This window comes from Bordetella petrii (assembly GCF_017356245.1).
GTDB classification, from domain to species: Bacteria; Pseudomonadota; Gammaproteobacteria; order Burkholderiales; family Burkholderiaceae_B; genus Bordetella_A; species Bordetella_A petrii_D.
The window spans coordinates 2,683,920-2,738,957 of sequence record NZ_JAFMZZ010000001.1; the positions used below are offsets into that span (position 1 = coordinate 2,683,920).

Annotated in this window: 57 protein-coding genes (2 of these 57 running past the window's edge); 32 read left to right on the forward strand and 25 right to left on the reverse strand. The window is 67.8% G+C overall.

Annotated elements, in window-relative coordinates; all coding sequences use genetic code 11:
* The 8 genes in view from J2P76_RS12895 to J2P76_RS12930 are tightly spaced (at most 27 nt apart) and all read left to right on the forward strand, a layout consistent with a single transcriptional unit that may run on beyond the window.
* Window positions 1-206, forward strand: partial view of a DUF2169 family type VI secretion system accessory protein gene (locus J2P76_RS12895; RefSeq protein WP_207408065.1) — the 3' portion only. 2,449 nt of this gene lie to the left of the window's left edge; the window shows 206 of its 2,655 coding nt (coding positions 2,450-2,655); the start codon falls outside the window, past its left edge; its stop codon occupies window positions 204-206.
* A 7-nt stretch (window positions 207-213) separates the two neighbouring features.
* Window positions 214-1,143 carry a pentapeptide repeat-containing protein gene (locus J2P76_RS12900; RefSeq protein ID WP_207408067.1) on the forward strand — a complete coding sequence of 310 codons (930 nt, stop codon included), beginning with the start codon at window positions 214-216 and terminating at the stop codon, window positions 1,141-1,143.
* Window positions 1,144-1,161: 18 nt separating this feature from the next.
* Window positions 1,162-1,845, forward strand: coding sequence for a DUF3540 domain-containing protein (locus J2P76_RS12905; protein ID WP_207408069.1), 684 nt, complete (start codon window positions 1,162-1,164; stop codon window positions 1,843-1,845).
* A gap of 11 nt (window positions 1,846-1,856) precedes the next feature.
* A complete protein-coding gene (locus tag J2P76_RS12910) occupies window positions 1,857-2,261 on the forward strand; it encodes a DUF4150 domain-containing protein (RefSeq protein ID WP_207408071.1) in 405 nt (134 codons plus the stop codon).
* Between the two features lie 8 nt (window positions 2,262-2,269).
* Entirely contained in the window at window positions 2,270-2,950 is a 681-nt protein-coding gene (tssJ, locus tag J2P76_RS12915; protein ID WP_242697365.1) for a type VI secretion system lipoprotein TssJ, read from the forward strand.
* A gap of 22 nt (window positions 2,951-2,972) precedes the next feature.
* Window positions 2,973-4,367: a type VI secretion system baseplate subunit TssK gene (gene tssK, locus J2P76_RS12920; protein WP_207408080.1), complete on the forward strand. Its 1,395-nt coding sequence runs from the start codon at window positions 2,973-2,975 to the stop codon at window positions 4,365-4,367.
* 3 nt (window positions 4,368-4,370) lie between these two features.
* Window positions 4,371-5,042: a DotU/TssL family secretion system protein gene (locus tag J2P76_RS12925; RefSeq protein WP_207408082.1), complete on the forward strand. Its 672-nt coding sequence runs from the start codon at window positions 4,371-4,373 to the stop codon at window positions 5,040-5,042.
* A 27-nt stretch (window positions 5,043-5,069) separates the two neighbouring features.
* On the forward strand, window positions 5,070-8,999 hold the full coding sequence (locus J2P76_RS12930) for a type VI secretion protein IcmF/TssM N-terminal domain-containing protein (protein ID WP_207408084.1): 3,930 nt from the start codon (window positions 5,070-5,072) through the stop codon (window positions 8,997-8,999).
* Here J2P76_RS12930 and J2P76_RS12935 read toward each other — a convergent pair.
* The 7 genes from J2P76_RS12935 to J2P76_RS12965 form a co-directional block, all read right to left on the reverse strand.
* Window positions 8,953-10,158, reverse strand: coding sequence for an alpha-hydroxy-acid oxidizing protein (locus J2P76_RS12935; RefSeq protein ID WP_207408086.1), 1,206 nt, complete (start codon window positions 10,156-10,158; stop codon window positions 8,953-8,955). The two genes, J2P76_RS12930 and J2P76_RS12935, sit on opposite strands and share 47 nt — an antisense overlap.
* 79 nt (window positions 10,159-10,237) lie before the next feature.
* Entirely contained in the window at window positions 10,238-11,053 is an 816-nt protein-coding gene (locus J2P76_RS12940; RefSeq protein ID WP_207408088.1) for an IclR family transcriptional regulator, read from the reverse strand.
* A gap of 46 nt (window positions 11,054-11,099) precedes the next feature.
* Window positions 11,100-12,020: an SMP-30/gluconolactonase/LRE family protein gene (locus tag J2P76_RS12945; protein ID WP_207408090.1), complete on the reverse strand. Its 921-nt coding sequence runs from the start codon at window positions 12,018-12,020 to the stop codon at window positions 11,100-11,102.
* Between the two features lie 21 nt (window positions 12,021-12,041).
* Entirely contained in the window at window positions 12,042-13,346 is a 1,305-nt protein-coding gene (locus J2P76_RS12950; RefSeq protein WP_207408092.1) for a TRAP transporter large permease, read from the reverse strand.
* A gap of 31 nt (window positions 13,347-13,377) precedes the next feature.
* Window positions 13,378-13,959, reverse strand: coding sequence for a TRAP transporter small permease (locus J2P76_RS12955; protein WP_207408094.1), 582 nt, complete (start codon window positions 13,957-13,959; stop codon window positions 13,378-13,380).
* 24 nt (window positions 13,960-13,983) lie between these two features.
* The gene (gene dctP, locus J2P76_RS12960) at window positions 13,984-14,982 is read right to left on the reverse strand and encodes a TRAP transporter substrate-binding protein DctP (protein WP_207408095.1); all 999 of its coding nucleotides are present in this window, start codon (window positions 14,980-14,982) and stop codon (window positions 13,984-13,986) included.
* 158 nt (window positions 14,983-15,140) lie between these two features.
* Window positions 15,141-15,980: an IclR family transcriptional regulator gene (locus tag J2P76_RS12965; RefSeq protein WP_431603397.1), complete on the reverse strand. Its 840-nt coding sequence runs from the start codon at window positions 15,978-15,980 to the stop codon at window positions 15,141-15,143.
* Window positions 15,981-16,109: 129 nt separating this feature from the next.
* On the opposite strand from J2P76_RS12965, the gene J2P76_RS12970 reads away from it, so the two are divergent.
* From J2P76_RS12970 to J2P76_RS13015, 10 genes are all read left to right on the forward strand, one after another.
* Window positions 16,110-17,087: a Bug family tripartite tricarboxylate transporter substrate binding protein gene (locus tag J2P76_RS12970; protein WP_207408099.1), complete on the forward strand. Its 978-nt coding sequence runs from the start codon at window positions 16,110-16,112 to the stop codon at window positions 17,085-17,087.
* A 67-nt stretch (window positions 17,088-17,154) separates the two neighbouring features.
* On the forward strand, window positions 17,155-19,494 hold the full coding sequence (locus J2P76_RS12975) for a cytochrome P450/oxidoreductase (protein ID WP_207408101.1): 2,340 nt from the start codon (window positions 17,155-17,157) through the stop codon (window positions 19,492-19,494).
* Window positions 19,495-19,561: 67 nt separating this feature from the next.
* Window positions 19,562-20,485 (forward strand): DUF72 domain-containing protein, encoded by a 924-nt coding sequence (locus J2P76_RS12980; protein ID WP_207408103.1) that lies wholly within the window; start codon window positions 19,562-19,564, stop codon window positions 20,483-20,485.
* 334 nt (window positions 20,486-20,819) lie between these two features.
* A complete protein-coding gene (locus J2P76_RS12985) occupies window positions 20,820-21,257 on the forward strand; it encodes a hypothetical protein (protein ID WP_207408108.1) in 438 nt (145 codons plus the stop codon).
* A 174-nt stretch (window positions 21,258-21,431) separates the two neighbouring features.
* Window positions 21,432-22,073, forward strand: a complete 642-nt coding sequence (locus tag J2P76_RS12990) for a nucleotidyltransferase family protein (protein ID WP_347565310.1) — start codon at window positions 21,432-21,434, stop codon at window positions 22,071-22,073.
* Window positions 22,070-23,089 carry an XdhC family protein gene (locus tag J2P76_RS12995; RefSeq protein ID WP_207408112.1) on the forward strand — a complete coding sequence of 340 codons (1,020 nt, stop codon included), beginning with the start codon at window positions 22,070-22,072 and terminating at the stop codon, window positions 23,087-23,089. Before J2P76_RS12990 ends, J2P76_RS12995 begins: the two co-directional genes overlap by 4 nt.
* 57 nt (window positions 23,090-23,146) lie before the next feature.
* On the forward strand, window positions 23,147-25,978 hold the full coding sequence (locus tag J2P76_RS13000) for a xanthine dehydrogenase family protein molybdopterin-binding subunit (RefSeq protein ID WP_207408114.1): 2,832 nt from the start codon (window positions 23,147-23,149) through the stop codon (window positions 25,976-25,978).
* Window positions 25,975-26,523 carry a (2Fe-2S)-binding protein gene (locus J2P76_RS13005; protein WP_207408115.1) on the forward strand — a complete coding sequence of 183 codons (549 nt, stop codon included), beginning with the start codon at window positions 25,975-25,977 and terminating at the stop codon, window positions 26,521-26,523. The genes J2P76_RS13000 and J2P76_RS13005 overlap by 4 nt, the downstream gene beginning before the upstream one ends.
* Before the next feature lie 2 nt (window positions 26,524-26,525).
* The gene (locus J2P76_RS13010; RefSeq protein WP_207408117.1) at window positions 26,526-27,770 is read left to right on the forward strand and encodes a cytochrome c; all 1,245 of its coding nucleotides are present in this window, start codon (window positions 26,526-26,528) and stop codon (window positions 27,768-27,770) included.
* Window positions 27,771-27,869: 99 nt separating this feature from the next.
* Complete coding sequence (locus tag J2P76_RS13015) at window positions 27,870-28,298, forward strand: universal stress protein (protein ID WP_207408119.1); 429 nt, start codon at window positions 27,870-27,872, stop codon at window positions 28,296-28,298.
* Between the two features lie 24 nt (window positions 28,299-28,322).
* On the opposite strand, the gene J2P76_RS13020 is transcribed toward J2P76_RS13015, so the two are convergent.
* Both J2P76_RS13020 and J2P76_RS13025 read right to left on the reverse strand, forming a co-directional pair.
* Complete coding sequence (locus J2P76_RS13020) at window positions 28,323-28,634, reverse strand: protealysin inhibitor emfourin (RefSeq protein WP_207408121.1); 312 nt, start codon at window positions 28,632-28,634, stop codon at window positions 28,323-28,325.
* Entirely contained in the window at window positions 28,631-29,686 is a 1,056-nt protein-coding gene (locus J2P76_RS13025) for a M4 family metallopeptidase (protein ID WP_207408123.1), read from the reverse strand. Before J2P76_RS13025 ends, J2P76_RS13020 begins: the two co-directional genes overlap by 4 nt.
* 219 nt (window positions 29,687-29,905) lie before the next feature.
* Between J2P76_RS13025 and J2P76_RS13030 the strand changes: the two genes are divergently transcribed.
* Together J2P76_RS13030 and J2P76_RS13035 are read left to right on the forward strand one after the other, a co-directional pair.
* Window positions 29,906-30,310 (forward strand): DoxX family protein, encoded by a 405-nt coding sequence (locus J2P76_RS13030; RefSeq protein ID WP_207408124.1) that lies wholly within the window; start codon window positions 29,906-29,908, stop codon window positions 30,308-30,310.
* 134 nt (window positions 30,311-30,444) lie between these two features.
* Window positions 30,445-30,999 (forward strand): peroxiredoxin, encoded by a 555-nt coding sequence (locus J2P76_RS13035; protein WP_207408126.1) that lies wholly within the window; start codon window positions 30,445-30,447, stop codon window positions 30,997-30,999.
* 22 nt (window positions 31,000-31,021) lie between these two features.
* On the opposite strand, the gene arsC is transcribed toward J2P76_RS13035, so the two are convergent.
* Together arsC and J2P76_RS13045 are read right to left on the reverse strand one after the other, a co-directional pair.
* Window positions 31,022-31,384 carry an arsenate reductase (glutaredoxin) gene (gene arsC, locus J2P76_RS13040; RefSeq protein WP_207408128.1) on the reverse strand — a complete coding sequence of 121 codons (363 nt, stop codon included), beginning with the start codon at window positions 31,382-31,384 and terminating at the stop codon, window positions 31,022-31,024.
* Window positions 31,385-31,470: 86 nt separating this feature from the next.
* Window positions 31,471-32,817, reverse strand: coding sequence for a CoA transferase (locus J2P76_RS13045; RefSeq protein ID WP_242697558.1), 1,347 nt, complete (start codon window positions 32,815-32,817; stop codon window positions 31,471-31,473).
* Window positions 32,818-33,408: 591 nt separating this feature from the next.
* On the opposite strand from J2P76_RS13045, the gene J2P76_RS13050 reads away from it, so the two are divergent.
* From J2P76_RS13050 to J2P76_RS13060, 3 genes are all read left to right on the forward strand, one after another.
* Window positions 33,409-34,944: a DUF1800 domain-containing protein gene (locus J2P76_RS13050; RefSeq protein WP_347565311.1), complete on the forward strand. Its 1,536-nt coding sequence runs from the start codon at window positions 33,409-33,411 to the stop codon at window positions 34,942-34,944.
* Window positions 34,945-34,968: 24 nt separating this feature from the next.
* Complete coding sequence (locus tag J2P76_RS13055; protein ID WP_207408131.1) at window positions 34,969-36,162, forward strand: DUF1501 domain-containing protein; 1,194 nt, start codon at window positions 34,969-34,971, stop codon at window positions 36,160-36,162.
* 69 nt (window positions 36,163-36,231) lie between these two features.
* Window positions 36,232-36,726: a glutathione peroxidase gene (locus tag J2P76_RS13060; RefSeq protein WP_207408133.1), complete on the forward strand. Its 495-nt coding sequence runs from the start codon at window positions 36,232-36,234 to the stop codon at window positions 36,724-36,726.
* 7 nt (window positions 36,727-36,733) lie between these two features.
* On the opposite strand, the gene J2P76_RS13065 is transcribed toward J2P76_RS13060, so the two are convergent.
* On the reverse strand, window positions 36,734-37,213 hold the full coding sequence (locus J2P76_RS13065; RefSeq protein WP_207408134.1) for an Lrp/AsnC family transcriptional regulator: 480 nt from the start codon (window positions 37,211-37,213) through the stop codon (window positions 36,734-36,736).
* A gap of 126 nt (window positions 37,214-37,339) precedes the next feature.
* On the opposite strand from J2P76_RS13065, the gene J2P76_RS13070 reads away from it, so the two are divergent.
* The 6 genes from J2P76_RS13070 (at window position 37,340) to J2P76_RS13095 (ending at window position 41,471) form a co-directional block, all read left to right on the forward strand.
* Complete coding sequence (locus J2P76_RS13070) at window positions 37,340-38,269, forward strand: DMT family transporter (protein ID WP_207408135.1); 930 nt, start codon at window positions 37,340-37,342, stop codon at window positions 38,267-38,269.
* Window positions 38,270-38,398: 129 nt separating this feature from the next.
* Window positions 38,399-39,097: a glutathione binding-like protein gene (locus tag J2P76_RS13075; protein WP_207408136.1), complete on the forward strand. Its 699-nt coding sequence runs from the start codon at window positions 38,399-38,401 to the stop codon at window positions 39,095-39,097.
* Between the two features lie 7 nt (window positions 39,098-39,104).
* A complete protein-coding gene (locus tag J2P76_RS13080) occupies window positions 39,105-39,575 on the forward strand; it encodes a GNAT family N-acetyltransferase (RefSeq protein ID WP_207408137.1) in 471 nt (156 codons plus the stop codon).
* A gap of 17 nt (window positions 39,576-39,592) precedes the next feature.
* On the forward strand, window positions 39,593-39,868 hold the full coding sequence (locus tag J2P76_RS13085; RefSeq protein WP_207408138.1) for a biotin--protein ligase: 276 nt from the start codon (window positions 39,593-39,595) through the stop codon (window positions 39,866-39,868).
* Window positions 39,865-40,644 carry a lipoate--protein ligase family protein gene (locus J2P76_RS13090; RefSeq protein WP_207408139.1) on the forward strand — a complete coding sequence of 260 codons (780 nt, stop codon included), beginning with the start codon at window positions 39,865-39,867 and terminating at the stop codon, window positions 40,642-40,644. The genes J2P76_RS13085 and J2P76_RS13090 overlap by 4 nt, the downstream gene beginning before the upstream one ends.
* Entirely contained in the window at window positions 40,644-41,471 is an 828-nt protein-coding gene (locus J2P76_RS13095) for an RsiV family protein (RefSeq protein WP_207409202.1), read from the forward strand. The genes J2P76_RS13090 and J2P76_RS13095 overlap by 1 nt, the downstream gene beginning before the upstream one ends.
* A gap of 98 nt (window positions 41,472-41,569) precedes the next feature.
* Here J2P76_RS13095 and J2P76_RS13100 read toward each other — a convergent pair whose 3' ends face one another.
* The 6 genes from J2P76_RS13100 to J2P76_RS13125 all read right to left on the reverse strand — a co-directional run bounded on the left by J2P76_RS13100 (window position 41,570) and on the right by J2P76_RS13125 (window position 46,903).
* A complete protein-coding gene (locus J2P76_RS13100; protein ID WP_207408140.1) occupies window positions 41,570-42,859 on the reverse strand; it encodes a Glu/Leu/Phe/Val family dehydrogenase in 1,290 nt (429 codons plus the stop codon).
* A gap of 128 nt (window positions 42,860-42,987) precedes the next feature.
* The gene (gene hutG, locus J2P76_RS13105) at window positions 42,988-43,932 is read right to left on the reverse strand and encodes a formimidoylglutamase (RefSeq protein ID WP_207408141.1); all 945 of its coding nucleotides are present in this window, start codon (window positions 43,930-43,932) and stop codon (window positions 42,988-42,990) included.
* Window positions 43,929-44,705, reverse strand: a complete 777-nt coding sequence (locus J2P76_RS13110; RefSeq protein ID WP_278253115.1) for an amino acid ABC transporter ATP-binding protein — start codon at window positions 44,703-44,705, stop codon at window positions 43,929-43,931. The genes hutG and J2P76_RS13110 overlap by 4 nt, the downstream gene beginning before the upstream one ends.
* Window positions 44,702-45,370 (reverse strand): amino acid ABC transporter permease, encoded by a 669-nt coding sequence (locus J2P76_RS13115; RefSeq protein WP_207408142.1) that lies wholly within the window; start codon window positions 45,368-45,370, stop codon window positions 44,702-44,704. The genes J2P76_RS13110 and J2P76_RS13115 overlap by 4 nt, the downstream gene beginning before the upstream one ends.
* Window positions 45,367-46,110, reverse strand: coding sequence for a glutamine ABC transporter substrate-binding protein (locus tag J2P76_RS13120; RefSeq protein WP_207408143.1), 744 nt, complete (start codon window positions 46,108-46,110; stop codon window positions 45,367-45,369). Before J2P76_RS13120 ends, J2P76_RS13115 begins: the two co-directional genes overlap by 4 nt.
* A gap of 55 nt (window positions 46,111-46,165) precedes the next feature.
* Window positions 46,166-46,903: an IclR family transcriptional regulator gene (locus J2P76_RS13125; protein WP_207408144.1), complete on the reverse strand. Its 738-nt coding sequence runs from the start codon at window positions 46,901-46,903 to the stop codon at window positions 46,166-46,168.
* A 268-nt stretch (window positions 46,904-47,171) separates the two neighbouring features.
* On the opposite strand from J2P76_RS13125, the gene J2P76_RS13130 reads away from it, so the two are divergent.
* Window positions 47,172-47,906, forward strand: coding sequence for a hypothetical protein (locus J2P76_RS13130; protein WP_207408145.1), 735 nt, complete (start codon window positions 47,172-47,174; stop codon window positions 47,904-47,906).
* A gap of 5 nt (window positions 47,907-47,911) precedes the next feature.
* On the forward strand, window positions 47,912-48,496 hold the full coding sequence (locus J2P76_RS13135; protein ID WP_207408146.1) for a hypothetical protein: 585 nt from the start codon (window positions 47,912-47,914) through the stop codon (window positions 48,494-48,496).
* Between the two features lie 10 nt (window positions 48,497-48,506).
* Here J2P76_RS13135 and J2P76_RS13140 read toward each other — a convergent pair whose 3' ends face one another.
* The 5 genes from J2P76_RS13140 to mltG form a co-directional block, all read right to left on the reverse strand.
* Window positions 48,507-49,361 (reverse strand): ankyrin repeat domain-containing protein, encoded by an 855-nt coding sequence (locus J2P76_RS13140; RefSeq protein ID WP_431603398.1) that lies wholly within the window; start codon window positions 49,359-49,361, stop codon window positions 48,507-48,509.
* A 71-nt stretch (window positions 49,362-49,432) separates the two neighbouring features.
* Window positions 49,433-50,203 (reverse strand): TatD family hydrolase, encoded by a 771-nt coding sequence (locus J2P76_RS13145; protein ID WP_207408147.1) that lies wholly within the window; start codon window positions 50,201-50,203, stop codon window positions 49,433-49,435.
* A 19-nt stretch (window positions 50,204-50,222) separates the two neighbouring features.
* Window positions 50,223-51,320, reverse strand: coding sequence for a DNA polymerase III subunit delta' (holB, locus tag J2P76_RS13150; protein ID WP_207408148.1), 1,098 nt, complete (start codon window positions 51,318-51,320; stop codon window positions 50,223-50,225).
* Window positions 51,317-51,940: a dTMP kinase gene (tmk, locus tag J2P76_RS13155; protein WP_207408149.1), complete on the reverse strand. Its 624-nt coding sequence runs from the start codon at window positions 51,938-51,940 to the stop codon at window positions 51,317-51,319. The genes holB and tmk overlap by 4 nt, the downstream gene beginning before the upstream one ends.
* A complete protein-coding gene (gene mltG / locus J2P76_RS13160) occupies window positions 51,937-52,947 on the reverse strand; it encodes an endolytic transglycosylase MltG (RefSeq protein ID WP_207408150.1) in 1,011 nt (336 codons plus the stop codon). The genes tmk and mltG overlap by 4 nt, the downstream gene beginning before the upstream one ends.
* A gap of 152 nt (window positions 52,948-53,099) precedes the next feature.
* On the opposite strand from mltG, the gene J2P76_RS13165 reads away from it, so the two are divergent.
* The gene (locus J2P76_RS13165; protein ID WP_207408151.1) at window positions 53,100-54,104 is read left to right on the forward strand and encodes a YgfZ/GcvT domain-containing protein; all 1,005 of its coding nucleotides are present in this window, start codon (window positions 53,100-53,102) and stop codon (window positions 54,102-54,104) included.
* Window positions 54,105-54,119: 15 nt separating this feature from the next.
* Here J2P76_RS13165 and J2P76_RS13170 read toward each other — a convergent pair whose 3' ends face one another.
* Together J2P76_RS13170 and J2P76_RS13175 are read right to left on the reverse strand one after the other, a co-directional pair.
* Entirely contained in the window at window positions 54,120-54,809 is a 690-nt protein-coding gene (locus J2P76_RS13170) for a VIT1/CCC1 transporter family protein (RefSeq protein ID WP_207408152.1), read from the reverse strand.
* Between the two features lie 26 nt (window positions 54,810-54,835).
* Window positions 54,836-55,038, reverse strand: partial view of a PaaI family thioesterase gene (locus J2P76_RS13175; RefSeq protein WP_207408153.1) — the 3' end only. 244 nt of this gene lie beyond the right edge of the window; 203 of the gene's 447 nt are visible here — the last part of the coding sequence; the start codon falls outside the window, past its right edge — the gene reads right to left on this strand; the stop codon is at window positions 54,836-54,838.

A 55,038-nucleotide genomic window follows, 5' to 3' on the forward strand; every position in this document is an offset into this window, starting at 1 on the left:
TCACCGGCAGCCGCATCGCCCAGGCCAGCTGGCGCGGCGCCAACCTGATGCAGTCGCGCTGGCCGGAAGCCGTGCTGGAAGATGTGGATATGACCGGGGTCAACCTGCATGCGGCCGACACTCGCAGGGCGAGCGTGCAGGGCCTGAAGCTGGAGCAGGCCCTGCTGACCCGTTGCCGCCTGCTCGAGGACTACGCCAATGGCTGATGCCGGTATGAACCCTTTGATCGAGCAACTGCGCACCGGTCACGCCATCCCGGCCGACTCCCTGGCCGGCGCCGACTTGCGCGGCGCCGATCTGAAAGGCCTGCGTCTGCGGGGGCTGGACCTGCGCGGCGCGCGGCTGGACGGCGCCAATTTGTCAGAAACGGCCTGGCAGGCCTGCCACCTGGACGAGGCGCGGTTCGACCAGGCCATCTTGAGCGAAGCCTCTTTTACATCGTGCCAGGGGCGCGGCCTTTCCCTGCACGCGGCGCGCGCAGACCATGTGTGGATGCGGCAGTGCGCCTGGCAGGAAGCCGATTTTCGCCAGGCTGACCTGACCCGTTTTGCCGCGGTAAGCGTCGTTTTTTTCGGGTGCCGGCTGCAGGGGGCCGCGCTGGCCCAGGCATGGCTGTCGCAGTGCGACCTGTCGGGCCTGGATCTGTCTGGCGTGGCTTGGACGCAAACCCACTTTCCGGACTGCCAGCTGCGCGGCGCGCGCCTGGCCGGCGCCAGCCTGGCGCAATGCTCGTTCCACCGGGTCGACGGCAGCGCGGCTGATTTCACCGGCATCCAGGCGGCATCCGTGTCGTTTCATGGCGCGCGGCTCAATGACGCCAGGTTCGACGGCGCCCTGCTCGACGGCGCCATCTTCGACCAGGCGCGGCTCGACCACGCCAGTTTCTCGCGCGCATCGCTGCGTGCCGCCCGTTTGTATGGCGCCGGTTCTCTGGGCGTGAGCTTCGCCGACAGCCAGCTGGCCGAGGCCGACCTGTCTCATTTTCAGGCCGCCCACGCCGATTTCTCGCATGCCGACTTGAGCCGCGCGCGGCTGCATGCCGTGCAGCTGCCCGATGCCCTGTGGCGCGACGCCGTGCTGGATGATGTGCGCCGCGACGACCTCGAATTGCGTGCCGCCGAGCTGTGGCACCCCCCTGTGTAACTGCGAAAGGATTTCATCATGCTCCAACCGCTTGCCTCTACCCGCCCCGGCTGCGCCGATCCTGTTTTGCCCGCCGCCAACCAGGAGGCGAACCTGCAGCACGCCCGTCTGGTCATGAGCGATGGCAAGCGCTACGCCGCGCTGACCAGCCAGGGAACACAATGGGTCACGCCGGCCGCCGGATGCCTGCTGCAGCCCGCGGTCGGCGATCTGGCGCTGGTCAGCCTGGCCGCCGGCCAGGGGTACATCCTGACGGTCCTGGAGCGCGGCGCGCCGGAAACCCCCGCGGAGCTCACCGTGCCGGGGGATCTGCGCCTGTCGTTGCCGGAAGGACGCCTGGCGCTGGCCGCCGCGCGGGGCATTGCACTGGATGCGGGCCCCGCGCTGGATGTGGCGGCCCGGCACTTGAGCGCCGCGCTGCAAGGCGCCGACCTGGCCTGCCAGGCCTTGAAGCTGACCGGGGATGAAGCCTATACGCATTGGCATACCCGCACGGATGTGGCCGGCAGCCGCATGGACGTTGCCGCGCGCAGCGAAAGCCATGTACAGCACAGTGTGCGCCGCATTGCCGGCCACGAAGAGATAAGCGCGCAATCGGTGCGGCAGACGGTCGAGCAGGACTGGTCGGTGCGCGCCGACACGGCGAACCTGAAGGCGCGCGAGCGCGTGGCGCTGGATGCCGCGTCCGTGCAGCTGGGCTGAGGAGGCACATCATGTTTCTGTTGAACAATGCCGGCGCCATGGCCACCGCCACGGTGCCCGATGTGTGCCTGACGCCCGCGGCGCCCTCGCCCATTCCCGTGCCCTACCCCAATATCGCCACCAGCGACATGGCCGATCCCGCCGGGATCGTCGAGACCGTGCTGGTGGTAGCCATGCCGGCCTTGAACCTGGGCAGCAAGATCCTGCTCAGCAATGGCGACCAGGGCGGCACGGCGGGCGGCGGCGTGGCCTGCGGCCAGATCATGGGCGAAGCGGCATTCGTGAGCGGCAGCATGAGCGTCATGGTGGGCGGCAAACCGGGCGTCCAGTTGACCAGCCCGACCACCCACAATGCCAACAATACGATGGGCCTGGTGGCAAGCCCGAGCCAGACGATCGTGATGCTGATGGGATGAGAGGCGCCATGTCGATTCCGCACCGTCTGATTCTTTGCCGGCTGCTGCCCGCGGCGTTGTGCGTGGGCGCCCTGGCCGCGTGCAGTTCGCTGAACAGCATGATGGGCGGTTCGTCCGAACAGGACGCGCTGAAGGCGCTGAAATGGACCTATGCCGCCGACGGCGTGCAGATCGCAGTGACTGCCGACCCGCATTTGAATCAATCCGCCGACCAGCCCCACACCCTGGCCGTGGCGGTCGTGCAGATGGAAGATCCCAACGCCTTCACCGCCGCCACCGCCAACAGCGCCAAGCTGACCGCCCTGTTGCTGGGCAGCAGCCCTCCTCCGGGCATGCTGGCGCTGAACCGCGTTTTCATTTCGCCCGGCGAGCAGCGCACCATTACCCTTGCGCGCGTCGAGAAAGCCCAGTACGTGGGCCTGGCCGCCGGCTACTACCACCTGGATCCGGCCCGCAGCGTCCGCCTGTACCGCATCGGCGTGGAAGTGGATTCGTCAGGCATCATCGTCACGACCCGCAACGCCACGCCCGAGCCCCTGAAGATCGATCTGCGGCTGGGGCCCGACGGCATCCAGGAAGCGCCCGGCACCCGCACTCCCCCGGTGCCGCTGACCAAGCCGCAGGCCGGCCCGGTGCCGCCGCCGGCTCCCGCGGCCGCGCCTGCCGGCCAGCCCGCCACTCAACCTTGAGCCTTTTACTCGCCGAATAACGATGAAGCCACTTAATCAACCACTGTTCTGGCACCAGGGCCTGTTTCTGCAGCCTCATCATTTCCAATACCAGGACGCCTGGATCGTGCGAAACCTGGCGCGGCAACTGGACATGGTCATGCCGTGGGGCTGGGGGTTCGGCGCCCTGCAGATCGACGACACCGCGCTGGCGGCGCGCCATTTCGTGGTGGACCAGCTCACGCTGCGATGGCCCGACGGAACCTTGACGGAGTATCCCGGCAACGCGCGCATCGAGTCGCTGCGCTTCGAGCTGGCCGATTTTTCCCAGGGCCCCCGCACGCTGTATGCGGGGCTGCGCCGCCATGTCGAAGGCCAGCCCAGCGTGCAGAAGTTCGAGAACCTGGACGATGCCGCCCAGGCCAACGCCCGCCTGGTCGTTCCCGCCGATCCGCAACGGGTGCCCGACCGCTATGCCCAGGGCCCGGCGGGCCGGGTCACGCTGATGACCTACGTGCTGCGGCTGTTCTGGGAAGAAGAACTGGACAACCTGGGCGACTATGATTTGCTGCCCATCGCCCGGCTGGAGCAGGACGGCGAAGTGGTGCGCATGATGCCCCGTTTCGTGCCGCCGTGCCTGAACCTGGCGGCCTCGCCGCAGCTGCAGCAGATGCTGCGCGAATTGCGCGACGAAGTCATCGGGCGGGCGCGCCAGCTCGAGGTGTTCAAGCAGCCGGTGGCCAGCCGTTCGGACGATGCGCAGTTCACGCCCGTGCTGGCCCTGTCGGTGCTGAACCGCTACGGCCCGCAGATCACCCACCTGATCGAGTCGCCGCAGACGCATCCCTGGACGATATACGGCGTACTGCGGCAGCTGGCCGGCGAGCTGAGCACATTTTCGGAGTTCTGCGACCTGCTGGGCGAAACGCGCGACAGCCAGCAGCTGGTTCCGCCCTACAAGCACACCGACATCGGCCAGGCCTACAGCGCCACCATGGACCTGATCCGCCGGCTGCTCAATGAAATCACCGTCGGCCCCGAGATGCTGGTGCATTTCGAGCAGGACGGCACCACTTCCAATCTGTACCGGGCCGAGATGCCGGATAACTTTTTCGGCCCCCGCCATCGTTATTACCTGATGGCGCGCAGCGCGGCCACCACCGAATCCAGGGAACTGGGCGAGCTGATTCTGATGGAGGCCAAGCTGGGCACGCCGGACCAGATCGAGACTCTGGTGACCCGTTCATTGCCCGGCCTTGAACTGTTGCCGCTGCAAGCGCTGCCGCTGGGCATGCCGCGGCGCGCGGGCGCAACGTACTTCCGCCTGGAAAGCCTGTCCGATGCCTGGGACGAGGTGCTGCGCGACAGGCGGCTGGCGTTTTTCATGCCGGATGCTCCCGCCGACCTGCGGCTGGAACTCATCGTAATCAAAGGATAAGCCGTGCGCCTGAGCAACTTCTGGGTTCCCGCCATCGAATCGGCCCGCGCGGCGCTGTCGCAATCCACCCTGGATGCGCCGGCGCTGTCGGCGCAATTGCAGGCCACCCTCGATGCCGCGGCCGGCCGCGCGCAGGACCAGGGCTTTTCGCATGACGATGTGCAGCTCGCCCTGTTTGCCGTGGTGGCGTGGATCGACGAGCAGGCCATGTCGCGTGAGTGGCCGGGGGCCTCGGCCTGGCGGCTGGCGCCCCTGCAGCGCCACTACTTCGCCACGACCCGGGCCGGCGCCGCGTTCTTCGAAAAGCTCGAGGCCCTGCCGGATGATGCCGCCGATGTGCGTGAGGTGTACGGGCTGGCGCTGCTGGCGGGCTTTCATGGGCGATACACGCATCGGCCGCCCGGCGAACTGGCGGAGTACCGCCGGGCCGTGCTCGAGCGCATCGCCCAGGAGCGCGAAATCAGTCCCCTGAGCGCGGACCAGCCGCTGTTTCCTCAAGCGGGCGCGCTGGCCAGGCGGCCTTTGCGCCATACGCGCGGCCTGGCGCCGTCGCTGGCCAGCCTGCTGTTGATCGTGGTGCCGCTGTGCGTGCTGCTGGGTCTTTATCTGTTTCTGGACCATCGCCTGGCGCAGAGCGCCGCGCAACTGATCGCGCCGCTTGCCGGCAGTCTTTGAACGCTATCGGGCAAAACCCCTGACTCCATGATGTTCAAGAAACTACTCGTTGTGATCGCCTGGGTGCTGGGCCTGATCCTGCTGGCGCTGGGATGCTGGATGGCGGGGCTGTACCTGCAATGGCCGTTGTGGCAGTCGGCAGCCTTGTTCGCCGGCATCCTGCTCGGCCTGTGGCTGCTGTCCTGGCTGCGCCGCCGCTGGCTGGCCTGGCGGCTGCGCCGGCGCCTGGCTCGCCCGGTCAGCGGCGGCACCGTCGACACGCGGCGCCTGGACGCCGACTGGCGCGCCGGATTGAGCGCGTTGAAGTACTCGCGCCTGTCGCGGTTCGGCTCGCCGTTGTATGTATTGCCCTGGTATATGGCGCTGGGGCCCCAGGACCCCGGCAAATCGGCGCTGCTGCACAGCATCGCCGGCAGAGGGCCGGTGCACGGCGATGGCGAAGACGCGCCCGTGCTGCAGTGGTGGCTGATGCGCCACTGCGTGGTGCTGGACCCCACCGAGTCGATGGGCGAAGAACACGTTGCGCCCGCCTCGGCCTACTGGCGCCGGCTGCTGCACTGGATGATGCGCACGCGCCGGCGGGAACCGTTGAATGGCCTGATCCTGGCCTTCAGCGCGGACTGGCTGATGCAAAGCGACGAGGCGCGGCTCAATGAGACCGGCCAGGGCCTGCGCAAGCGGCTGGATGAGCTGACGCGCGTCTACAACGCGCGCGTCCCGGTCTATATCGTACTGACCGATTGCCAGAAACTGCGCGGCTTCGTGCCGTGGACGGCCAGCCTGGGGCCCGCCGCCAGCAGCCAGGCGATGGGCTTTCTGAACCTGGCGCCCGGCTCGGGCGTCGGCCAGTTCATTGGCGATGCCTTCAACAGCATTGTGCACCGCATGTTCGACCTGCGGATACTGCAGGGCATACAGGGCAGGCCGAACGACGACGCCTTCGGCCTGCCCGAGCGCATGGCGCCGCTGGCCATGCGCCTGGGCAGCGTGCTGCGGCCGGCGTTCCAGGCCACGCCCTACGCCGAAACCCCGCTGCTGCGCGGCCTGTACCTGACGGGCCGGCCTGCCGGCCCCGACCGCGGCGAACCCGCCTGGTTCAGCCCGGGCCTGTTCGAGCAGGCCCTGCCCGCGCAGCGCCATGCCTGGCAGCCCATGGAACGCTGGCGCCACTGGCGCCGGCTGCTGCGGCATGCCGCCGTGGTCGTCTGGCTGCTGGCCTGCCTGGGCGCCGGCGCCTTGCTGATCTATTCCAGCCGCGTTGCCGACCAGCAATTGCAGGCAGCCAACCTGCGGGGCCTGAATGTACGGCCGGACTTCAGCGGCCCGATGCCCTCGGACCTGCACGCGCTGCAGGCTGCCCGCGGCGCGGTACACAAGTTGCAGGCCCGCCCGCGCTGGCAGCAGCGCTGGCTGCCGTTCCAGCGGCGCGTCAATCAGGTTCAGCAAGCCGTGGCCGACATCTATACCCGCAATTTCCACGACAAGGTCATTGCCTCCAACCTGGACCCGCTGCTGGCCACCAGCCTGCCTCAGGTGGACGACGATCACAGTGAAGAACTGCTGGCCGCCTGGATCCAGACCCTGGTCCGCCGCATCAACTTGCTGAACGCCGCGTTGCAGGGCCAGGATGTCTATGCCCTGCCCGCGCCGGGCGCCGAATTGCCGCTGCTGTTCGCCAGCGCCAAGCGCGCGGCGCCTGATCCGATCGACGGCCTGTTGCTGGGCGACATGTACAAAGACTATCTGTCCTGGCAGACCGACCGCCAGACCATGGTGTCGGAGCAGCACGCGCTGCGGCAGGTGCTGGTCAATCTGAACCTGACAGATCGGCCCATAGGCTGGATCTACGCATGGGTGGATTTGCAGGGTTCGCTGCAGCCCGTGCGGCTGACCGATTTCTGGAATATTCCGGCGCAACCGGACCAGCCCTATGTTCCCGCGGCGCTGACGCCCGCCGGAGAACAGGCGGTATCCAGCTTTGTCAGCGAACTGGGACGGGCCACGGGCAACAACCAGCTCTGGTCCCAGCGCCGCGACGAGTTTCGCCAGCAGTACCGCGAAGAAGGCCTGAATGCCTGGTATGCCTTCGCCGACGCTTTTGCGTCGGCGCCCGGCCAGCTGGCCGACGGCTCGGCGCGCCGTACCGCGCTGTCCATGCTGTTCACGGCCAACGACCCGTACCGCCGCTTGCTGGGCCTGCTGTCCGTGGTGGGGCAGCGCTGGCCGGACGCATCGCGGCCCGGCTGGATGCAGCAGGCCATTCAACTCGACCATCTGATGACCGCGGAGCAGAAAGAGACCGGCCAGCCCGACACCCTGACATCCAGCCTCGAGCGGCGAATCGGCGTGGCGCAGCAGTTCGGCGGCAGCCTGCTCCAGAAACTGCCCGACAGCGGTTCCGTGCATGACAGCCTGGCCACATTGCGCACGGATCGCGAATCCCTGGGCTCGCTCAACGCCTACCACAAGGGCGTGGCGGATACCATCGTGCTGCTCCAGCAGGGCGATGGCAATGCCATGAAAGCCGCCATCGATATCTGGTCGTACGGGCACAACCCCGCGGTCAAGTCAGTGCCACTGATCGATGCGAATACGGCATTGAGCAAGCTGAAAAAATACACTGACATCACGACCGGGCCGCGCACCGATGTGGTCTGGAAGCTGGCCTCGGGTCCGCTCGATTTCACCCTGGACTACGCCAGCCGCATCGTGGCCTGCCGCTTGCAGCAAAGCTGGGAAAACTCGGTGCTGAGCGTGATGCAGGGCGTGACCGACGGCGAACTGGCCAACGACATGCTGTTCGGCGACCGGGGGCAGGTCAAGGCATTCCTGGATGGCGACGTCAAGAACTTCATTGACCAGAACGCCAACCGGTACCAGGGCCGCGTCGCCCTGGGCCATGCCATTCCGCTGAATGGCCAGTTCTACGCCTTTGCCAGCCTGGCGCAACTGCGCCAGGTCACCCTGGCCGGACAGCAGATGCAGTCCAAGCGGTCCCAGAGCGAAGTGCAGGCCCTGACCACGCAGCAAACCGAGGTGGACAAGCAGATTGCCAAGCTCGAGGCCACCACCGCCAATGTGACGCTGAACACCGTGCCGCCGCAGACCAATCCGGACGCCCGTCTGCTGCCGGAAAGCGTGACGCTCAGCCTGCAGTGCGCCAGCGGCCGCATCACCCTGGAAAACCTGAACTTTCCCAACAAGGCGGTGTTCCCGTGGGCACTGGCCAATTGCGGCGATACGGCGCTCAGCATCCGCTACCCCGGCTTTGAGCTGAACCGCCAATGGAGCGGCGCACGCGGCTTTATCGACTTCCTGAAGGAGTTTTCCAGCGGCCAGCGGCGCTATACCGCGGCCGATTTCCCTGATCAGGCCGCGTCGATGCAGCAGGCCGGCGTGCAGTGGATCGCGGTCACTTACCAGCAACAAGGACAGGCGCCTCTGGTCGCGGCATTTGCCGAGGCGGACAAGCTTGCCGCGCAGGCCGGCGAAGTCAAGGCGCGCCTGGAGAAGCTGCAGCCCGGCACCGCGCCCGGTTCCAGCGTCCCGGCGCCCCGGCCCGCGCCCACGGTGCCGCAGCAAATCGTCTCGCTGTGCATGGGCCCGGTGTATACCCCGCTTCGCTCGCCGGCCCCTGCCCCGGCACGCCAGGCCGAGCCGGCCGGGCATGAACCGCCCGCGACCCGGCCCGCGGCGCCCGCATCCGCTCCGGCAGCCCCGGGAGAGTACGCCGTGCAGGTGGGCATCTTCGCGCATCCGGATCCGGTGCGCGCGCAGCTGGCGCTCAACGGTTTTGAAGCCGCCGAAAGCGCCATCAAGCTGAAGGGACACGACTACACGAGAGTCCGTATCGAAGGGTTCGCCGACGCGCAGGCGGCCCGGGCCGCCGCGGAAAAAATCGCGCGCCTGCTCAAGCTGAAACCGGCCGTGCTGCACAATGGAAAGGTGATGGACTGAACGGCCTTTCATGCGTCCACAGGTAGCTGCAGTCCAGGTCCTGGAACGACCGGCAGCCGATCTGCGTCATGACCATGTCCAGCTCGTTGCGCACGATCTGCAGCGCCCGCTCGGCGCCGGCCTGGCCGCCCGCCGCCACGGCGTACAGGGTGGGCCGGCCGAAGATGGTCGAGCAGGCGCCCAGCGCCCGCGCGATGGCCACGTCCGATCCGCGCCGCACGCCGCTGTCCAGGATCAGCGGCATCCGGTCGCCCACCGCGGCGCGGATCGCCGGCAGCATGTCCAGCGGCGCCGGCGCGGCGTCCAACTGCCGGCCGCCGTGGTTCGACACCACCAGGCCGTCCACGCCCAGGCACGCCGCCTCGCGCGCGTCATCGGGATGCAGCAGCCCCTTGATCATCAGCGGGCCGTCCCATGCCTGGCGAATGCGCTGCATGTGCTGCCAGCTGATCATCGGCGCCGGCGTCAGCGTGCCGTACAGATCGGCCACCGCCGCGGCATCGGCATCGTCGCGCGCGTAGGGCTTCCAGTTCTGCATCATGGGAATGCCGCCGGTGCGCAGATAGCGCAGCACCCAGGCCGGGTGGCCCAGGGCTTCCAGCACCACGCCCGGCGTCATGCGGAACGGCCGGGTAAAGCCGTTGCGCCGGTTGCGCTCGCGGTTTGAATTGACCGGCACATCCACCGACACCACCAGCACGCGCACGCCCGCCTCTCGCGCGCGCCGGACCAGGTCGTCGTTGATGCGCTCATCGCGCGTGCAGTACATCTGGAACCACACGTGCTCGGGGGCAATCGCGATGGCGTCTTCCCAGGCCGCGTTGCTGGCGCTGGACAGCAGGAACGGCACATCGGCCTGGCGCGCGGCCGCGGCCAGCATCAGGTCCGCGCCCGGCCTGAACAAGCCGGCCAGGCCGGTGGGCGAAATCCCGATCGGGCTGGCATAGCGGCGCCCGAACAGCTCCACCGACTGGTCGCGGGTCGACACGTCGCGCAGGTAGCGCGGAACCAGGCAATAGCGCTCGAACGCATCGCGGTTGCGCTTCAGGCACAGTTCGCCATCGGCGCCGCCATCGATGAAATCGAACGCAATGCGGGGCAGTTTGCGGCGCGCCAGCCGGCGCAAGTCTTCCAGGTTGATGGCGGATTGAAGGTTCACGGCGTGCTCTTGGCTAATAAAGACGCCATAACCTTAAGCGAGCCGGCGCGCGCCGTTGCCGGACGAGCCCGCGTCTATTTCATATGCTGAACTTGTCTGCGTCGGCCGACAGAGTCGCGGCCACGGCCTGCAGCGCGGCGTGCAGTTCGGGCAGGCGCTCTTCGCCGTACAGTTCGGCGGTTCCCATCAGGCAGGCCGCGGCGAAACACACGCCGCGCGCGTCGCGCACCGGCATGGCAAACGCATGCACGCCCGGCACCACGTCGCCCAGGTTGACGCCCCAGCCGTGATGGTCGGAGCGTTCCTGCATTTTCTGCAGCGCGTGCAGGCGCATGGTGCCGTGGCCGGCGATTTCCTGGGCCACGTTGTTCAGCAGCACCTGCCGCGCTTCGTCGGCGGCCAGCGTCTGGATGATGGCGATGCCGCCCGCCGAGGTGATCAGCGGCCGGCGGGTTCCCTGCTGCACCATCAGGCCGGCCAGGGGCAGCGTGCCGGCCCGGATGCTGCACACGTATTCATTGCCGCTGCGCAGCAGCAGCAATGCAATGCCGCCCATGCGGCGCGCGAACGATTGCAACACCGCTTCGGCGCGGCGCTGGAACTGCACGCGCGCCGGCACAGCCATGCCCAGCTCGTACATCAGCGGGCCCGGCAGGTAGCGCCGGTCGGACGGCCGCTGGATGACCAGGCGTTCTTCGACCAGGCAGGCCAGCATCCGGTGCACCGTGCCTTTGTCCTGCTTGCAGGCCGCGGCCAGGTCCGACAGGCGCCAGCCGAAGGCCGGCCGCGTGGCGATCATGCGCATGAGCTTGATGCCGCGCCCCAGGCTTTGTGTGCCGGTGCGGTCGGGCGCGGCCCGGCTGGGCTGCTCCAGAGCAAGGAGCTCGAGATCCATGGCGTGTTCTCCCCCTGCCCGCCCGCGCCGCCTGTACTGGTATGTGTCAGGCGGGCGTGTGCGAGTACATTGTTTTTCCCATCACCGGCAGCCTGGCGGTAAATACGCAGCCGGTGCGCGATTCGATCATGTACAGCGTGCGGCCGTCGGGGCCGCCATATGCGCAGTTGGTGGTGTACAGGCCTTCGGGCGCGTCGATGCGGTATTGCGGCTCGCCGCGCGGGCTGAATATCCAGACCGCGCCGAAGCCCACGTGGCACACCGCCAGGCCGCCCTCGGCGTCCAGCGCAATGCCATCGGGCCCTCCTCCACCAGACATCTGAATATACACCCCGACCTTGGTGGCGGAGCCATCGGCCATCAGCGGCACCCGCCAGATCGCGTTGTCGCGGGTCACGGCAAGATAGACCGCCGTTTCGTCCAGGTTCATGACCAGCCCGTTGGGGCTGGGGATGCCCTGCAGCACCACATCCAGCTGGCCGGACGGGCGCAGCCGGTACAGGCGGCCGCTGGGGTCGTGCAGCCCGGACTGGCCCTGGTCGGTGAAGTACAGGTCGCCATTGGCGGCGAAGAACAGGTCGTTGCAGCCCTTGAAGCGTTCCAGCCGCGCGCGGTCCAGGTATGGTTCGACGCGCCCGGTCTGTGGCTCCAGCACCATGATGCCGTTCTTGTAATCGGCGATGAAGGCGCGTCCGTCGGAGTGGAATTTCAGGCCGTTGGGCTCGCCGTCGTACTCGGCGGCCAGTTCCACGCCGCCCTTCGGGTCGATGCGGAAGATGCGGCCCCATGGAATATCCACGACCCACAGATTGCCGGCCCGGTCGAACGACGGGCCTTCCAGGAAAACCGGAGCCGGCGCGCCGTGCAGCTGCGTGCGGGCCCAGTCGCTGGAGCGGCCGCGCACCAGGTGGCGTTCCGGGATGCGCGCGAAGACTTCGGCCTGCAGTATTTCGGGGGGTGCGAACATGGGGAGTTCTGTGTGAAAAACTCAGTTGCCCGAGATGTGGTTCGGCAGCCATAGCGCCAGCTCGGGCCAGACGGCCAGCATCAGCAGCAGCACGAACATCAGCAGGTGGAACGGAATCGTGCCCATCACCACATCCGACAGGTTGCCGCGCGAAATGCTCTGGATGACGAACAGGTTGATGCCGATGGGCGGCGTGATCTGGCCCATTTCAATGAACAGCACCACCACGATGCCGAACCAGACCGGATCAATGCCATATGTGGCCAGCAATGGATACAGCAGCGGCACGGTAATGACGATCATGCCCAGGCTTTCGACCAGCGCGCCCAGCGCCGTGAACAGGATCAGCAAGGTGATGAAGAAGCCGATCTTGCTGAGCTGCATGTCGACGATGAACTCGGTAATGGCCTCGCCCACGCCGGCATAGCTCATGGCATAAGAAAAAACAAAGGCCGCGTAAGTGATGAACAGGATATTGCTGACCATCAGCGTGGAACGCTTCAGGCACCCCGCCGCTTCACGCCAGCTCAGGTTGCCGAACAGCACGGCGATCACCAGGGCGAACAGGCAGCCCGCGGCCGCGGCCTCGGTCGGCGTGGCCACGCCGGTGTAGATGGCGCCCATGATGCCCAGGATCAGCAGCAGCACGGGCACGATATCGACCAGCGAACGCAGCACCATCAGGCGCGTCAGCTCGCCGCGTTCGGCGGGAGCGATCTCGGGGCGGATAAGCGCCTTCACGCCCACATACAGCATGAACAGCGCGGTCAGCACGAGGCCCGGCACCACGCCCGCCATGAACAGCTTGGCCACCGAAGTTTCGGTGAAAGTGGCATAGACAATCATGGCGATCGACGGCGGCAGCAGGATGCCCAGCGTGCCGCCGGCGGCCAGCGAGCCGGTGGCCAGCCGCGGGTCGTAGTTGCGAGCCTTCAGTTCCGGCAGCGCTACCTGGCCGATGGATGCCGCGGTGGCGATGCTGGATCCGCTGACCGCGGCGAACACCGCGCAGCCGGCGATATTGGTCTGCAGCAGGCCGCCGGGTATGCGGCGCACCAGGCGCGACAGGCCGCCATACATGCGCATGCCCACCCCGCTGCCCTGCAGCAGTTCGGCCATCAGCACGAACAGCGGGATGGCCGTCAGGGTGTAGGCATCCATGCTGCCCCAGGTGGTGATGCCCAGCCCGTGCAGCGCGCCGATGCCGCCTTCCAGGTACAGGTACAGCACGCCCGGCAGCAGAATGGCGTACGGCACCGACATGCCCGCGGCCAGCAGGCCGATGAACAATACAAAAATCAAGACGATCAGGTATTCGCCGCCCATGGCGTCCTCCAGTGGTGGTGACGAGGCGCGCTCAGCGCGACAGGGCGCGCAGCCGCCGCATGTCGGCGGCCAGCACGCGCAGCAGTGCCCAGGCCAGGGCCAGCACGCCCAGCGGCATGGCCAGCCTGGGTATCCACAGCGGCGTCATCAGGGTGGTCGATGCGACATCGCCGGATTTCCAGCTCAGCCATTCGAAGCGCGCCAGCTCCAGCAGCAAGACCAGCGTTACCGCGATGGCCAGCAGGTCGAACAGCAGCCGCAGGCGGGCGCGCCCCCTGGGCCCGAGGCGGTTCTCCAGGAAATGCACGCTGTGGTAGGCATGCTGCAGCTGCCCGGATGCCAGCGACAGGAACGTGATGGCCACCAGGGCATAGCCGCCCAGCTCATTGCTGAACTGGATCGACCAGCCGAAGGCCGAGCGCACCACCATTTCCACGCCCATCATCGCCACCAGCGCGACCACCAGCGCCTGCGCGATCCAGCGGCCCCAGCGCGCCACCCTGCCCTCGGGCGGACTGTAGGCATCGCCTTCGGTTTCGCCCGCGATGGCGGGGTCCAGCACGGGCGGCGGCACCTGCCGCGCGTCTGGAATGATCTGCGTGTCTGCAGCCATGGCCTGGTTTTCCGGCATGGCGGTTCAGCGCCCGACGGCCTTGCGCACTTCCTGCAGCGCGGGCTTGACCGAGGGCCGTTCTTCGCCCCATTGGGTCCAGTACGGCGTGATGCGCTTTTCCGCTTCGGCCAGCTCGGCCGCGCTGGGCTCGGTGATCACCATGCCTCCGGCCGCCAGCTTGCGGGTGAGTTCTGCGTCTTCTTTGGCCATGGCTTCGGTGATGCGGCGCGTGTGCGCGTCGACCACAGCCTGCACCTTGGCCTGCGTTGCCGGGCCGAGCGCCTGCCACGCGTCGCTGTTCACCAGGATCAGCGAATCGATGTAGCTGACGTTCAGGCGATAGCTGTAGGACAGCAGGTCGCGCCAGACGTAGCCATAGCCCGAGCTGGCCGTCAACACGCCGTCGACCACGCCGCGGTCGATGGCGGCGGCGACTTCCGAAGTGCCCAGGGTGACGGGGATGCCGCCCAGCAGCTTGACGAACTCTGCCTGCTCGGGCGAGATCACGCGGATCTTCTGTCCGGACATGTCGGCCAGCGAGGTCAGTTTGTTCTTCGACCAGAACACGTTTTCCGGAAAGATGTAGCGGCCCAGCAGCGTGATGTTCTTCTTCGCGTACTCGGCCTTCAGGTATTTTTCTTCGATGCTCCAGGCCCGCTCGAACTGCGCGCGGGTGCGCAGGAACAGCGGCAGCCGCACCACGCCGCCCACCGGGACGCTGCCCAGGAAGAACGCGTCGTCGCCCATCTGCACGATGTTGTCGGCCACGGCCTGCGTGATGTTGGTGGCCGAGATCGGGATCGTGCCGCCCAGGTTCAGGCGAATGGTCAGCTCGCCGCCGGTTTCTTTCTGGATATCGTCCAGCATGGCCTTCAGGCCCTTGGCCGCGGTCACCGTGGATACCGCGTTGTAGGTGTAGGCGCGCCAGCGTTCCTTCGCGGTGGCCGGCTGCGCAACGAGCGCGGCCGCGGCCAGCAGGCACGCGGCGCCGATAGCGCGCAGGGATGCTTCAACTTTCACCATGTCTCTCTCCTCTGTTGTTATCGGCCTCGCGACTCGCTGGACGGTTGCGGGTTGCTGGTACGTTAGGCCCGATGAACAAGCAGAGGAAGAGGCGCTTCTACATAGGTTTCATATGGTGAACTTTAAGCCGCGCCACCCTCGCGGCGCATGCGGGCGCCCTATTCCTGGTAGCCCATCAGCGTGCTGATGGCGTGGGCTTCACGCCGCACCGCCGTGGCGATTGGGCCGTCGACGCTGGCATCGAAACCGCCGGTGGCGCCCAGCGCGGTCAGCACCGCGCAGGTGCGGCCCGTGTAGTCGACAACGGGCGCGGCCACGGCGCTGATACCTTTCAGATTGGTGTCGCGCACGGTGGCGCAGCCGGCGGCGCGCACATCGCGGCGCAATGCGCCGATGGGATCGCGGTGTTCGAGCAGCGCGCGCTGCTCGGGTCCGGCCGCGTCCAGTTCGGCCTGCGCGCGCGCCTGCAGCGCGGCCTCGTCCGGCTGCGCCAGGAACGCCCGGCCGGTGGCCGACCACAGCAGCGGCAGCACCGATCCCACGCGCACGTTCACGGTGACCGGCAGGCCGGGCTCTTCGAAGCGCACGATGGTGGGCCCCTTGTTGCCCATGACGGCAATGAAGCAAGTGACTTCCAATGTTTCGCGCAGCCGCACCAAAGCCGGCTCGGCCAGCCTGATGGGATCGGCCTGCCGCAGCGCCGCCACGCCCAGCAGCAGCGTCTGCAGCCCCAGGTAGTACTGCTGCGTGCCCGCGTCCTGCTGGACCATGCCCTGTTCGATCAGGCTGGCCAGGTAGCGGTGCACCTTGGCGGGGCTTTCCTGTACATGCGCGGCCAGGCCGGTCAGCGTGGCGCGTCCGCCCAGCCGCGCCAGGCCCTTGAGCACGGCCATCCCGGTTTCGGCGGCCTGCACGCGCTGCCGGCGTTGCCGCGCGGAAGCCGGCGCGGGCGTGTCGGTGTCGGGCGGCGGGGATGGCTGGGTCGGCATGCGGGGCATCCAGAGTCTGGCGTGGCTAAGGGAAAGTCCGCACAGATTAACGGGTTTATTCATTTACGCATAGCGTATATGATTTACGCAAAGAACAAACACGCGCGGCCCGGCCGCATCGACACCTGGAGAGAGACCATGTCTGTACGCAAGTCCCTGATTACGCTCGGCCTGCTGGCCCTGCCTTTGCTGGCGCCGGCCAGCGCCGGCGCCCAGGACTACCCCAGCAAGCCGCTGCGCTGGATCGTGCCGTACGCGGCGGGCGGCGGCTCGGATTTCCTGGCCCGCACCATCGGCCAGGGCCTGTCCGAGCACATCGGCCAGCCCGTGGTGGTGGACAACAAGCCCGGCGGCAATACCGCCATCGGCGCGTCTGAAACCGCGCGCGCCAAGCCCGACGGCTACACCATGCTGTCCGCCGACAACGGCACCCTGGTATTCAACCCGGTGCTGTACAAGCAGCTGTCCTACGATGCCGGCAAAGACCTGGCGCCGGTCTCGCTGATGGGCCGCTTCCCCATGATCCTGATCGTGGGGCCCGGCATGAAGGCGAACAATGTGAAAGCGTTCATCGAAGAGGCGCGCGGCCGCCAGGCGGGCCTGGATTTCGCGTCCGCCGGCGCGGGCAGCCCGCACCACCTGGCGATGGAACTGCTGAAGGTCGAGACCGGCCTGAAAATGGTGCATGTGCCTTATCGCGGCGCGGCGCCCGCGCTGGCCGACGTGGCCGCCGGACAGGTGCCCGCCATGATGGTCGACCTGGCCGCCGGCGCCGGCTTCATCAAGGCTGGCAAGGTGCGCGCCCTGGCGGTGGCCAACCCCACCCGGCTGCCGCAGCTGCCCGACGTGCCCACCTTCGCCGAGATGGGCTACAAGAATGTCGAGGCGGCCGCGCTGGTCGGCATGGTGGTGCCGGCCAAGACGCCGCCCGCGGTCATCGATGCGCTGAACAAGCAACTGGTGGCCGCCATCAACGATCCGGGCGTGCACCAGCGCCTGGTCGACTTCGGCGTCGAGCCGGTCGGCGATACGCCCGCCGAGTTCAATGCCCTGCTGCAGCGCGAACGAACCCGCTGGCACAAGCTGATCAAAGACCTCAACATCAAGCTGGACTGAGGCACCGGCACGGCCGCCGCGCGGCGCCCCGCCCGCGGCAGCCGGCCCGTGCGACCTGGAGCGCGTCATGACTCACACTGCACCGGCAAGCCCCGCGGGCTGCCCCATCGATCACGGCCCCCCCGCAGGCACGGGCTGCCCGGTCAGCCCGCGGGCGGCCGAATTCGACCCTTTCGGCGACGGCTACCAGCAAGACCCGCCCGAGTATGTGCGCTGGGCGCGCGAGCAGGAGCCCGTGTTCTACAGCCCCCGGCTGGGCTATTGGGTAGTGACGCGCTACGACGACATCAAGGCCATTTTTCGCGACAACCTGACCTTCAGCCCGTCGATCGCGCTGGAGAAAATCACGCCTACCGGGCCCGAAGCCAACGCGGTCCTGGAATCGTACGGCTATGCCATGAGCCGCACCCTGGTCAATGAAGACGAGCCCGCCCACATGCCGCGGCGGCGCGTGCTGATGGACCCGTTCACGCCGGCCGAGCTCAAGCATCATGAACCCATGGTGCGCCGGCTGACCCGCGAATACGTGGACCGCTTCATCGACGACGGCCGCGCCGACCTGGTCGACCAGATGCTGTGGGAAGTTCCGCTGACAGTGGCGCTGCATTTCCTGGGCGTGCCCGAAGAAGACATGGACATGCTGCGCAAGTACTCGATTGCGCACACCGTCAATACCTGGGGCCGCCCCAGGCCCGAAGAGCAAGTGGCGGTGGCGCATGCGGTAGGCAACTTCTGGCAGTTCGCCGGCAAGGTGCTGGACAAGATGCGCCTGGACCCGTCCGGCCCGGGCTGGATGCAGTACGGCATCCGCAAGCAGCGGGAGCATCCCGAGATCGTCACCGACTCGTATCTGCATTCGATGATGATGGCCGGCATCGTGGCCGCGCACGAGACCACGGCGAACGCGTCGGCCAATGCCGTGAAGCTGCTGCTGCAGCATCCGCAGGCGTGGCGGGATATCTGCGAAGACCCCGCGCTGATCCCCAACGCGGTCGAGGAATGCCTGCGCCACAACGGCTCGGTGGCCGCCTGGCGGCGCCTGGCCACCAAGGACGTGGAGATCGCCGGCGTGCGGATTCCGGCCGGCGCCAGACTGCTGATCGTTTCGTCGTCGGCCAACCACGACGAGCGCCATTTCGCCGATGCCGACCTGTTCGACATCCGCCGCGACAACGCCAGCGATCAGCTGACGTTCGGCTATGGCGCGCACCAATGCATGGGCAAGAACCTGGCGCGCATGGAAATGCAGATATTCCTCGAGGAATTCACGCGCCGGCTGCCGCACATGCGCCTGGCCGAGCAGTCTTTCACCTATGTGCCGAATACGTCGTTCCGCGGCCCCGAGCATGTATGGGTCGAATGGGACCCCAGCCGCAATCCCGAGCGGCTGCGGCCGGATCTGTTGCAGGCGCGGCAGCCGGTGCGCATCGGCGAGCCTTCGGTGCACGCCATCGCCCGCACGCTGGTGGTGCAGCAGGTGGCGGCGGCGGCCAACGGCATCATGCGGCTGCGCCTGGCCAGCCCGGATGGCCAGGCCCTGCCGCGCTGGACACCCGGCGCGCACATCGACGTCGAGTGCGGCGACACCGGAATGTCGCGCCAGTATTCGCTGTGCGGCGATCCGGCCGATGCCGCCGTCTTCGAGATCGCCGTGCTGAAAGAGCCGCAGGGGCGCGGCGGTTCGGCCTGGATACACGGCAATGTCAAGGCCGGCGACAAGCTGCGCGTCCGCGGCCCGCGCAACCATTTCCGGCTCGATCCGGATGCCGCCCGCGTCATCTTCGTCGCCGGCGGCATCGGCATTACGCCGGTCAGCGCCATGGCGCGCGCCGCCCGGGCGCAGGGCATGGACTACCAGCTGCATTACAGCGGCCGCACGCGCGGCGGCATGGCGCTGCTGGACGAGCTTGCCGCGCTGCACGGCGAGCGGCTGCATGTCTATGTCTCGGACGAAAACTGCCGCAACGACTTCCCTGCCCTGCTGGCCCGGCCGGCCGAGGGCACCCGCATCTATGCCTGCGGGCCGCAGCGCATGCTGGACGCGCTGGCCCGGGCGTGCGCCAGCCAGCGCTGGCCGGAAGACGCCCTGCGGGTGGAACATTTCCATTCGGCGCTGGGCAGCCTGGACCCGTCCCGCGAGCACGCCTTCGAGGCGGAGCTCAAGGATTCGGGCCTGGTCATCAATGTGGCCGCCGACCAGACCCTGCTCGCGGCCCTGCGCGCGGCCAATGTGGACGTGCAGAGCGATTGCGAGGAAGGCCTTTGCGGTTCGTGCGAAGTGCGCGTGCTGGCGGGCGAAGTGGACCATCGCGATGTCGTCCTGACGCGCACCGAACGGGCCACCCATGCCAAAATGATGTCGTGCTGTTCCCGCGCAGCGGGCAAGAAGATCGTGCTGGAGCTGTAGGCCGCGGCGGCGCGGCGGCCCGATTCTTGCTGGCGCGGCGGGTCTCTCATCCGCTCATACATCCGCCATGACATCATCGGACCGCTCTTGCAGCGCCATCCGCATCGGCATTTCGGGTTGGCGCTATCCGCCCTGGCGCGGCAGCTTCTATCCGCAGGGATTGCCGCAGGCGCAGGAACTCGCCTATGCCTCGCGGCAGGTTCCCACCATCGAGATCAACGGCACGTTCTACGCGCTGCAGCGGCCCGAATGGTTTGCGCGCTGGCGCGATGCCACGCCGCATGGTTTCGTGTTCAGCGTCAAGGGCACGCGTTTCATCACGCACCGCCTGCGGCTGCGCAATATCGAAACGCCGCTGGCCAATTTCCTGGCCTCGGGCCTGTTCGAACTGGGCGAGAAACTGGGCCCCATCCTGTGGCAGTTTCCGCCTTCGATGCGCTTCGATGAAGAACGCTTCGAGCATTTTCTGGCTCTGCTGCCGCGCGACACCGATGCGGCGGCCCGCCTGGCCGGCCGCCACGATGCGCGCATGAACGGCCGGGCCGCGCTGCAGGCCGGGCCGTGCCGGCCGCTGCGCCACGCGGTGGAAATCCGCCACGACAGCTTTGCGTGTCCGGGGTTCGTGGCCATGCTGCGCGCCCATGGCGTGGCGCTGGTGACGGCCGACACGGCGGGCAAGTGGCCGCTGCTGGAAGACGCCACCGCCGACTTCGCCTATCTACGTCTGCATGGCGACAAAGTGCTGTATTCCAGCGGCTATACCGACGAGGCCTTGCGCCGCTGGGCGGACCGCATCCGCGCATGGTCGCGCGGGCACGAACCGGCCGATGCCCGCCGCGCCGGCCCCCGGCCCGGCCAGGCGTACGGCCCGCGCGATATCTACTGCTATTTCGACAACGACATCAAGGTCAAGGCGCCGGCAGACGCGCGCAGCCTGGCCCGGTTGCTCGACTTGCCGCTGGCGCCGATAGAGCCGGCGCAGCAGGCCTGACAGGAAAACCCCGCCTCGAAGCATCGCTACCGCGGTAATCCGCGCGCCGCCCGGCGCCGCGCAAGCCCTGTTTTATCTCTTTTTATTTCCAATTTAAACGAAATAGATCGTTTTAATACGGACTGCAGGGTAGCGCGCGTAGCGTTTAACGGACGTTTAACCGCTCGCGGGAAAAACCCCGAATTTCGCGATTCGCTTCAACGGCCCATAAATATCGGCTTCCTAACATGCTCCCAAGCACCGACGAAACGTGATCCCGGTGCCCGGTTCCACCCCCGCGGCCCAGCCGCAATCAACCTCGCGGCGATGCCGCAACCTACTGGAGAAGTTCATCATGAAGAAGACCGTGATCTGCGCAGTGTCCATGTTCCTGGCCCTGGCTGCCGGCGGCGCCTATGCCGCCGATGGCGTTTCCAAGAACGACATGAAAAAGGCCGCCCTGGCCAACGGCGACATGTCCAAGGCTGAAATGAAGAAGGCCAACCTGGCCAACTTGGCCAATCACGACGCGCCCCTGGCCAACAACATGCCCAAGGCTTACATGAAGAAAGCCAACCTGGCCCATCACGATGCGCCTCTGGCCAACAACATGCCCAAGGCCTACATGAAGAAGGCCAATCTGGCCAACCACGATGCGCCCCTGGCCAACATGAAGAAGGCCAACCTGGCCAACCACGACGCGCCCCTGGCCAACAACATGCCCAAGGCCTACATGAAGAAGGCCAGCCTGTCCCCCGACGCCATGCCCAAGGCCGAGATGAAGAAAGCCTGAAAGCATCGCCATTCCGGCAGTATCGCGGCGGAGCCTGTCCGTACAGGCTTCGCCGGTTTTTTTTTATGCCCAGGCGAACCGCCGGTCCGGCCCTGCCCGCCGGCGGCGCGGCCGCTTGACGTTGCCCGCCGCACAGGCATAACCTCGGACCAGATCCAGGTTATGGAAGGGATAGTGTCCTCAACATCGGCAGTGCATCACTGCGTGGGCGTATTGCTGGCGGCAGGCGAAGGCCTGCGCTACCGCGCCGCGCGCCGCGCCCTGCGCGACGCCGCCCACAAGCTGCTGGCCCGCCTTCCCGACGGACGCCCCGTGGCGCAGGCCAGCGCCAGCACGCTGCTGGCCGCCCTGCCCGACACCATCGCCGTGGTGGCCGACCGGCCGCCGGAACTGCCTGCCCTGCTGTCGCGGCTGGGCTGCTCCATTTTGAAAGCGCCGCCGGCGCCGCGCGGCATGGGCGTGTCGCTGGCCGCGGCGGCCCGCCACCTGCTGGCCCGCCCGGCTCCTGCCGGCCAATTGCCTGGCTGCGCGGTGGCGCTGGCCGACATGCCCTGGCTGCGCGCCGACACCCTGCGCCTGCTGCTGCAGCAGGCCGCCAGCGACCGCATCATCGTGCCCGTGTGCCGGGGCCGGCGCGGCCACCCCGTGGTGTTCGGCGGCGCCTTCCTGCCCGAGCTGGCCGAGCTCGACGGCGACACCGGCGCGCGCGCCCTGCTGGAACGGCACGGCGCGCTGGAAATCGAATGCGACGATGCCGGCATCCTGCACGACATCGACACCCCCCAAGACCTGCTCACAGGAAACCCCACCCGATGAATCCCCTAGACATGGACGTCCTGCGCCAGGCGCGCGACTGGATCGCCCAGGGCCACGCCGTGCACCTGGCCACAGTGGCGCAAACCTGGGGCTCCGCTCCCCGGCAGGCCGGGGCCTTGATGGCCTTGCGGGGCGACGGGCGCATGGCCGGCTCGGTGTCGGGCGGCTGCGTCGAAGACGACCTGATCGCCCGCGCCCAGGCCGGCCAATTGCCGGACCGGCCTGAACGCGTCACCTATGGCGTCACCGGCGACGAGGCCGCACGCTTCGGCCTGCCCTGCGGCGGCACGCTGCGCCTGGTCGTCGAGCCGCTCGACCAGGCCGGCTGGCTGGACACCGTGCTGGCCGGCATCGATGCGCAGCAGCTGGTGGCCCGCACGCTCGACCTGCAGACCGGCGCCTGTACGGTGGCGCCGGCCAGCCCCGCGGACGGCCCCGATTTCGACGGCCGGATCCTGCGCGCCGTGTACGGCCCGCAGTGGCGGCTGCTGGTCATCGGCGCCAACCAGACGGCGCGCGCGCTGTGCGGCATCGCCACCATGCTCGACTTCCGCGTGCTGGTGTGCGACCCGCGCGAAGAACTGTACGCCGGCTGGGACGCGCCGCACTGCACCCTGCTGACCAGCATGCCCGACGACGCGGTGCTCGAGATCGGCGTGGATGCCCGCACCGCCATCGTGGCCCTGACCCACGACCCCAAGCTCGACGACATGGCCCTGCTGGAAGCCCTGAAATCGCCGGCATTCTATGTGGGCGCCCTGGGTTCGCGCCCCAACCAGGCCAAGCGCCGCGAACGGCTGCGCCAGTTCGATCTGGACGACGCCCAGATCGCACGCCTGCACGGCCCGGTGGGCCTGCGCATCGCCAGCCGCACGCCGGCCGAGATTGCCGTGGCCGTGGCCGCCGAACTGGTATGGGTACGCAATTCATTGGGCACCGCCCAGGCCTCGTCTTACCTGGACGTCGGCAGCCTGCCCGGCGGCGCGCCGCGCATCAACGCCGGCCCTGCCGCGTAGCCGCGCCGGCGCGGCACGCACCGCGCCGGCCCTGGATGCCACACTCAGGAGTGCCGCATGAGCCTTGCCAATCCGTCCCGCCGCTCGTTCCTGAAAACTGCCGTCATCGGCGGCACCACGATTTACATTGCGCCGCTGGGCAGCAAGGCTTATGCCGCGCTGTTCGAACAGCAATTGCTGACGCCGGTGCAATGGAACGCCACCGACGGGCGCGCCCGCTTCCGTATCGACGGCATCGCCAAGGTCACGGGCTCGAAGATTTTCGCGCGCGACATCCGCGCGCGCGACCTGCCCAACTGGCCGCGCGAGCAGTCGCACGCGCTGATCCTGCGCGCCACCCGGGCCGACCGCCGCTACGCCGGCCTGGACCTGGCCGTGCTCGGCCTGGACCTGCAGCCCGACCGGCTGGTCACCGCCGAAGATCTGGCGCGCGACCAGATCGCCTTTCCGGCCTTCTACGGCGACGACATGCTGTTGCCCGAAGGCAAGACCCCCGCCTACCTGGGCCACGCCGTGGCCATCCTGATCTACCACGATTTCGCGCGCTTCCGGTACGCGAAAGACAAGCTCAAGTTCCGCGACGACGTGGTGCGCTATGGCGAACAGACCGGGCCCTTGCAGCGCGACCCCTGGGGCACTTTCCGCTATGTGCGCGTCGGCGGCGCCACCGGCTACGACGACGATGTCTATTCCAGCCTGAAAGACGCGCCGGTGTTTCCCAGCACCATGCGCAAGCACCTGCCGGTGTGGCCCGACGGCGTCGACCACGGCAAGCTGGGCGAGCAAGGCATGTACCACGCCGGACGCATCGCCGCCGAGCTCGACCAGCCGCCGGCCGGCTGGCTGGTCATGCAGCGCGACTATCAAACGCAGTCGGTGGACACCGCCGCGCTGGAGCCAGACAACGCCAATTGCTGGTACGACGCCGCGCAGCAGGCGCTGCATATGGTGGTGCCCACCCAGTCGCCGCAGGAAGTGGCCGAAAGCACGGCCGAAATGACCGCCAAGGGGGCCTATCCGGTGCGCAAGGTGTTCCTGCACCCCTGCTATACCGTGGGCTATGGTTCGAAAGACCACTGCAATATGCCGTTCTACGGCGTGGTCTGCGCGCTGTATGGCGAGGGACGTCCGGTGCGCATCGCCAACGACCGCTACGAGCAGTTCCAGACCTCGCTCAAGCGCCACGCTTTCAACATGCACTACCGCATCGGCGTGGACCGCAAGACGGGCCTGATGCAGGCTTTCCAGGGCCACCTCGAGGCCAACGGCGGCGGGCGCGCCAATTTCTCGCCATCGGTAGCCATGGTGGGCGCCACGGCCGCGCAGTCCATCTACTATTTTCCCAAGAACGACCTGACGGCCGTCGCCATCGCCACCCGCGCCATCGACGCCGGCTCGGCGCGGGGCTACGGCACATTGCAGAGCATGGCCGCCACCGAGATGATGGTCGACGAGATCGCGGCCGAGCTGCAGCTCGATCCCATCGAGTTCCGGCTGCGCAACGTGCTGAAATCCGGCATGAAGAACACCCAGGGCGCGGTGCCGGCCGGCGCCGTGCGGGCCGACGAGATCCTGCAGAAAGCCGCGGCCCACCCCTTGTGGACCGGCCGCGCCAGGAAGAAAACCGAGCACGAGGCCGGCCATCCCGGCCAGCGCTACGGCGTGGGCTTTGCCTGTGTGCAGAAAGATTTCGGCACCGGCGCCGAATCCTCGTTCGCCCGTGTCGAGATCGACCCGCAGGGCCGCATCAGCCTGTTCCACAGCGGCACCGAGATCGGCACCGGCATGAGCACCTCGCAGGCGCTGGTATGCGCCCAGTGGCTGGGCATGCCCGCCACGCAGGTGCTGACCTCGGTCACCGACTGGACTGAATTGCCCATGCACACCAGCGGCGACCCCTACCTGATGAGCCAGGACGAACAAGACCGCCTGTCGCGCGATCCGGGCTGGACGCCCGCCTACGCCTCGCCGTCCAGCGCCACCAACTCGGCGTTCTATTTCGGGCACACCACCCGCGAGGCCGCCCGCGTCGTGTTCCTGCATGGCCTGTGGCCCGCCGCGCTGGACTTCTGGCAGCGCGGCCTGGGCGGCGGACAGGCCGCGCCGCTGGTGGTGCGGCCCGAAGATGCCCGCTGGGAACAGGGCGCCCTGACCTGCGCGGGCATGCAGCCGCTGCCGCTGGCCCGGCTTGCGCAGCGCGCGCACGAGATGGGCCTGGTTACCGGCGCGGTCGTGCATGGCTTCAACCGCTGGCAGTGGACCGAAGCCGAATTCCCCATCAACGGCCAGACGCAGCGCCTGCCCCTGGACGGGCTGGCCCTGCGCCACGGCGCCGGCGCGGCGGGCGCGCCCGGCAATGCGGGCCAGCCCTCGGCCGCCGGCTACCAGGTCGTGCCGCGCAAACAGGTGTTCATTCCGCCAGTGCAGCGCAACAACGCGGCGGTTACCTACTACACCGCGGTGGGCGCCCTGGTCGAGCTGGCCGTGCACGAGGCCACCGGCAAAGTCGAGCTGCTGTCGCACCATTCGCTGATGGAGTGCGGCAACATGATCTCGCCCGAGCTGGTATCCAGCCAGCTGCAGGGCGGCCTGGCCATGGGCATCGGCCATGCCCTGCACGAATACCTGCCGCTGTACGAAGACGGCCCCGGCAACGGCACCTGGAACTTCAACCGCTATCACTTGCCGCTGGCCAGCGAAGTGGCCTTGTGGACCCAGACCGCCGACATCCTGCCGCCGCTTTCCGAAACCGACCCGCCCAAGGGCGTGGCCGAGGTCGTGATGATTCCGATCGTGGGCGCCATCGTCAATGGCCTGGCCCACGCCATCGATCACAGATTTACCGCGTTGCCCGTCACTCCCGGGCAGATACTGGAGGCGCTGGCATGAGCATCCCCACCGAACCCCTCAGCCTCACCATCAACGGCCAGGCCGTCGGCCCGCTGCAAGTGCCGGCCAATCTGATGATGATCGACTTCCTGCACGAATACGTGGCGCTGACCGGGTCGCGGCTGGGCTGCGGCCAGGGCATCTGCCACGCTTGCGTGGTCATCCTGGACAAGCCCGACGGCACCAGCGAAGAGATCCGCACCTGCATCACCGGCGCGCTGTTCTTCCAGGGCAAGCGCGTGCGCACCGTCGAGGCGCACGGCCGGCGCAACGTGCAGGGTGAAGTCGTGGCCCTGTCGCCGATCCAGCAGAAATTCCTGGACCACTACAGCTTCCAGTGCGGCTACTGCACGCCCGGCTTCGTCAATGCCGCCACCGTGCTGGTGGAACGGCTGCGGCGCCAGCCGATCGAGCGGGCCCAGGTCGAACAGGCCGTCACCCAGGCGCTGGACCACCACATCTGCCGCTGCACCGGCTATGTGCGCTACCACCAGGCAGTCAAGGACGTGGTGCTCAGCACGCCCGGGCTGACCACCGGAGTCTGACCATGGCCCATTTTTCACCCATGCGCGCCATGTTGGCGGCCGCCGGCATGGCGGCCCTGGCCGCCTGTGGCCAGGCCGACGATGCGCCCCGGCCGCCCGACCCGCCGATCGCCGCCGGGCAGGACCAGCTGCTGCGCGGCCGCTACCTGGTGCAGGCGGCCGACTGCGCGGCCTGCCACACCGCCGAAAACGGCGCGCCGTTTGCCGGCGGCGTGGCGCTGGCCTCGCCGTTCGGCAAGTTCTACGGCACCAATATCACGCCCGATCCCGAACACGGCATCGGCAAATGGAGCGCCGACGACTTCTACGCCGCGCTGCACGATGGCGTGGCCCCCGACCGGCACCTGTATCCGGCCATGCCCTATACCTCGTACCGGCAACTGAGCCGCGCCGACAGCGACGCCATGTTTGCCTACCTGCGCAGCATCAAGCCGGCGGCCGCGCCCAACCGCGAACCGGAACTGGACTTTCCGTACAACCTGCGCTTCGGCGTGCGGTTCTGGAACTGGCTGTTCCTGGAAGACAGCCTGCCCGATGCCTCGCAGGGCGATTCCCAGGCCTGGCTGCGGGGCCGCTACCTGGCCGGCGCGCTGGGCCATTGCGCCGAATGCCATACGCCGCGCGGCAAGCTGGGCCAGCTCGATGCCGAACGCCCTTTGCGGGGCGGCGCGCTGGGCCGCATCAAGGCGCCCGATATTTCACCCGCCGGCCTGGCCGACCGCGGCTGGACGGCCGACGACCTGAACACCCTGTTCGCCGCCGGCATCGCGCCGCAGGGCGCCGTGTTCGACGAAATGTTCCCGGTGGTGCACCTGAGCACGCAGCACCTGGCCAAGCCGGACATCGCCGCGCTGAGCACTTACTTGCTCGGCGATGCGCCGCCCGCGCCCAAGGCCGTGCAGCCGGCCGACATGGAACCCGGGCTGCGCGACAGCGGCAAGGGGCTGTACACCGCGCTGTGCGCCGGCTGCCATGGCTTCGAAGGCGAAGGCAAGCCGGGCGTCGCGGTGGCCATGCAGGGCAGCGCCGCCCTGCGCGACACCGATCCGCACAACCTGATCGCGGTCATGCTGGACGGCATCGAGGCGCAGGATTTTCCCGGCACCGCCGCCATGCAGGCCATGCCCGGCTTCGCCGGCACGCTGACCGATGCGCAGCTGGCCGACCTGGCCAATTACCTGCGCGCCCGCTGGGGCGGACAGGCGCCCGGCGTCAGCGCGGAATCGGTCAAAGCATTACGCCATTGAACCGCGCATGCATTTGATGTAAATCAAACAATATCCTGCCTGAATCGCTATTCTGAAACGGAGGCTTTCACCCACAACCCTTTATTTACGGAGCTTTCCATGCTGAAGATCCTGGTACCCGTCGACGGTTCCGAATGCGCCCTGCGCGCCCTGCAAACGGCCATCGCCATGGCGGGGCAGCACGGCAACAATGCCGAACTGCACTTGCTGAACGCGCCCGTGCCCATTTTGTCCGGCCATGCACGCATGTTCCTCAACAAGCAGGATGTGCAGAAGTACTACGACGAAGAAGGCGAGAAAGCCCTGGCCGATGCCCGGCAGGCCGCCGAGCAGGCCGGCGTGCCGTTCGTCACCGCGGTGCAGGCCGGGCCGTCGGCGCAAACCATTGCCGCCTACGCCCGCATGCATCAATGCGCCCACATCGTCATGGGCACGCGCGGCCTCAGCGCCCTGCCCGGCATCCTGCTGGGCTCGGTCGCCAGCAAAGTCATCCACCTGGCCGACGTGCCGGTCACGCTGGTGAAATAGCCGCCCCGAAGGGCTCGCCAGCTCCTAGCGGCCTTTCCAGAGGCGCAGCAATGGTTCAGGTGCCCGTGCCTCGGGCACCTGGAACCGCACCGTGGCCGCCTCGTCCACGAACCATATCTCGATGCGGAAGTAGCGCTGGTCGCCGCCCGGCTCGTCCTCGCCGGCCGCCAGCGGCGCAGCCTGCCGCAGGGCCTGGCACACTTGCTGGCGGGTGTCTTCGGGGCAGGCGCGCAGGTCGATATCGCGCGGCGCCGCGCGGCCCGGCAAGTAGGCCACCCCGCCCTGGCGCGACAGCCGCACCAGCGTGGCCTGCGACAAGGGCGGCAGCTCGATCATGGCAGCACCCCTACCTGGCGCCATGCCTCGCGCACGGCCTGCCGGGTGGCCCCGTCGGCGCTGGCGGCCTCGATTGTCAGCGTGGCGAACGATGCGAAATCGGCCTGCGGGCCCAGGCGCTTGTCGCGCAGCGTGTCGTACCAGACGCGCCCGGCGCGCTGCCAGGCCGGTCCGCCCAGCGCGGTGGCGGCCAGGTAGAACGCCCGGTTGGGAATGCCCGAATTGATGTGCACGCCGCCGTTGTCGTCGGTAGTATCGACGTAATCCTGCATGTGGCCCGGCTGCGGATCCTTGCCCAGCGCCGGGTCGTCATAGGCCGATCCGGGCTGCGCCATCGAGCGCAGCGCCCGCGCGTTCACGGCCGCGGTGAACAGGCCGGCGCCGATCAGCCAGTCGGCCTGGTCGGCGTTCTGGCCCGCGCGGTGCTGCTTGACCAGCGAGCCGAACACATCCGACAGCGACTCGTTCAATGCGCCCGACTGCCCCTGGTAGCGCAGGCCGGCCTCGTGGTCGATAACGCCATGGGACAGCTCGTGCCCCACGATGTCGACCGCCACGGTGAATCGGTTGAAGACTTCGCCGTCGCCATCGCCGAACACCATCTGCTCGCCGTTCCAGAAGGCGTTGTCGTATTCGTCGCCATAATGCACGGTGCCCACCAGCGGCAGGCCGGCGTTGTCGATGGAATGGCGGCGGTACACCTGCCAGAACAGATCGTAAGTGGCGCCCAGATGCTCATAAGCCTCGTCGACCGCGGGGTCGCCGCTGGGCGGCTGGCCTTCTGCGCGCACCAGCTGGCCGGGCAGGCCGGTGCCATTGGCGGCGCTGTGCACCGCGCGGCTGACCTGGCCAGGCGGCCGGCCCGCGCCCGTGGCTGCGCGGGCCCCGGCGGGCGCGGCCGGGCCGCCGCGCAGGCCGCGCGCCTGCTGTTCGATGCGCAGGGTGGCCAAGGCGCGCTGGCGCACGCGCGGGCTGGCATGGCGCGTCAGGCGATCGAGCATATAGGGGGGGATCACGCCAGAGCACCAGGGGTCGGACATGACATGGGACATGAACGGGCCTCCTTGGCCGGATCGGGTCGGCCACGGTTTCACGTTAGCAGAAAAGCGCGGCGCCGGTCTTGCACGGCCGCCCTTCGGACCACGGCTGGGGAATACCCTTGCTATTCGCAAAAGATTTGCAATAATAATTGCGCTCGCGGCGCGGGAACCATGCCGGTCCGGCGGGCTCTGATAGCGGGCCACCCTTTAAACAACACAAAGAGAATCACCATGATCAAATCTGACGATACCGGCAAGCTCATCCTGCGCCTGAGCCTGGGCATACTGGTGCTGATGCACGGCCTGGCAAAACTGTCCGGCGGCGTGGGCGGCATCGCCGGCATGCTGTCTTCGCACGGCCTGCCCGGGTTCCTGGCCTATGGCGCGTACATCGGCGAGGTCGTCGGGCCGCTGCTCGTGATCCTGGGGCTCTATAGCCGCCTGGGCGCCCTGTTTATCGCGATCAACATGATCGTGGCCATCCTGCTGGTGCACACGGCGCAACTGTCCGGCGTCACGCAGCAAGGCGGCTGGGCCCTGGAACTGCAAGGCATGTTCCTGTTCAGCGCGCTGGCCGTTGCCTTCATGGGCGCGGGGCGCTTCGCCGTAGGCGGCGCCGGCGGCCGCTGGAACTAAGCCGCAATACAGGCCTTCGGGCCGCCAAGGCGGGGCCGCGCAAGCGGCCCCGTTTGCATGGGCGCCGCGCATTGGTGCTAGCATGAACCGGTACATCCGCAGCGGCACGTCCCGACGCTGCCAGGAGACCCGCCATGAAACACCCTCTTGCCCTGCTGGCACTGGCTGCCGCGCTGTGCGGCCCCATGGCGGCGCGGGCCGAACTGCCCGTCGGCGCGCCGGCGCCCGATTTTTCGGCCCCCGCCTCGCTGGGCGGCCAGGTATTCACCTTCAAGCTGGCCCAGGCGCTGGCCCAGGGCCCGGTGGTGCTGTATTTCTACCCCGCCGCCTTCACCAAGGGCTGCACCATCGAGGCGCGCGATTTCGCCGAGGCGACCGACGACTACAAGGCATTGGGCGCCACGGTCATCGGCGTGTCGGCCGATGATATCGATACACTGAAGAAGTTTTCGGTCAGCGAATGCCGCAGCAAATTCGCGGTAGCCGCCGACGGCAGCCAGGCCATCATGAAAGCCTACGATGCCGTGCATGACCGCCGGCCCGACCATGCCAAGCGGGTGTCGTACGTTATTACGCCGGATGCCAGGATTCTGTACACCTATACCGACATGAACCCCGACCACCACGTGGCCAATACCCTGCAGGCCCTGCGCAAGTGGCGCGCCACGCAAACGCAGGCCAGGCAGTGATCCGCGCGGCCGGGACGCTGGCTTAGCGGGTGGCGCCGGGCAGAATTTCCAGCACCCGTTCGGCCGGGCGGCACAGGCGGGCGCCCTGCTCGGTTACCACGAACGGGCGGTTGATCAGGATGGGGTTCTCGACCATGGCGTCGAGCAGTTCGTCGTCGGACACGCCGGCCGCGTCCAGCCCCAGTTCCTGGTAAAGCGATTCTTTGGCGCGCACCGCTTCGCGCACGCTCAGGCCCGACTGCTGGATCAGGCCTGCCAGCGTCTGGCGGGACGGCGGCGATTTCAGGTATTCGATCACGGTGGGTTCGATTCCGGCGTCGCGGATCATCTGCAGCACATTTCGCGACGTGCTGCAGCGCGGATTGTGATAAATGGTGGCGGACATGCGAGCTCCTTGGCCAAAGCCACAGTCTACCCAATCGGGCCGCGCCGCGGCAGGCGACAAACCCTAGCGCCCGGCCCCTGCATGCCCTAGCTGAACGGCCACACCGTGGGGTGCGTGCCGGGCGGCATCGAGGGCCGCGCCCAGCGGGCCGGCGTCAGCGAAAACTGCGCCGCGTGCCGCACCGCCGCCAATTGCCCGAAACCCGACGGACCGGTTTCCAGAAAGCCGTCGACAGGCGGCATCGGGCATTGCAGGCCGCCGGCAACGCGGCCCAGCGAACGCAGCCAGCGCGCGGTCTGCGCCAGCGACACGCGCACATGCCACGAGCCGCCTTCGGTGGCCTGGCGCGCCAGCGCCACCTGCGCCCCGTAGGCCATCAGATAGCCCGAAGCGTGGTCGAGTATCTGCATGGGCAGCGGCTTGGGCGCGGCCGAGCCTGCCGCCAGCCCTTCGGCATGATTGAATCCGGTGGCGGTCTGCACCAGCGAATCGAAACCGCGCCGCTGCGCCCAGGGCCCGCTGTCGCCGTAGGCCGACAAGGACACATAAACAATGCCCGGCCGCAGGCGGGCCGCTTCCTGGGGGCCGAACCCCAGCGCCTGTATCGCGCCGGGCCGGTATCCCTGCACGAATACATGGGCGCCGCGCAGCAAATTGGCCAGGGCGATGCGTCCGTCCGCCGTTTCCAGGTCGACGTGCACCGACAGTTTGCCGCGGCTGGTTTCGGCAATGGTCTCGATGTTGGGCAGGTGCGGCGAGTTGATCAGCATCACATCGGCGCCGTAGGCTGCCAGCGCGCGGCCGCACACCGGGCCGGCAATGATGCGCGTCAGGTCCAGCACGCGTATGTCTTTCAGCGGCCGCGCATCATGGCCATAGCGCGGCAGCGGCCGGGGGTCGGCTTCGCCCATGCGCTCGACTGTCAGGGCCGGCTGGCCGGCCAGCGCCAGCCCCTGCGGGTGGCGGTCCCACTCATCGAAGCTGCGCATGGCGGCAACCACCAGCCCCGCTTCGGCGGCCTCTTGTTCGAAGTCGAGCGCGCGCCATTGCGACAGCGCCTGCTCGACCTGCTCGCGCGTGGCGGCCGCGCCGCCGGGGCAGCCCAGCAGCGCCAGCGCGCCATCGCGGTGGTGAGCGAAATTGGCATGGATCCGCACCCAGCCCCCGTCGCCGCAGCGGTAGGCGCCGGTGATCTTGTCGCGCACCTCGGGCGCCACGCCGTCCAGGGTGAAGTAGCTGCGGCATTCCTGCGCCGCGTGCAGCATGTCGACCGCCACCCGCTGCCGCGCCCCGCCGCGCAGGCTCCACAGTTCGGCGGCGGCCAGGGCTGCCGCCGCCATGCTGGCCTGGGCGGCCGTGCCCACCGGAAACGATGACGGCAGCACCGGCTCGGCACCCGACAGGTCGATGTAGTCCATCGCTTCGTCGGGCATGCTGAGCCCGCGCCACAAGCCCTGCAGCGCATCGCGCGCGGTCTTGTTGTTGCGGGCTTGCCCGTCGGGGTATGGCGGGCGCGAGTGTCCGGCGCGATCGAGCCGCTTCAGGAACACCTGCAATTCCTTGATGACTTGCTGGTCGCCGCGCGCCTGGGCGGCGTCGATGCCGCTTTGCCAGGCCGTCCGGGCCCCCGCCAGGTCGCCCTGCCCCTGCAGCGCCTTGCCCAGCCACTTCCAGGCCACCGAATACCCCGGATCGAAGGCCAGCGCGGCGCGCAGATGGGGAACGGCGGTGGCGTATTCCTCGCGTTCTACATACGCCTTGCCCAGCGAGAACCGCAGCAGCAGATTGTCCTGCCCCTTGGCCAGCATGGCTTCGAGTCGTTCTGACAGGTCTTGCACGGGGGATGCCTACATTTTGTGTTGCCCTGAGTGGATCATATGCCAAGTCGCCGCCAGCCTGGCCGGGCAGAAATTCCAGCCAGGCAAGACCAACTGTTTCGGCGCGTATCAGCCCGCGATTTCCTGAATTTCCTTGCGCTATTCTGGTCGAAATCGGCAACGATAATTCTGCGAGGATGCTGGACTGTGCGATTTCGCCTCTTCCTGCTCGCCGCCAGTTCGGTCTTTTTATCTGCGACACAGCCCGTTGAGGCAGCGGATTCCGCGACAGCCTCCCTGCCGCTGCCGGCACTCGTCGAACGCCTGACGTGGGGAATCACTCCAGCGGAACTCGATCGGGCTCGTCAATTGGGCGCCCAGGCTTACATCGAAGCCCAGTTGCGCCCCGATCCTGGCGCCGCTCTTCCCGCGGAAGTGCAGCGCCGTATCGACGCCCTGTCCATTTCGCGCCTGTCGGCCCAGGAAGCGCTGATTGAAGCGTACCGCATTCAGATGGCCATACGCGGCATGGACGAGGGCCCTGCGAAAGCCGATGCGCGCAAAATGGCAAGAAAACTTTCGGCCGCGCGGGCGTCCGAAACCGCCCGGCGCATCACCTGGCAGGCGCTGTACTCGCCGAATCAACTGCAGCAGCAGATGACGTGGTTCTGGCTCAACCATTTCAACGTATACGCGGGCAAGGGCCACATCGGCCTGGCGCTCGGCGACTACGAAGCGCGCACCATACGCCCGCGCGCCCTGGGCAAGTTCCGCGACTTGCTCGAAGCCACCATGCGCGCGCCGGCCATGATCATTTATCTGGACAACCAGCGTAACCGCGCGGGCCGTCTCAATGAAAACTACGCGCGCGAACTGATGGAATTGCACACCCTGGGCGTGCACGCCGGCTACACCCAGAAAGATGTGCAGGAACTGGCGCGCGCGCTGACGGGGCTGGAAGTGGATTACGGCAAGAGGCTGCCCAGGATGAAGCGGCCGCTGAAAAAACAGGTCGTGCGGGAAGGCGGTTTTCTGTTCAACCCGAAAGCGCACGATTACGGCGACAAGATCTTGCTGGGCCATCGCATCAAGGGCGCCGGACTTGCCGAAATCCATCAAATAGCAGACCTGCTGGCCCGTCATCCAGCGACAGCGCGTCACATCAGCCTGAAACTGGCCCAGTATTTCGTGGCGGACCGGCCGCCCGAAGCCCTGGTCGAGGCCATGGCCCGAACCTTCCTGGCCAGCGATGGGGATATCGCCGAAACAATGCGCACCATGTTCGCATCACAAGCGTTCGCCGACTCGCTTGGCCAGGGCAAGTTCAAGGATCCGATGCACTACGTTTATTCCGCGCTGCGCCTGACATACAGCGCAATGCCGCCGGTGGCGCGCGCGGACGCGGTCAATGGCTGGCTGTCGCGGATGGGACAGCCCTTGTTCCGGCGCCAGACTCCCGATGGATATCCATCGGCGCAATCTGACTGGTCGGGATCGGGCCAGATGACAACGCGTTTCGATTTTGCAAGACAGGTTGCCCTCCATCCGCAAGGCTTCTACCGCAACCGCGGCGACAAGACGAAGCCAGACCTGCCTGCCCTGCCCCGGCTGGCTGCCCTATACAAGCGGGAAAAGCTGTACGCCACCCTGGCGCCCGCAACCCGGCAAGCGGTCGAGCAGGCAAAGTCCGTGCAAGACGCCAACCTGTACCTGCTTTCATCGCCGGAATTCATGCGCCGGTGAACACTTGAACCTGGCCACCCGATCATGCAACGACGCCATCTACTCAAGCTTGCCGCCAGCGCCCCGCTGGCCCTGTTGTCCACCCGCCTTCTGGCCGCCCCGCGCGGCACGCCGCGATTGCTCGTTGTGTTCATGCGAGGCGCCTACGATTGCAACAGCCTGCTGGTGCCCACGGCCAGCGATTTCTATTATGAATCGCGCCCGACCATCGCCATCGCCAAGCCCGGGTCGGCGGCCGATTCGGCAATATCGCTTACAGACGGCTGGGGCCTGCATCCCGGATTGAAAGATACGCTGCTGCCCCTGTACAACGCCGGTGAACTGGCCTTTGTGCCGTTTGCCGGCACCGGCGACCTCAGCCGCAGCCATTTCGATACCCAGAACGGGATCGAACTCGGCCGGCCCGGCAAGCCCGACAACAGTTACCGATCCGGCTTTCTGAACCGGCTGGCAAGCGCCCTGGCCAAGGACACTGCACAGCCCGTCTCGTTCACCAGCGAGCTGCCGCAGATCTGGCGTGGCGATTACCGCGTGCCCAACGTGGACCTGGGCGGAACCCGCCGCCCATCGTCCCTGGGCGCAAATCGCACCCGGGCCATCGAATCCATGTACCGCGATACTGAACTCAGCGCGGCAGTCAAAGAGGGAATCCGGCTCAACGCCATGGCAAGGCGCGAATTCAAAGAGGAAATGCAGCGCGCCAACGGCAAGGCGGCGCCCGCCAGCCTGCTCGAACGCGAAGCGGCCCGGGTCGGCCGCTTCATGGCCGATCGCTACAACCTGGGTTTCATCGACGTCGGCGGCTGGGATACACACGTCGCGCAAGGCAGCGTCAAGGGAACGCTGGCAAGCAGGCTGGCGCGGCTGAGCCGCGCCCTGGTTTCATACAAGACCGCGCTGGGCCCCGCCTGGCGCGATACCACCGTGGTGGTCATCAGCGAATTCGGGCGCACCTTCCGCGAAAACGGCAACAAGGGCACGGATCACGGCCACGGCACCGTTTACTGGGTATTGGGCGGCGCGGTCCAGGGCGGCCGGATTGCCGGTCGCCAGGTCGAGGTGCGCCGCGAAACGCTGTTCCAGGACCGCGACTATCCTGTGCTGAACGACTACCGGGCTCTGCTCGCCGGCATGTTCGCCCGCCTGTACGGGCTGGACTCCAAACGACTGGAACAGGTGTTTCCTGGCGTGCGGCCCCAGGACCTGAAGCTGGTGTAGGCGGCGGCGCTACACTCACCCCATGGGCTGCCCTGGCGGCACGGCAGCCCGCAACATGAGGGTTTCGCCATGAGCACGATCTACGATTTTTCCGCCCTGGACATGAACGGCGACGAGCAGGCGCTGGACGCATTCCGCGGCCAGGTTCTGCTGGTGGTGAACGTGGCCTCGCAATGCGGATTCACCCCGCAGTATGCGGGGCTGGAAGCGCTGTACCGCGACTACCATGCGGCCGGCCTGACGGTGCTGGGATTTCCCTGCAACCAGTTCGGCCACCAGGAACCCGGCGATGAGGCAGCCATTCGCGCGTTCTGCACCACTGAATACGGCGTCACGTTTCCGATGTTCGCCAAGGTCGAGGTCAACGGCCCCGACGCCCATCCGCTGTACCGCTGGCTGAAAGGCGAAAAGCCCGGCGTGCTGGGCACCGAGGCCATCAAGTGGAATTTCACCAAGTTCCTGGTGGGGCGCGACGGCCAGGTCGTCAAGCGCTACGCGCCCACGGACAAGCCTTCGGCCCTGAAGGACGATATCTTGCGGGCCTGCGAAACAGAGGCCGGATAACGGATCTCTACGCCCGTGTGGCCTGCAGCGGCGGCAGGCGGCGCCGCACCGGGCTGGACTTGACGATGGCCGTGTTGGTTTCCGCATATTCGGTAATGCGGTCCAGCACGCCATCGAGCTGCGAGATGGACTTCAGCAGCAGCCGCGCAATAAAGCAATCATCGCCGGTCACTTTGTCGCATTCGACGAATTCGCCGATGCCGGCAATCAGTTTTTCGACCTTGCGCAACTGCCCGGGCAGCGGCCGGATGCGCACGATGGCGGTCAGCGTGTATCCCAGCGCCACCGGGTCCACGTCCAGCGTATAGCCGCGCACCACACCCGATTCTTCCAGCCGGCGCAGGCGGTCGGCGACGCTGGGCGCCGACATGCCGACCTGGCGAGCGAGGTCGGCGGTCGTCATGCGCGCATTGGCGGTCAGCAGCTGCACCAGGCGCCGATCGATACCGTCGAGCACGTCGTTTTCGATAATTAGGTTGTTTGCCATAAAGACCACCCAAAGAAAGGTAAATTTCCACAAATACCATTGTTCGAACATATTATGCAGCAATACTGCCTGGGATAATTTCTTCATCGGCATCGACCCATCGATGCGCATTTCAGGGGTAGCGCGATGAAGACAGGCAACGAACAGGGCGGGCTGGCGCAAATGGCCGCCGCCATGGCGATCTCGGGCACGGTGGGCGTGTTCGTGCTGGAATCCGGGCAAAGCGCCTGGAATGTAGTGTTTCTGCGCTGTGTGTTCGGCGCGCTGGGGCTGCTGGCGTACTGCCTGGCGCGCGGCCTGCTGCGGCCGGGCATCTTCACGCGCGCTACGCTGGGCTGGACGCTGGCGGCCGGCGTGGCCATTGTGCTGAACTGGGTGCTGCTGTTCTCGTCGTACCGGCTGGCGTCCATTTCGCTGGCCACGGCGGTGTACAACTTCCAGCCGTTCTTCCTGATTGCGCTGGGCGCCATTTTCCTGGGCGAGCGCCCCACGCTGGGCAAGCTGGGCTGGTCGGTGACGGCCTTCGGCGGGCTGCTGCTGGTGCTGCGCATCGAACCCGCCGAACTGGCGCAGGCCGGCGGCTACCTGCACGGCCTGGCGCTGGCCCTGGGCGCCGGCGCGCTGTATGCGGTAACGTCCATCATCGTCAAGCGGCTCAAGCATATTGCGCCGCATGTGCTGGCGCTGGTGCAGGTCAGCCTGGGGGCGCTGCTGCTGTTGCCCATGGTGGATTTCGGCGCCCTGCCCGCCACGCCGGCCCAGTGGGGCATCCTGGCGGCCATCGGCCTGGTGCACACCAGCCTGACCTACATCCTGCTGTATTCGGCCATCCAGAAACTGCCCACCACCTCGGTGGCGGCGCTGGCGTTCATCTACCCGGCGGTGGCCATCATGCTGGATTACGTGGTGTACGGGCAGCGCCTGGCATGGTCGCAACTGGCCGGGGTCAGCCTGATATTGCTGGCCGCCGCCGGCGTCAGCCTGAACTGGCGCCTGCCCGGCCGGCATGGCCATGCCGGCCGCGGCGCCTGCGGCGCCAAGGCCAATTCGGCCTGATGCCCGGGGCGGCGCCCGCAAAGGCCCCCACGGCCGGCGGGGCTTGCGGGGCCGCATGGCGGCAAGCCGCTATCATGGATGCTGCATGCGCCGCCCGCCTCGGGCGGCCCCAGCCCAAGGATCCGCGCCATGATCGATCTCTATTACTGGACTACGCCCAACGGCCACAAGATCACGATGTTTCTCGAGGAAACCGGCCTGCCGTACCGGATCATTCCCATCAACATCAGCAAAGGCGAGCAGTTCCAGCCCGATTTCCTGGCCATCGCGCCGAACAACCGCATTCCCGCCATCATCGACCAGGCCCCCAAAGACGGCGGCGCGCCGGTGCCGCTGTTCGAGTCGGGCGCCATCCTGTTGTACCTGGCGGAGAAAACCGGCCAGTTCATCGCGCCCGACCTGCGCGGCCGGGCCGACACCCTGCAGTGGCTGTTCTGGCAAATGGGCGGCCTGGGCCCCATGGCCGGCCAGAACCATCATTTCTCGGCCTATGCCCAGGAACGCATTCCCTACGCCATCGACCGCTACGTCAATGAAACCAACCGCTTGTACGGCGTCCTGAACAAGCGCCTGGCCGACCGCGAATACGTGGCAGGCGAATACTCCATCGCCGACATGGCGGCCTACCCGTGGATCGTGCCGCACGAGCGGCAAGGCCAGGACCTGAACGACTTTCCGCATCTGCAGCGCTGGTTCCAGGCCATCCAGGCCCGCCCCGCCACCCAGCGGGCCTACGAAAAGGCCCAGCAGATCAACAGCGCGCCGTCGGTGCACACGGATGAATCGCGCCGCATCCTGTTCGGCCAGACGGCCCAGAACGTACGCTGAACCCGCCATGCCCGATACTTCCCTGCAGTTCCGGCGGGCCCGCGCATCCGACCTCGACGCCATCGTGGCCCTGCTGGCCGACGATGTGCTGGGCAGCGGCCGCGAAGACCCTTCCATGCCGGCCAGCGCATGCTACGTCCAGGCGTTCGACGCCATCGACCGCGACCCGAACCAACTGCTGGCCCTGGCCGAACGCGATGGCGCGGTAGTCGGCTGCCTGCAGCTGAGCTTCATTCCCGGCCTGTCGCGCCGCGGCCTGTGGCGCGGCCAGATCGAAAGTGTGCGCGTGGCCGCGGGCGAACGCGGCGCCGGCACGGGCCGCGCCATGTTCGAATGGGCCATCGGCCAGTGCCGCGAGCGGGGCTGCGGCCTGGTCCAGCTGACCACCGACAAATCGCGCGCGGATGCCCGGCGCTTTTACGAGTCCCTGGGATTCGCGGCCACCCACGAAGGCATGAAGCTGGAACTGGCCGCCTGATCCGGAGTCCGACCCCTATGCATGGTGAATACAAAGTCCCCGGCGGCAAGCTGGTTGTCGTCGATCTCGAAGTCGAAGGCGGCAGGCTGGCCCGCGTGCGCCTGAGCGGCGATTTTTTCCTGGAGCCGCCCGAGGCGCTGGACGATATCAACCAGGCCCTGTGCGGCCTGCCCGCCGACGCCGACGAAGCCCGCCTGGCCCAGGCCGTGCAGGCCGGCCTGCCGCGCGAGGCCGAACTGTTCGGTTTTTCGCCGCAGGCGGTGGCGGTCACCATCCGAAGAGCCCTGGCATGAGCACCCGCACCCACTGGAACGACTACCCCTGGCAGCTCATCCATGAAGGCCCGCAGCCGCCCGCGCTGCACATGGCGCTGGATGCCGTCATTACCGACGAAGTGGGCGCGGGCCTGCGCCCGCCCACCCTGCGCATCTGGGAATGGTCCGAACCGGCCGTCATCATCGGGCGCTTCCAGTCGCTGAAAAACGAGGTCGACCCCGACGGCGCGCGGCGCCACGGCGTGACGGTGGTGCGGCGGGTCAGCGGCGGCGGCGCCATGTTCGTCGAGCCGGGCAACACCATCACTTACTCGCTCAGCGTGCCGCAGGCCCTGGTGCAAGGCCTGAGCTTCCAGCAGTCGTACGAATTCCTGGACGGCTGGGTGATCCGCGCGCTGCACGATCTGGGCATCAAGGCCTGGTACCAGCCGCTGAACGACATTGCCTCGGAAAGCGGCAAGATAGGCGGCGCCGCGCAGGCCCGCCGGGCCGGCGCGGTGCTGCACCATGTCACCATGTCGTATGACATCGACGCCGATAAAATGGTGCAGGTTTTGCGCATCGGCCGCGAAAAACTGTCCGACAAGGGCACGACCAGCGCCAAGAAGCGGGTCGATCCCCTGCGCAGCCAGACCGGCCTGGCGCGCGACACCATTATCGAACGCATGCTGCAGACTTTCCGCAGCCTGGCTCCGCTGACGCCCGTGCAACTGGCCGAGGCCACGCTGGAACAGGCGCGGCGGCAGGCGCAGGACAAGTTCTCCAGCCCCGAATGGACAGCCTTGGTACCGTGATGCGATTTTTCTTTTGTTTTTCCGATGTTCCGCGGCGCGCCCGCGCCTGCCTGGCGGGCGCTGCGCTGGCGGCGCTGGCCGGCTGCGCCAGTTCGCCTTCCGACACCATCAGCCTGCCGCCCTCTACGCCGCAGCCCACCGCGACCGACGCCCAGGTCGGCGGACTGCAAGTGGAAAAACTGCAGTGGCAAGGCGCCAAGCCCGGCTGCGAAGGGCAATGCCCGCGCATCGAGATCGATAGCGTGGCCTTTCCCGACATTCCCAAGCTGACCGAACTGGTCGACCACGTGCTGGCCTACATGACCGGCGTCGACCCCAACCGCCCCCGCCCCTACCGCACGATATCCGAGTACACCCAGTACTTCTGGCAAACCGCGCAGTCGCGCGACAGCACGATCTTCAAGGCCAGCGTCAAAGCCGTGGTCGGCAATATCGTGGCGGTGGAACTGCACACCGGCCAGTACCTGACCGGCGCCGCCCATGGCATTCCCGCCACCCAGTACCTGAACTGGCAGCGCGACCAGTCCCGCGTGCTGGCCCTGGACGAGGCGCTGCAGCCCGGCGCGCATCCCGCGTTCGTCGAAGCCCTGCGCCGCGCCCATGCCGCCTGGCTGGCGAACAACCCCGACGCCCAGCGCGACCCGCAGGCCTACGACCGCATGTGGCCATTCCAGGAAAGCGACAATTTCGCGTTGACGTCCGAGGGCATGGTGGTCAAGTACGACGCATATTCCATCGCGCCGTACTCGCACGGCGAGCCCGAACTGACCATCCCCTACGCCGACCTGCGCGGCATCCTGCGCCCGGAATTCCTGCCGCCCGCATAACGGGTTCGTCCAGATCAGGGCGCGCCGGGATCGGGGACGCCGCAGAGCCGGCTTTGCCGGTCCGCCAGCGTCGCCCCTTGAGGGGGATGAGCCCGTCCTCAGGGGTACAGGCCGCGCACCTGGCGCGCCTGCAGAATGCGCGTGCAAGCCACGATGAAGGCCGCGGTGCGCAGCGTTACCTTGTGTTCCTTGGCCATTTGCGACACCGCCGCATAGGCTTCGCGCATCAGGCGTTCGAGGCGGTGGTTGATTTCGTCTTCGCTCCAGAAGAAGCTGGAGAAATCCTGCACCCATTCAAAGTAGCTGACCGTGACGCCGCCGGCGTTGGCCAGCACGTCGGGCACCACGTACACGCCGTTTTCGCGCAGCACGTCGTCCGCCTCGGGCGTGGTGGGGCCGTTGGCGCCTTCCACCACGATCTTGGCGCGCACTTTGTGGGCGTTGGACTTGTTGATCTGGCCTTCCAGGGCGGCCGGGATCAGGAAATCGGTTTCCAGCTCCCAGAACTGGGCGTCGTCAAGCGCTTCGCCGCCGTTGAAACCCGCCACTCCGCCTTTTTGCGACACGTGGGACAGCAGTTTGTGCACATCCAGGCCGGCGGGGTTGTACAGGGTGCCGGTGTGGTCCTGCACCGCGATGACCTTGGCGCCGGTTTCATGGAACAGGCGCGCCGCGGTGCCGCCCACATTGCCGAAGCCCTGCACGATGACGCGCGCCTGGCTGACATCGATATTGCAGTCGCGCGCCGCTTCGCAGGCGGTGACGAACACGCCGCGGCCGGTGGCCTCGACGCGGCCCAGGCTGCCGCCCAGCGCGATGGGCTTGCCGGTGACCACGCCGGTGGCGGTAGAGCCTTCGTTCATGGAATACGTGTCCATCATCCACGCCATGGTCTGCGCGTTGGTGTTCACGTCGGGAGCCGGGATGTCTTTCGAGGGCCCGATGATGACGCCGATTTCCGAGGTGTAGCGGCGCGTCATGCGTTCGAGTTCGGACTGCGACAGCTGGCGCGGATCGACCCGGATGCCGCCCTTGGCGCCGCCGTACGGCAGGTTGACCGCGGCGTTCTTCACCGACATCCAGGCCGCCAGGGCCATCACCTCGGACAGCGTGACGTCCTGGTGGAAGCGCACGCCGCCCTTGCCCGGCCCGCGCGACGTATTGTGCTGCACGCGATAGCCTTCGAAGTGGGCGACGCTGCCGTTGTCGAGCTCGATGGGCACATCCACGATCAGGGCCCGCTTGGGCCGTTTCAGCGTTTCCACCCAGCGCGCCAGCGGGCCCAGGTACGGCGTGACCCGGTCGACTTGCTGCAGGTAAATCCCCCAGGGGCCAAGGTGTTCGGCATCCAGGTACGACGGCAGGGCGTGGGTGGGGCTATCGGACATGAGAAGAATCTCCAGGCTAGGACTGACGTCATTGTAGCCAGCAAACACATATCGTCCCTATTAAATTGAAAGAATATTAAATAGGGACGAACTAATGCCGGACGCCCCGGACGGGCGCCAGATCCATCTTACGGCGCCATCAACTGCCAGGCCAGCCTGGCGGCCACGCGGGCCGTCCGGTTATCCAGATCGAATGCCGGATTGCACTCCGCCAGATCGGCCACCCGCAGCTTGCCGCTGCGCTTGACCCGCAACGCGATTTCTTCCACCACCGTCAACGGCACGCCGTAGGCGGCCGGCGCCGACACGCCCGGCGCCACCGCCGCCGGCAGTACGTCGATATCGATGGTCAGGTACACGTGTCCGGCCGCGGCCAGCAGGCCGTCGATCTCGGCCAGGCGTGCGTTCAGGTGGCGTTCCTGCAGGTCGCGGTCTTCGACCCATACCGCGCCGATCTCCGCGGCGCGCGCGTACAAGGCGGCCGTATTGCCCAGCCGCGATACGCCGTAGCAGGCGTACTGCCAGGCATGGCCGCCGGCGGCGCAGTGCTCGGCGATCTGGTCGAAGGGCGTGCCCGAACTGGCCGGCCGGCCGGTGCGCAGGTCGAAATGCGCGTCCAGATTGAGCACCAGCACGGGCTGGCGGTCGCCCTGCCCGTCCAGCCAGCGGCGCAGTCCCTGGAAACTGCCCCATGCGACTTCGTGGCCCCCGCCCAGCACCAGCGGCCGCGCCTCCGCGGCCAGGGTCCGGGCCACGCAATCGGCCAGGCGGTCCTGGGCGGCTTCGAGCCGGCCGTCATCGCAGGCGATGTCGCCCGCGTCGACCAGCCGCTGGTAGCCATGGGCGGGCAGGCCGGCCAGCATGCGGCGAATTGCCGCCGGCGCCCCGGCGGCGCCGACGCGCCCCTGGTTGCGCGCGACGCCGGCGTCGCAGGCGAAACCGATCAGCACCGGATCGCCGGCCGCAATGCCCTGCCCGCTGGCGCTCGCCACGTGCGCCAGCCGCCGGGTGTCGCCGCGCTCGGCGCTGTCGTCGCGGGCCCGCCACAGAGTGGTATCCAGTTGCGCGTTCATGCTGCCCCCTGCTGCGAGGCATTGAGCACGGCCTGCAGGAAGGCGCGGGTGCGCGCTTCGCGGGGCTGGCTGAAGATGACCTCGGGCGGGCCGGACTCGACGATGGCGCCGCCGTCCATTACCGCCACCACATCGGCGACTTCGCGGGCGAAGCCCATTTCGTGGGTCACCACCATCATGGTCATGCCTTCTTTGGCCAGCAATTTCATCACTTGCAGCACTTCGCCCACCAGTTCCGGATCGAGCGCCGAGGTCGGCTCGTCGAACAGCATCACCTCGGGTTCCATGGCCAGCGCGCGCGCGATCGCCACCCGCTGCTTCTGCCCGCCGGACAAACTGGCGGGCATGGCCTGCATTTTGTCGCGCAGCCCGACCTTGGCCAGCAGCTGCGCGGCCTGCGCCTCGGCCGCCGGCCGGGCCATGCCGCGCAGCGTACGCGGGCCGACCGTGACATTGTCCAGCACCGACAGGTGCGGAAACAGGTTGAACGACTGGAACACCATGCCCACGCGCATGCGCAGGCGGTTCAGCCCGGCCTGCGTCATGGGCGTGCCGTGGTCCAGCACCGATTGCCCGCAGATATCGATGGTGCCGCCCTGCGCCACCTCCAGGCCGTTGCAGCAGCGCAGCAGCGTGCTCTTGCCCGAGCCGCTGGGGCCGATCACCACGACCACCTGCGAACGCTGCACATCGAAATCGATGCCGCGCAGCACCTCCGCGGCGCCGAACGATTTGCGCAGCCCGCGGATGCGGATCATTTCTTGTTGGCTCATTGCACCATGCCTCCGGCACGCAAGCGGTGTTCGACCCGGCGCAGGACGGTCGTCGTGGCCGTGGTCAACACCAGGTAGATCAACGCGATCACCAGATAAGTCTCCAGCGAGCGGTACGAGACGCTGATGATCTTCTGGCCTTCGTGCATCAGGTCATGGATGGTCAGCAGCGACACCAGGGCCGAATTCTTGATCAGCGCGATGAATTCGTTGCCCAGCGGCGGGATCATGCGCACCACCGCCTGCGGCAGGATGATGATGCGCATGGCCTGCCCGCCGGACATGCCCAGCGAGCGCGCCGCCTCGGTCTGGCCACGGTCGACCGACTGGATCGCGCCGCGCACGATCTCGGAAACATAGGCCCCCGAGTACATGCCCAGGCCCAGCACGCCGCAGGCAAAGGCCGGCAGCATGATGCCGAACTGCGGCAGGCCGAAGAACCAGATGAACAGCTGCACCAGCAGCGGCGTGCCGCGAAAGCACAGCAGGTACAGGCTGCACAGGCCGTACAGGCCGCGCCGCTGCGGGTTGAGCCGGCCCACGCCGACCAGCAGGCCGATTGCGCAGCCCAGCAGCAAGGCGCACGCGGTGACCTCGACGGTAACCGCGGCGCCGCGCAGCAGCGCATCGAAATCGGCGAAGACGGGCGAAAAGTCCAGGTTCATCGGGGCGCCGCCTCGAACCACTTGCCGACCACCTTGTCGTAGGTGCCGTCGGCCTTCAACTGCTTCAGCGCCGCATTCAGCGCGGCGGTCAGTTCAGGCTTGCTCTTGGGCACGGCAATACCGTATTGCTCGGTGGTGATCTGTTCATCCAGCACGACAAGCCCGGGCGAATTCTGCGCGAACAGCTTGGCGGCCGGCTTGCCGGTCACCGCGGCGTCGGCGCGCCCCACCTGCACCAGGTTGAACATTTCCTGATTCTTTTCAACTTCCACGCGCTGCACCTTGGGATAGTGCTCCTTCAGGTAATTGACCGACTTGGTGCCCACCTGCACCGACACCTTGCGGCCGCCCAGGTCTTTCAGGCTCTTGATCGGCCCGTCCTTGCGGGTCAGCACCACCAGGCCGCCGGCGTAGTACGGATCGGTGAAGTCCACCACCTGCTTGCGCGCGTCGGTAATGTAGATGGCCGATACGGCCATGTCGGCGCGGCCGGCCTGCAGGGCCGGGATCAGGCCCTTGAAGTCGATGTCTATCCATTCGATCTTCTTGCCCATGGCCTTGCCCAGCGCCTCGACCAGTTCAATGTCGAAGCCCGTGCGCTGGCCGTCCTTGACGAACTCCATGGGCGGGAAAGTGGCGTCGGTCACCACGCGCAGGGTCTCCTGCGCATGAGCCGGGGCGGCGCCCCAGGCCAGGCCCAGGACAAGGGCGGCGGTCAACAGTTGGCGGCGAGTCTTCATCGAGCTTCCTTTGGATAGTAAGAATGTGAAACTACGGGAACGTCAGCCCAGGGCTTCAGCTGCTCTGCAGCCGGCCCGAGATCCGCCGGGCGGCGGCAATCGTCATGTCGATCAATGCGGGCGCGCGCAAGGCGGCGCGGGTGGATGGCGCCATCAGCGTGATCGAGGCCACGGCCAGGTGCGGACGCTGGAATACCGGCACGCTGACGCCCCAGACGCCGGTATCCACTTCGCTGTCGGTCACGGCATAGCCGGCGGCGCGGATCGGTTCCAGGCTGGCGGCCAGCTCCGACACGTTGACGCCGGCGGCCCGCAAGTCGTCGAGCAGGGCCTGCAGGCGGGCGGCGGGCATGAAGGCCATCAGCGAACGCGCCGACGCGCCGCGCACCAGCGGCAGCCCGCGGCCCTTGACGAATGAGCAGCGCAGCGGGTGCTGGCTTTCGATCATGTCCAGGCAAACCGCCTGGTCTTTCACGGCCAGCAGCAGGCCCACGGTCTCGCCGGAGTCGGCTGCCAGGCGTTCCATGTCGGGCTGCGATTCCCGCACCAGGAACGACGACTGGTCGAAACCCCACGCCAGCTGCACGCACAGCGGCCCGGGGCCGTATTCTCCGCCCTGCTCCGCCACGAACCCCCAGCGCTTGAGCAGCGCCACCTGGCGGTACAAGGTGCTTTGCGCCAGGCCGGTTTTCTCGGCCAGGGCCTGGATCGACAGCGGCCCGTCGTGGCGGGCCAGCGAGGCCAGCACGTACAGCACGCGGTCGGCTCCTCCGGCGATGGCGTGGTCCTGCATGGTCGGCGCTCCGGTTGACGGCTTGAACGGCCGCAGATTAGCGGGTTTTCTCAATTTTTATAGCTGTTATTCCCGAAAAATGAGAATGATGCGGGAAAATCCGGAGAAAACAGCGCCGCGCACCGGCCGGCGGCAGGCCTGGCGGCGCTGCCCGCAGGGTTTACATCGTGTTGCCTCCCGAGGCGGCATTGCAATATTCGGGTAGATAGAATGAATTCGCTTCTTTATGCGAATACCCATCGCACCCCAGTCTTGCGCGAGGCGATTCATGTCTACTGGTCTTCAATTCCCCTCGGTGGTGCTGCGGCACTCGACCGACGTGCTGACGCTCACACCCTGGCAGGCGGGCGGCGGCCGCGGCAACAGCCGGCGCGCCGACCGGGCCGGCGCCGAATCCATGCTGCGTCTGTTCATGAACGACGACGGCAACCGCCTGGCCGTCATGCGCCTGTGCAACGCCATCGAGCCGGGCTATACGCTGGCCGGCTCGCAGACCAGCGCGGGCGCGGCGCGCCACATGGCGGGCCTGATCGCGGCGGGCAAGGTGCTGGCCGCGCGCACCGGCGAAGCGGCCCAGTACGTCGAGGGGCAATTCCCGTACACGCTGCGGCAACTGGCCTATCTGCCGGCGCGCGGCACCGGGGTCAACGGCTCGTATTTCCTGCGTGGGCACTACACCGTCACCGGCCGCGACATCAGCGTCTCGGCCATGGGTTTCACCTCGGCCATGCAGGCCGGCTCGGTGCGCTTCTTTGCGTCGGCCCGCGTATCGGTCGACGGCCAGCCCGGCGAGGCCCATCCCCTGACGCAGGACGAGCCCGGCTATTGGCCCACCGATGAATACGCCCCGATCGGCGCGGCGCAATGGGAACTGCCTGAAGTCCGGCACGGGCAGTCGATCGCGCTGCTGATCAGCGCGGGCTATGTTTTTGAAACCGCGTCGGGCCGGGCCGTGCCCATGCCCGCCACGACCGAGCGCGAATTTCCGCTGGCGCTGAGCTGAGCGCGATGGCGGCCCGTCTGCTGGCAAGCGCGATCCTGGGCGCCGCGGCGCTGCTGCCCGGATGGGCCGCGGCCGCCCCGCCCGCTGCGGCGGGCGACGCCGGCCGGCAGGCCCTGGCCGCATACCAGGCCGCGCAAGGCGATCCCGGCCAATTGCGGCACGCCCTGGCGCTGGCCGACCAGGCGCTGCAGCAGGCGCCCGGCGATGCCGCGTTGTTGCTGCTGCGCGCCGACATCCACACGGCCCGGCGCCACTACACGCAGGCGCTGGCGGATTATGCGGAACTGCCCGACGCCGGCCTGCAGGCCGAGCGCAAGATGATGCAATGCATGCTGCGCGAACGGGTGCAGCCCGCGCCCCTGCCGCTGGATTGCTATGCCGAGGCGGGCAGGCGCTTCGCCGCCGGACAGGCGGCGCCCGGGCACGATCCGAACTATGTCATGGCCATGCTGCTGGCGCGCGACCCGCAGGGCCCGCGCCTGGCCGCCGACCTGCTGGCCGCCACGCCGGCCGGCCCGCAGCGCGACATCAACATCATGCTGTTCCAGGACTTCGACCGCACCCGCTACCTGCGGTCGGTACTGCCCTGATTCTTGCGCATCAGTACTTGTTCAACTTGACGCCGGACACGCCGGACAGGCTCGGCGCATCGGATTCGGCCGGCGTTTGTGCGCGCGGCGCCGCAGGCTTGGCTTCCGGCTGGGCAGCGGCGGGCGCGGGGGCCGCCGCCGCGGGCGCTGCCGGCGCCTGGCCGCCGCGCTGCGCATCGCGCCGCTGCTCTGCGGTGGCGATCAGCGTCGTCAGTTCGGCGGCCAGCTTGCCGGCTTTACCCTGGTAGGCCCAGTCGGCGGCGTTCTGGCCCTTGAGATTGCGCGTCGTGACATCGGCGCCGGCATCCAGCAGCACCTGCACCATTTCGCGGCTGCCCGACAGGGCCGCCATCATCAGGGGCGTCGTGCCCTCGGGCGACGGCGCGTTCACCATGGCCTTGTGCGCCAGCAGCAGCCTGGCGGTATCGACGTGGCCCTTGGACGCCGCGTAATGCAGCGGCGTCCAGCCCAGCCGGTTGACTTGCGCGCCGCGCGCGATCAGGGTGCGGGCGCGCTCGGTCTGCCCGGCCACCGCCAGGTACATCAACGCCGTTTCGTTGGCCGGATTGACGGCTTCGAGGTCGGTGCGCGGATCGGCCGCCAGCACGTCGAAAACCTGCCAGGCGCCGTCCACAACGGCGCGCATCAGCGCCGGCTGGCCGTTCTTGTAGCGCACATTGGGATCGGCCCCGCCCGCCAGCAGTTCGTGGATCTCGGGCGCATTGTCATTGTGGACGTAAACCCACCAGTTGCCCTGCGACGCCGCCGCCTGGGCCGGCGGCATGGCGCAAGCCGCCGCCGCGGCCAGCGTGCAGGCCGCAACAACCCGGCGGACCGGGGCGGGCGTGAATCGGGAGCGTCTCATGGCATTTACTCTTAAAGTAAAACTTTAACTATTCAACTCTAGATATCTTATTTTAAATAAATAACATCAATTTATCGTTCTATCTTATTGAATAATTTAAAGAAATTCTCAGTTGAAGCCTGCGCGATCTGGGCGACATCCATGCCTTTCAGCTGTGCGATCTTCTCGGCCACATGAACGACTTTCGACGGATCGTTGCGCTTGCCCCGGAAAGGCACAGGCGCCAGATAGGGCGAATCGGTTTCGATCAGCAGGCGTTCCAGCGGCATATTGCTGGCGACTTCATGCACGATGCCGGCATTCTTGAACGTGACAATGCCCGACAGCGAAATATGGAAGTTCAGGTCCATGGCGGCCTGCGCCATGTCCCAGGACTCGGTAAAACAGTGCATCACGCCCCCCACTTCGGCGGCGTTCTCTTCGCGCAGGATGCGCAGCGTGTCGGCCACCGACTCGCGGGTATGGATGATGAGCGGCAGGCCGGCCTGCCGCGCCACCCTGATATGGCGGCGGAACCGCTCACGCTGCCAGTCCAGGGGCTCGCTCAGGCGGTAGTAGTCCAGGCCGGTTTCGCCGATGGCCACCACCTTGGGGTGGCGCGACAACTGCAGCAGTTCGGCCTCGGTGGGGTCGGAAGTGGCTTCGTAGTCGGGGTGCACGCCCACCGAGGCCCACAGGTTGCGATGCGGCTCGACCAGCTCGATCAGGCCGGGCCAGTCCGGCATGTCGACGCTTACCACCAGCGCGTGCGTAACCTGGTTGGCAGCCATGCGCTGCAGGATATCGGGCAGTTCTTGCGCCAGCTCGGGAAAATTCAGGTGGCAGTGTGAATCGACGTACATGGAAGACTACTCGGACACTTTATCCCTGGCAGGATAGCACCACGCGCTGCAGGGTCGCGTGGGCGAACAGCTTGGCATTCAACGGATGGGAGGCCAGGCGCCGCTGCTGGGTCAGCCAGCGCGCTCCTTCGGCCAGGCGCACCGCGTTGGCGCGCGCCGCCGCCTGCCCCACCGGCTTGGCCAGCGACGGAAAATAGCGCACCGGCACGCCCACGCCCGCCAGCATCAGGTCGGCATACAGGCGCTGCAAGGCGTCGATCCATTCAGGCGGGGCCAGCTTTTCCAGCCCCTCGGACAACGCGCCGATATCCGGCGCCTGCCCCTTGGCCAGCGGCCCGACCAGCTGCGACAGCCATTCGGGGCAGGCCTGCTCGCCGCCTTGCGCCAGGCGCAGCGCAGCCAGCGGCGCTCCGCCGGCGGCTGCCAGCCAATCGGCGGCCGAGCCCACGCCCTGCTCTTGCAGCCACTGCAATGATTCCGCCGCGCCGGGCGCCGGCAGCGGCAGCCGCCGGCAGCGCGACACCAGCGTGGGCAGCAGGCGGTCGGGAGCGTCGGCCACCAGCAAAAAAACCGTGTGCGGCGGCGGCTCTTCCAGCACCTTGAGCAGGGCATTGGCCGAAATGATGTTCAGTGCCTGCGCCGGATACAGCAGTGCGACACGCCAGCCGCCGCGGTGGGTGGCCGTATTGAACCAGGACTCCAGCGCGCGGATCTGGTCGATGCGGATTTCTTTCGAGGGCGCCCGCTTGGCCGCGGCGCCGCTGGCGGGTTCGGATTCTTCCGCCCCTTCGGCGGCCTCGGCGCCTTCTTGAAGCGCGATGGCTTCGGGGCGGATGCGGCGCAGGTCGGGGTGATTGCCGCTGGCCACCCAGGCACAGGCCGGGCATTGCCCGCAGGCCAGGTGGCCGCGGGGCGATTCGCACAGCAGGCTGGCGGCCGCGGCCGCTGCGAACTCGAGCTTGCCGATGCCGGCCACGCCGTGCACCAGCCAGGCGTGGGCAAAGCGTTCGCGCCCGGCCAGCCAGGTGCGGGCCAGGTCTTGCTGCCATGGCAGAAACCCCGCCGCGCTGCCCTTCTGCGCCGTGTTTTCGCCCTTGGGGCGGCCCGACGGGCTCATGGCGCCTCCGCCAGGGCCTGCAGCTCGGCCTGCAATTGCGCCCGCACCTGGGCCACGGGCCGGCTGGAATCGACGATGCGTATGCGTTCGGGATGGGCGGCCGCGCGCGCGTGGTAAGCCGCGCGCGTGCGCTCGAAAAACGCCGCCCCTTCGCGTTCGAAACGGTCGGGCTGGCGCGCATCGGCCAGGCGCGCGCGGGCCAGTTCCAGCGGCACGTCGAACAGCCAGGTGCGGTCGGGCTGCAGCGCCGGCCGCATCCATTGTTCCAGCGTCGCGACGCGGTCGGCGCCCAATTGCCGGCCGCCGCCCTGGTAGGCATAGGTGGCATCGGTGTAGCGGTCGCACACCACCCAGTCGCCGCGCGCCAGCGCGGGCTCGATGACCTGCGCCAGGTGCTCGCAGCGCGCCGCGAACATCAGCAGGGTCTCGGTGTCGAGGGTCATGGATTCGGACAGCACCAGCCCGCGCAGCGTCTCGCCCAGCGGCGTGCCGCCCGGCTCGCGCGTGGCGACCACGGTGTGCCCCATGGCCCGCAGCGTGTCGGCCAGCCAGGCGGCATGGGTGCTTTTGCCGGCGCCGTCGACACCTTCGAGGGTAATGAAACGTCCGCGTGCAGTCATCGATTACGGCCCAGAATGTAGCGCGCCACGTTGCGGTTGTGTTCGGACAGATTAGCCGAAAACTCGCTGGTGCCATTGCCGCGCGAAACAAAGTACAGATATTTGTGGCGCTCGGGCTGGACGGCGGCCAGCAGCGAGGCGCGCCCCGCCGCCGCAATGGGAGTGGGCGGCAGCCCGGCCCGGGTGTAGGTGTTCCAGGGCGTGTCGGCCTGCAGGTCGGCGCGCCGGATGCGCCCCTGGTAGCGTTCTCCCATGCCGTAGATCACGGTGGGATCGGTCTGCAGCATCATGCCCTGGCGCAGCCGGTTGATGAACACGCCGGCCACGCGCGTGCGCTCGGGGCCGTGGCCGGTTTCCTTTTCGATGATCGACGCCAGGATCAGGGCCTCATAGGGGCTGTGTAGCGGCAGGTCGGGCTGGCGTTCGGCCCAGGCCTCGGCCAGCACCTGCTGCTGCTGCTGATAGGCGTGGCGCAGCAGGTCGAAGTCGGACGTGCCCGGCGTGAACACATAGGTGTCCGGGAAGAACATGCCCTCGGGTTCCTTGATCGACGAGCCCAGCCGGGCCATCAGGGCCGCGTCGCTGATGTCGCCCAGGGTCTGCTTGACGTCGGGATTGGCGCGCAGGGCCTGGCGGAACTGGGCGTAGGTCCAGCCTTCCAGGAAGGTGATCTGCCGCTGCACCATGTCGCCGCGCGCCAGGCGGCCGAGCAGCTGCCAAGGGGAATCGCCGGCGCGCGCCTCGTAGCCGCCCGCCTTGATCAGCTTGTCGCGCTCGGACAGCCGGGCCAGCCAGGCAAAGCCGTCTTCCCAGATGGGGATGCCGGCGTCGTTCATGGCGCGCGCCACCGCGCGCGGCGTGCTGCCGGGCGCCACGATGAATTCGACCTTTTCGGCGGGCAGTTCCAGGGAACGGTTCACCCAGGCCCAGGCGCCGCCCGCGGCCACGGCCGCCAGCAGCGCCACCGCCAGGCAGGCCAGCAGGAAATAGAAGCAAAGCTTTTTCATAAGAGTGCGCAGTTTAATGGATGATGGCGGATCGGGCCGGCCCGGCGCCCCTGCTGCGGGCAAGGAATTGGCGCCGGCGCCGCCCGGCGGCGGGTATCATGGCCTTGTTCCGTGCGCCGTGCCGGCGCCCTGCCTTATTTGCCGTTTTCGCCATGCATGCATTCTTTGATTCGATTCCCGCCCGGACCGATGGTTCGGCGCGCTGCGCCGCCCTGCCCGACTACGCCGTGGTTGCGGCCTCCGGCGCAGACGCATTGTCGTTCCTGCACGGCCAGCTGACACAAGATGTCACCGGCCTGCCCGCCGATGGCGCCCGGTTGGGCGGCTACTGCACGGCCAAGGGCCGCCTGCTGGCCACGCTGGTGCTGTGGCGGGCGCAGCCCACGGCCACCCCTGAGGCACAGGCCGAAGCCGCGCAGGTGTATGCCCTGGCGCGGCGCGACCTGGCCGACGCGCTGGTCAAGCGCCTGTCCATGTTCGTACTGCGCGCCAAGGCCAGGCTGGCGCAGGCGCCGCTGCAGGTGGCGGGCGTCTGGTGCCCGCCGGATGGCCTGGCCGCGCTGCAGGGTGCCGCGGGCGGTGCCCTGCCGACGGCGCCCTGGCAGCGCGCCGAACTGGCCAGCGGCACCTGGGTCGCCGCGCCTTCGGCCGGCGAGGCATTGCGCTGGTGGTGGGTCGCCGCCGACGCCCAGCTGGCACAGGCGGCTCCTCTGGCGGCGCAATTGGCCCGGGGCACGGCCGACCAATGGCGCAGCGCCGATCTGGCCGCCGGCCTGCCCTGGGTGGGCGCGGCCACGCAAGACCTGTTCATTCCGCAAACCCTCAATCTGGACCTGCTCGGCGGCGTCAGCTTCACCAAGGGCTGCTACCCGGGCCAGGAAGTGGTGGCGCGCAGCCACTACCGCGGCACGGTAAAGCGCCGCGCGGCGTATGGCCGCCTGGACGGCCAGGCCGAGCCGCCCGCGCCCGGCACCGACATCTACGACGCCACCCAGCCGCAGGAGCCCTGTGGCCGGGTCATCGAGGCCTCGCGCGACGGGGTGCTGTTCGAGATTGCGCTGGCCGCCCTGGCAGCCGGCGAGCTGCGCGTGGGCGCGCCCGACGGCCCGCACATCGCGGTTGCGCCGCTGCCCTACGCCCTGGCCGAGGGCGCCTGACCCGCGGGCGCGGCGCTACACCGCCACGCCGAACAGCGCGCCCACCCCGGCCGTCAGCAGCATGGCCAGGCCGCCCAGCACGGTTACGCGCAGGGCCGCCGGCCCCACCGGCGCACCGCCCGTTCGCGCCGCCACCGCGCCCAGCACAGCCAGCCACAGCATGGACGAGGCCGTGACCACTGCCACGACATTGCCCACGGGGGTAAGCGCCGCGGTCAGCAGCGGCAGGGCCGCGCCGGTGGCGAACGATATGGCCGACGCCAGCGCCGCCTGCGCCGGCCGCGCCCGGTTCTGCATCGAGATGCCCAGTTCGTCGCGGGCATGCGCGTCCAGCGCGTCGTGGCGGGTCAGTTGCACGGCCACTTCCCGCGCCAGCTCGGGCGCCACGCCGCGGCCCACGTAGATATCGGCAAGCTCTTGCAGTTCCTGGGCGGAATTGCCGGTCAGCGAGCGTTGTTCGAGCCGCAGGTCGGCTGCCTCGGTGTCGGCCTGGGAACGCACGGAAACATATTCGCCGGCCGCCATCGACAGCGAACCCGCCACCAGCCCCGCCAGCCCGGACGTCAGCACGGCTTCGTGCCCGGCGCTGGCCGCCGCCACGCCGGCGATCAGGCTGGCGGTGGAAACGATGCCGTCGTTGGCGCCCAGCACGGCGGCGCGCAGCCAGCCGGCTCGGAAAATGCGATGGTGTTCTCGGGCGGGCATGTTTCGTGGTGAGTAAAACGGGAAAACTAGCGCGGCGCCACGCGCACGGCGGTCATCAGGCCGACCAGGCACAGGGCCGGCTGACTGCCGCGGTAGGCCTGGACTTCGACCTGGCACACCGTAAGGCGGCGGCCCGGCTTGACCACGCGCCCGGTGGCCACGAACCGTTCGCCGTCGGCCGGCGCCAGGAAGTTCATCTTGAATTCGGAAGTCAGTACGTCTTCGCCCG

Bases quoted from the DNA above. Each gene is read 5' to 3' on its own strand.
- J2P76_RS13070 (WP_207408135.1), top strand. From the start codon at position 37,340: ATGAAGACAGGCAACGAACAGGGCGGGCTGGCGCAAATGGCCGCCGCC.
- J2P76_RS12900 (WP_207408067.1), top strand. From the start codon at position 214: ATGAACCCTTTGATCGAGCAACTGCGCACCGGTCACGCCATCCCGGCC.
- J2P76_RS12985 (WP_207408108.1), top strand. From the start codon at position 20,820: ATGAAGAAGACCGTGATCTGCGCAGTGTCCATGTTCCTGGCCCTGGCT.
- J2P76_RS12975 (WP_207408101.1), top strand. From the start codon at position 17,155: ATGACTCACACTGCACCGGCAAGCCCCGCGGGCTGCCCCATCGATCAC.
- J2P76_RS13130 (WP_207408145.1), top strand. From the start codon at position 47,172: ATGTCTACTGGTCTTCAATTCCCCTCGGTGGTGCTGCGGCACTCGACC.
- J2P76_RS13045 (WP_242697558.1), bottom strand. From the start codon at position 32,817: ATGCCCGACGAAGCGATGGACTACATCGACCTGTCGGGTGCCGAGCCG.
- mltG (WP_207408150.1), bottom strand. From the start codon at position 52,947: ATGAAAAAGCTTTGCTTCTATTTCCTGCTGGCCTGCCTGGCGGTGGCG.
- J2P76_RS13100 (WP_207408140.1), bottom strand. From the start codon at position 42,859: ATGTCCGATAGCCCCACCCACGCCCTGCCGTCGTACCTGGATGCCGAA.
- J2P76_RS13115 (WP_207408142.1), bottom strand. From the start codon at position 45,370: ATGAACCTGGACTTTTCGCCCGTCTTCGCCGATTTCGATGCGCTGCTG.
- dctP (WP_207408095.1), bottom strand. From the start codon at position 14,982: ATGGTGAAAGTTGAAGCATCCCTGCGCGCTATCGGCGCCGCGTGCCTG.
- J2P76_RS12980 (WP_207408103.1), top strand. From the start codon at position 19,562: ATGACATCATCGGACCGCTCTTGCAGCGCCATCCGCATCGGCATTTCG.
- J2P76_RS13095 (WP_207409202.1), top strand. From the start codon at position 40,644: ATGCGATTTTTCTTTTGTTTTTCCGATGTTCCGCGGCGCGCCCGCGCC.
- J2P76_RS13125 (WP_207408144.1), bottom strand. From the start codon at position 46,903: ATGCAGGACCACGCCATCGCCGGAGGAGCCGACCGCGTGCTGTACGTG.
- J2P76_RS12970 (WP_207408099.1), top strand. From the start codon at position 16,110: ATGTCTGTACGCAAGTCCCTGATTACGCTCGGCCTGCTGGCCCTGCCT.
- J2P76_RS12930 (WP_207408084.1), top strand. From the start codon at position 5,070: ATGATGTTCAAGAAACTACTCGTTGTGATCGCCTGGGTGCTGGGCCTG.
- J2P76_RS13035 (WP_207408126.1), top strand. From the start codon at position 30,445: ATGAAACACCCTCTTGCCCTGCTGGCACTGGCTGCCGCGCTGTGCGGC.
- arsC (WP_207408128.1), bottom strand. From the start codon at position 31,384: ATGTCCGCCACCATTTATCACAATCCGCGCTGCAGCACGTCGCGAAAT.
- J2P76_RS13165 (WP_207408151.1), top strand. From the start codon at position 53,100: ATGCATGCATTCTTTGATTCGATTCCCGCCCGGACCGATGGTTCGGCG.
- J2P76_RS13090 (WP_207408139.1), top strand. From the start codon at position 39,865: ATGAGCACCCGCACCCACTGGAACGACTACCCCTGGCAGCTCATCCAT.
- J2P76_RS13025 (WP_207408123.1), bottom strand. From the start codon at position 29,686: ATGTCCCATGTCATGTCCGACCCCTGGTGCTCTGGCGTGATCCCCCCC.
- holB (WP_207408148.1), bottom strand. From the start codon at position 51,320: ATGAGCCCGTCGGGCCGCCCCAAGGGCGAAAACACGGCGCAGAAGGGC.
- J2P76_RS13140 (WP_431603398.1), bottom strand. From the start codon at position 49,361: ATGAGACGCTCCCGATTCACGCCCGCCCCGGTCCGCCGGGTTGTTGCG.
- J2P76_RS12940 (WP_207408088.1), bottom strand. From the start codon at position 11,053: ATGGATCTCGAGCTCCTTGCTCTGGAGCAGCCCAGCCGGGCCGCGCCC.
- tssK (WP_207408080.1), top strand. From the start codon at position 2,973: ATGAAGCCACTTAATCAACCACTGTTCTGGCACCAGGGCCTGTTTCTG.
- J2P76_RS12995 (WP_207408112.1), top strand. From the start codon at position 22,070: ATGAATCCCCTAGACATGGACGTCCTGCGCCAGGCGCGCGACTGGATC.
- J2P76_RS12945 (WP_207408090.1), bottom strand. From the start codon at position 12,020: ATGTTCGCACCCCCCGAAATACTGCAGGCCGAAGTCTTCGCGCGCATC.
- J2P76_RS13000 (WP_207408114.1), top strand. From the start codon at position 23,147: ATGAGCCTTGCCAATCCGTCCCGCCGCTCGTTCCTGAAAACTGCCGTC.
- J2P76_RS13120 (WP_207408143.1), bottom strand. From the start codon at position 46,110: ATGAAGACTCGCCGCCAACTGTTGACCGCCGCCCTTGTCCTGGGCCTG.
- tssJ (WP_242697365.1), top strand. From the start codon at position 2,270: ATGTCGATTCCGCACCGTCTGATTCTTTGCCGGCTGCTGCCCGCGGCG.
- J2P76_RS13020 (WP_207408121.1), bottom strand. From the start codon at position 28,634: ATGATCGAGCTGCCGCCCTTGTCGCAGGCCACGCTGGTGCGGCTGTCG.
- hutG (WP_207408141.1), bottom strand. From the start codon at position 43,932: ATGAACGCGCAACTGGATACCACTCTGTGGCGGGCCCGCGACGACAGC.
- J2P76_RS12950 (WP_207408092.1), bottom strand. From the start codon at position 13,346: ATGGGCGGCGAATACCTGATCGTCTTGATTTTTGTATTGTTCATCGGC.
- J2P76_RS13075 (WP_207408136.1), top strand. From the start codon at position 38,399: ATGATCGATCTCTATTACTGGACTACGCCCAACGGCCACAAGATCACG.
- J2P76_RS13005 (WP_207408115.1), top strand. From the start codon at position 25,975: ATGAGCATCCCCACCGAACCCCTCAGCCTCACCATCAACGGCCAGGCC.
- J2P76_RS13170 (WP_207408152.1), bottom strand. From the start codon at position 54,809: ATGCCCGCCCGAGAACACCATCGCATTTTCCGAGCCGGCTGGCTGCGC.
- J2P76_RS13085 (WP_207408138.1), top strand. From the start codon at position 39,593: ATGCATGGTGAATACAAAGTCCCCGGCGGCAAGCTGGTTGTCGTCGAT.
- J2P76_RS12965 (WP_431603397.1), bottom strand. From the start codon at position 15,980: ATGCCCCGCATGCCGACCCAGCCATCCCCGCCGCCCGACACCGACACG.
- J2P76_RS13135 (WP_207408146.1), top strand. From the start codon at position 47,912: ATGGCGGCCCGTCTGCTGGCAAGCGCGATCCTGGGCGCCGCGGCGCTG.
- J2P76_RS13060 (WP_207408133.1), top strand. From the start codon at position 36,232: ATGAGCACGATCTACGATTTTTCCGCCCTGGACATGAACGGCGACGAG.
- J2P76_RS12955 (WP_207408094.1), bottom strand. From the start codon at position 13,959: ATGGCTGCAGACACGCAGATCATTCCAGACGCGCGGCAGGTGCCGCCG.
- J2P76_RS12905 (WP_207408069.1), top strand. From the start codon at position 1,162: ATGCTCCAACCGCTTGCCTCTACCCGCCCCGGCTGCGCCGATCCTGTT.
- J2P76_RS12910 (WP_207408071.1), top strand. From the start codon at position 1,857: ATGTTTCTGTTGAACAATGCCGGCGCCATGGCCACCGCCACGGTGCCC.
- J2P76_RS13010 (WP_207408117.1), top strand. From the start codon at position 26,526: ATGGCCCATTTTTCACCCATGCGCGCCATGTTGGCGGCCGCCGGCATG.
- J2P76_RS13030 (WP_207408124.1), top strand. From the start codon at position 29,906: ATGATCAAATCTGACGATACCGGCAAGCTCATCCTGCGCCTGAGCCTG.
- J2P76_RS13055 (WP_207408131.1), top strand. From the start codon at position 34,969: ATGCAACGACGCCATCTACTCAAGCTTGCCGCCAGCGCCCCGCTGGCC.
- J2P76_RS13110 (WP_278253115.1), bottom strand. From the start codon at position 44,705: ATGAGCCAACAAGAAATGATCCGCATCCGCGGGCTGCGCAAATCGTTC.
- tmk (WP_207408149.1), bottom strand. From the start codon at position 51,940: ATGACTGCACGCGGACGTTTCATTACCCTCGAAGGTGTCGACGGCGCC.
- J2P76_RS13015 (WP_207408119.1), top strand. From the start codon at position 27,870: ATGCTGAAGATCCTGGTACCCGTCGACGGTTCCGAATGCGCCCTGCGC.
- J2P76_RS13065 (WP_207408134.1), bottom strand. From the start codon at position 37,213: ATGGCAAACAACCTAATTATCGAAAACGACGTGCTCGACGGTATCGAT.
- J2P76_RS13080 (WP_207408137.1), top strand. From the start codon at position 39,105: ATGCCCGATACTTCCCTGCAGTTCCGGCGGGCCCGCGCATCCGACCTC.
- J2P76_RS13145 (WP_207408147.1), bottom strand. From the start codon at position 50,203: ATGTACGTCGATTCACACTGCCACCTGAATTTTCCCGAGCTGGCGCAA.